Here is a 57,671-nt window from a genome sequence, read left to right as displayed (position 1 = left end):
GCTGACGGGCAGTGGCTGCGGATCGACTTCGACGGCAGCCAGGACGTCCCGGCGTCCTTCGAGGTCACCCCGCTGCCGCAGGACGGGGTGCGGTCGGCGCCGACCCGGATCAAGGTGGAGACCGAGCGGGGCTCACGCTCCACGAACCTCAAGGCCGACGGATCGACGCAGACCGTCAACGCCGCTCCCGGCGACACGGGTTGGCTGAGGATCACGATCCTCGACTCTGCCGAGCGGCACACCGGGCTCGTCGGCGCGGGCTTCTCCGAGATCGACCTGCCCGGCGTGAAGGTCACCCGGATGCTGCGGCTGCCGACGGACGCGAAGGAGTCCGACGCCTCCGCCGAGGTGATCTCGCTGCGGCGGGCCGCCGACCCGACCGGCCTCTCCCCCACGGGCACCGAACCGGGGCTGCACCGCACCTTCGGCACCACCGCGGCCGGGACGTACGAGATGAAGGCCACCGCCGTACCCGTGCCGGGCGACGCACTCGACAAGCTGCTCTACAAGGCCGCCCCCGAGCAGCAGAGCCGGATCACGGCGAGCGCCGAGTCCACGGCCTCCCTCGGGGCCGGGCTCTCGCCGCGCAACCTGACCGACGGCGACCTGACCACGGCGTGGATCGCGGGCGACGACCCCACGATCCACCTCAGCTGGGGCGACAAGTGGCCGGTCGGCTCGCTCGTCCTGGCCCCGGCGGGCGGGCTGTCGGCCCGGCCGACCCAGGTCGAGATCAGCTCCCCCGACGGTGCCGCCATCGCCGCTGTCGACGAGAACGGCTGGGTCCGCTTCGACCCGATCACCACCGACCGGCTCGACATCACCGTCACCGAGACGGCCCCGCTGACCGTCCACAACCCCGTCGCCGACGACGACCTGCAACTCCCGGTCGGCCTGACGGAGGCGTACGTCCCGGCCCTCGACCAGTTCCGCACCCCGCAGCCCGCCCCGACCCGGGACTTCGAGCTGCCGTGCGGCGAGGGACCGGCGGTCGAGGTCGACGGGACGCTGTACGAGACGAGCGCCCGGGGGACGGTACGGGACCTGACGGAGCGGCGGCCGGTCGATCTGACGCTCTGCCAGGACGGCAAGCCCGGGGGCGCGCTGGAACTGGGCGCGGACGACCGCCACACCTTCGAGTCCGAGGACACGGGCGCCCTGGCGGTCAGCACCGTGACCCTCACCCGGGGCACGCTCGCCGAACCCTCCGTCAACGGGCGGGAGTTGGGCATACGGGACTGGCTCGGCGACCGCCGCGAGGTCACCGTCGGCGACGGCGCGGCCTCCTATCTGGCGACGTACGAGAACTTCAACGACGGCTGGAAGGCCACGCTGGGCGGCCGCGAGCTGACCCCCGTGCGGCTCGACGGCTGGCAGCAGGGCTGGCGCGTGCCCGGCGGTGCGGGCGGCACGGTCAAGCTGTCCTACGAGCCGTCCGTGACGTACGAGGCCGGGCTGATCGGTGCCGGTGTGGGCCTCGCGGCCCTGATCGGGCTGGCCCTCTGGCGCCGCCGGGAGGCCAACCCCGACGAGCCGCAGCCGGCGCCGCCCGGTCCCGGTCTCTGGCTCGGCGTGGTCGCCCTCACCCTCGTCGGCATCGTCGTCGCGGGCTTCCTCGCCCTCCTCGTCCCGCTGCTGGCCCTGCTCGCCCGGAAGCGGCACAGCCTGCTCGTCCCGATCGCCTTCCTCGCCCTGGCGGGCGCGGGGGTCGCCGCCGCCCTCGGGGCGGGTGAGCCGGTCGCGGCGGGCGAGGGTGCGTTCGGCCATGCCGCCCAACTCCTCGCGCTGACCGGACTGTTCGCGGGACTGGTGAGTGTGGGGGCCGGAGTGGAGGCCGCCCCCGACCGGCCCGGCACGACGCGGCGGTTCGCGGTCCCGCCGGGCGCGCAGGCTCCGACGGAACCGTTGCCGCGGCGCAGGCGGGTGGACAAGACGCTGAACGGCGGACCCGGCGGCCCGGGAGGGGCCGCGGGCGGCGGGTCCGTGGCCGGTCCGACGATCTCGGCGCGCGGGCCGGGCTCCCCGCAGGAGGACCCGGACACCCCGACCCGGCGGATCGCGTTCACCAAGCCGAAGTCCGAGGTGCCGCCGAAGTCCGAGGCGCCGCCGAAGTCCGAGGCGCCGCCGGAGGACGGCGGCCCCGCGGGAAGCGGGGGTACCGGCAAGGGGGAGCCCGTATGACGACGCTGGACCACCCCGCGCGGGACGACGCCGCCCACGGACCCGTCCGCATCCCCTTCCCGGTGGTCGACGAGGTGTCCCGGCACTGCGCCCAGGAACAGGAACCCGAGACCGTCCACATCGAGGTCCACCTCCCCGGCCGGCTCGACCCCGGCCGGCTCCGCACGGCCTTCGTCACCGCCCTGCGCGCCCACCCCCGCATCCTCATGCGGGAGGCGCCGGGGCGGTGGTACAGCCGCCGCTACGAGTGGGAGCTGACCGAGGGACCGGAGGTCGAGGTGGTGGCCTTCCCGCCCGCCGGCCCGCACGCGCTGCGGGACGCGCGGACGCGGGCCCTGGTCGAGGCGCCCCCGCTGACGGTGTCGCCGCCGATCCGCCTGGAGGTGGTTCAGGGCGCGGGGCCCGCGGTGGGCAGCGAGGCGACCGACGCGGTCGGCCTCACCGCGGGCGGTCGGGCCGCCGGGGCGGGGGAGGGCTCCCCGGCCGGGCGGGGCCGGGCGGCGGGGACCACGGACGCCGCGACACCCCGGCCGACCGGGCGGCCGAACCCGCACCCGCACCCGCACCCGGAGGACCCCGCACCCGGAGGCCCGAAGGGCACCGTCCTCTTCCTCACCATCAACCACACCGCGCTCGACGGCCCTGCCTGTCTGCGGATCCTCGCCACCGCTGCCCAGCTCTACGGCGGCGAGGACAACGCCCCCACGGCCCCGCCCGTCCGCCCCGCCCCCACCCCCGACGAACCGGCTCCGCCCCCGGCGGACGCCCCCTCCCCCTGGGCCCGCCCCGCCCGGGTCGCCGCCGGCACCCCCGAGCCCTCACCCGGCAACGGCCTGCTCGTCACCGAACTGCCCGTGCCCCGCCGCCCCAAGGGCGCCCCCTACACCGTGAACGACCAGCTCATGGTCACCACTGCTTTGACGCTCGCCCACTGGAACCGGGAACACGGCGCCCCTCCCCGCCCCCTGCGCATCACCATGCCCGTGGACGACCGCCCGAGGGACACGGACATGGCGATAGGCAACGGCACCCGCCTGGTCGAAGTCCCCTTCTCCCACGCCGAGTTGCACGCCGATCACACACCGCTGCCCGTACTCCTGCGCCGCACGGCCGAACGCACCCGCGCCCTGAAGTCCCTCCCGAGGCCCCAACTCGGGCACGGTGCCTCCCTGTTGACGGCCCCGGTGGTCCCCGTCGCCTGGCGGGCGGCCCTCACCCGGGGCCTGCGCAGAGCCGCGGGCCCCTGGACGTCGACCACCCTGCTCAGCAACATCGGCCGCATCCCCTACGCCCTCGACTTCGGCGAGGAGGCCGGCCGGGCCCACGCCGTGTGGTTCTCGGCCCCCGCCCGCATGCCGCGCGGCCTCACCGTCACGACCGCCTCCACGGCGGGCCGCCTGCACGTGGCGCTGCGCTGGTCACGCGCCCTGCTCAGCCACGGCGACGGAGCCCACCTCCGGGACCTCTTCGAGCACTATCTGCACGCGACGCAGGAGGACGCCCGGTGACACCGGCCACCTCGCCCACCACATCGGCCGAGCCGCCCGTGCGGGGACTGCGGGACTTCTACGAGGACCCGTCCGTCCCCGTCGCCTCCGGCACCCCCCGCAGCCTCGCCCAGGCCCGCATGCTCGCCGCCGCCCTCGGCCCGGCGGCCACGACGGGCCCCCGTACCGTCCTCGACATCGGCTGCGGCGACGGCACGGCCGCCGCCACCGCCGCCCCGCTCCTGGCCGGTCACCGCGTCATCGGCGTCGACTGGTCCCAGGACGCCCTCAGACGGGCCCGCACCCGCATCCCGTACGCGATCCGCGGCGAACTGACCGACGGCGGACTGCCGTTGCGGTCGGAGTCCGCCGACGCCGTCCTGTTCAGCGAGGTCATCGAGCACCTGGTCGACCCGGACGCCGCCCTCGACGAGATCCGCCGCGTCCTGCGCCCCGGCGGCCACCTCATGCTGTCGACCCCCAATCTCGCCGCCTGGTACAACCGCGCCCTGCTGCTCGCGGGCGTCCAGCCGGTGTTCTCGGAGGTGAGCCTGCGCCAGATCCACGGGCGCCCGGGGACGGAGGTCGTGGGCCATCTGCGGCTCTACACCGCCCGCGCGCTGCGGGAGTTCGTGGCCGCGTCCGGCTTCGAGGTCGTACGGCTGCGCGGGGCGGCCTTCCACGGCGTGCCGCGTCCGCTGCGCCCGCTGGACCGACTGGCCTGCGCCGTCCCGTCGGTGGCGTCGATCCTGCTGCTGCACGCGCGAAGGACGTAGGCGATGTGGTGGGGAGTGGCCGCGGCCCTGCTGGCGAACGCGCTCTACAGCACCGGGTTCGTCCTGGAGAAACGGGCGCTCACCGCCATGCCGCAGGTGACGGTCCGCGCACCGGTGAAACTGCTGCGGCAGGTCGTCGGCAGCCCGCTGTGGATCGCGGGTTCGCTGTCGCTGGCCGCCGGGTTCGCCGCCCAGCTGGCCGTGTACCGGACCCTGCCGATCGCCGCCGCCCAGGGCATCTTCGTGTCGGGGCTGGTCCTGCTGGTCCTGCTCTCGGCGCGCCTGCTCGGCGAGCGGACCACGGGCCGGGAGCGGTACGCCCTCGGGGCCATCCTCGTCGCGCTGCTGATGGTGGTGCTGTCGTTGGACGAGAACGCCGACCCCGTCGGCCGCGGAGCGCCGTACGCGCTGGTTCTGACGATCTGCCTGCCCGCGCTGGCGGCGGGGGTGGGGCTGTACCGGTCCGCCGAACGGCGCGCCCGGCACCGGCACCGGCTGCCGACCACGGGCGTCGAGTACGGCGTGGCCGTGGGCCTGCTGTACGGGGTCAGCTCGCTCGCGATCAAGGGCGTGTCGAGCCGTCTGACCACCGGCGGGTTCGGGGACGCGGTGGCGGGTCTGCTGCGCTCCCCGTACCCGTATCTCCTGCTCGTCACCGGCGCGTTCGGCCTGGTGATGTCGCAGGCGGCGCTGCAGCGCTGCCGGGCCTCGCTGATCGTGCCCGTCTGTACGACGGTGACCTCCCTGTTCACGGCGGTGCTCGGCACGCTGTCGTTCGGCGAGTCGCTGCCCGACGATCCGCTGCGGCTGGCCCTGCGGCTGTCCGGCACGGTGCTGGCGGTCGCCGTACTGCTGAGCATGCCCAAGCACGACACCCCGGCGCCCCCGGCGCCCCACGACCCTTCACCGGCCAAGGAGTTGACCCCTCCATGAATCCCGACGACCCGTTGCTCCAGATCCTGGCGTGCCCGCTGGACAAGGGGCCGCTGCACCTGGTGGTCCACGAGGAGGAGCGGACCGGCACCACCACCTCCGACGCCCGGGCGCCGGAGTCGCTCTACAACCCCCGGCTGCACCGCCGTTACCCCATCGTCGACGGCATTCCGCAGCTGCTGCCGTCCTCGGGCGAGCAGGTGACCGAGGACGAACACGAGAAGCTCTCCGCACTGCTGCTGAGGAGGACGGGTTCATGACCACACTCGCCGCACGGCTGGCGCCGCTCCTCCCGGACCGGCTGGTCGCCGCGGCCGCCCGGTCCGTCTACCCGCGCTTCGAACCGGAGCTGACCCGGCTCGGCGACCTGTGCCCGCCGGACTGCGGTACGGCGGTGGACGTCGGCGGCTGGTACGGCCCCTGGACCCACCGGCTGGCGGCGCGGGCCGCGCGTGTGGTGACCGTGGAGCCCGCGCCCCGGCTGGCCCGGCTGCTCGCCGCGTCGGCCCCCGCCAACGTCCGCGTCGTCCAGGCCGCCGCCTCGGACGGCCCGGGCACGGCCCGTCTCTGGCTGCCGTCCGGCGACGACGGCGGCCGCGGCGTGTCCTCGCTGGTCCGGCGGGACATCCACGCCCGCGCACTGGACGTCGACTGCGTCACCCTCGACGGGCTCGGCCTGACGGACGTCGGCTTCGTCAAGATCGACGTCGACGGCAACGAACTGGCCGTGCTGCGCGGCGCGTCGGGTCTCCTGGCCCGCGACCGCCCGGCCCTCTTCGTCGAACTGGAGGCCCGTATCCAGCCGATCGCCCCGGTCGTCGACCTCCTGGCCGGCCTCGGTTACGCCGGCTGGGTCCTGCCCGCCGGGACCTGGCTGCCCCTCGTGCCGGCCACCCTGGAGGCCCATCAGGCGCGCACGTCGCACCGGGCGTCCCAGGGGCTGCTCCGGCGCGTCCTGCCGTTCGCCGGGCGGTACGTCAACTCGGTGCTGTTCCTGCCGGACGGGCGCCGCCCGGGTGAGCGGGCCGGTGGCCGCCGGGCCGCATCCGGTGCCGTGGGCCACGATGGACCCCATGTCCTCCGCGAAGCGCCCCGGCCCCGATAGGCCCTCCGGTCCGTTCACCCCTCTGGACTTCCAGCTCGTCCTGCTGCGCCGCATGGCCGACCACAACCCGGGACTCGTCGAGGACGCCCGCCGTGAGCTGGGCGTCTCCGTCGCGGACATGCGGGAGGCGAACCGGCGGTGGCAGGCGATGGCGCGCTCGCCCCGGGCCCGGGGCTCGGCGTCCCGCTACCGGTCGGTCCTGGGCGCGCCGGCGTCCGTCACCGCCCGGAGGATCGGCGACCTGGACTGCGAGGCATGGCTGTGGCCGGTGCCGTTGTGGGCCGATCTCCGCTTCGAGGTGCTGCTCGCGCCGAACGGGGCGGTGTGGAACGAGTGGCTGGTGCGGGCTCCGGGGGCGGCCGGGCCCGCGTTGCGCGCGCTGGAGGATCTGACGCCGTGGTCCTGCACGGTGGACGAGGTCGCGCGGGCGTTCGCGCCGGCGCGGCCGCTGGAGGGGACGGCGCCCACGCGGTGGGGACTGCGGTTCCAGGCGCCCGACGGGCTGGGGGCGCGGCGGGAGTGTGTCGCGGAGTTCACGTGGGGGTTGTTGCAGCGGACCGCCACCGTCCCGCAGCGACCTGACAGCGCCTGATCACGTCTCATCAGTTCACGCGTACCGCCGGTCGAATGTCGTCGCGATCGCTCACCAGGGCGCCCCGAACGGAAGATTGGCGATCATCCGGCCGTGAGGGGCACCGCTGGGCCTACTGTCCGTACCGACCGAGTGGTGATCTCATGGAAGGGCGGTCCCATGACGACCCGGCACCCCGCGGAGCGAACCGTGCCCGTCGAGCGGCTGCGGCTGGGGGACCACGCGTGCATGGGGCCGGGGGCGCGGGAGGAGGCCGGGGAGTCGCCCTGGAAGGTGTTCACCGCGTACACCCGGACCAGCCTGGCGCGCGGGGAGAAGGTCCTGCTCGTCATGGACCCGGACGACCTGAGCGACGACGAGGTGGTCGCCCTGCTGGACCGGGGCAGCGGTCAGGTCGTGGCGGCGCGGGCCGGCGGTCAGCTGTCGCTCAAGCGCAACACGGAGATCTACGCCCCCGACGGCCGCTTCCGCGAGCGGCGCACGATCGACACCTACGCCTCCGAGGTCGACCGCGCCTGCGAGGAGGGCTGGACGGGGCTGCGGGTCACCGCGGACATGAGCTGGGCGCCCCGGATGAACCTCGGCCACGACCGGCTGCTCGACTACGAGGCGTCCGTGGCGCCGCTGTTCGCGGACCCGCTGTTCACCGCGATCTGCTGGTACGACCGGCGGCACTTCGACGACGACCTGACGGCCCGTGCCGGCAAGGTCCACCCGCTGCGGGTCATGGAACGCCTCGACTCCCTGGAGGCCACCGAGACCCCCGACGGCGGGCGGATCGCCGGCAGCGCCGAGCTGAGCACGCGGACCGAGTTCGTCGAGGCCCTGCGCGAGGCACTGGAACGCCGTGACGACGCCGGCCCCAGCCATCTCGTCCTCGACCTGCGTGACCTGTGTTTCATGGAGGCGCACTGCGCCTGGCAGCTGATCAGCCTCGCCGCGTCCCTCCCGGCCGGCAGCGAGGTCACCGTGCGCTGCGGCGAGCTGCTGGGGCTGGTGCTGGAGCAGCTGGGTGCCGGCGAGGTGCCCCAGCTGCTGGTCAGCGTGGAGACGGACGGGGACGGGGACGCCGGCGGGGCCGGGGGCGGGCTCGGGCTCGGAGACGCCGGGTGAGAGGGGTTCCGCTGCTGCGGACGGAGTTCGACGCGGCCCGTCTCCCCCTGCTGCGCTCACTCGTCGAGGAGGCCGGCATCCGGGCCGGCCTCGGCGCCGCCGCCCGGGGCGTCCTCGTACAGGCCGTGGTGGAGATCGCGGCGGATGCCGTGGAGCATGGAGGCGGCGCCGGAGTCGTCGAACTCCGTGCGCAGGACGGCGAGTTGTGCTGCGAGGTGACGGAGAACGGGCCCGGCCCGGCGGCGGGGCGGACCGCGGGGCGCGGGCCGCGGCTCGCCGAGGCGCTGATCACGGCTCCGGGTGCCGGCGCCGGCCGGGTCCGGGTGCGCGGCATCGGCCGGGGGACTTCGACCACCCTGTCCGTGCCGCTGCCGGCCTCCGCTACAGCCCCGCCCGCGCGCTGAACCAGGCCGCGACCTGACTGCGGTTGTGGAAGCCCAGCTTCACGAGGATGCGCTCGACGTGCCCCTCGGCGGTACGGCGGGCGATGACCAGGTGGTCGGCGATCTGTTTGTTGGTCCGGCCCTGGGCGACGAGGGCGGCGACCTGGAGTTCACGGCGGGTGAGGGGAACCGGGTCGGCGAGCCCGGCGCCCGGGGCCGGGGACGGGCCGACGGAACCGGTGGCCGGGGCGGCACCCCCGCCCCTGGTCGAGGCGGCCCGCAGGCGGGGGGCCGGGGCGGGCCCCTCCCCCTCGCGCGCGCCGGGCACCCGGCCCTTCCCCGGCCTGCCGAGCGCGTACGCCACCGCCTGCTCCGCGGTCAGGCGGCCGCCCCGGCGGTGGGCCAGGGTGTAGGTCTGGTCGCCGAGGGCGCGGCGGGCGTGGTGCTCGGCGGTGCGGGGGCGGCCGGGCCGCAGGGCGTCCATGGGGTTGCCGCCGATGTCGTGCCAGATCCGGTCGACGGCGCCGCGCAGCACGCCCGCCCGCTCGGCGTCCCCCGCCAGGGCCTCGGCGGCGGCGAGCAGGTCGAGGGTGCGGGCGAGGCTCTGGTGCTGACGCACGGTGTACGGGAGCCGCAGGCAGGCGCGGGCGTGCTCGGCGGCGCGGTCGTACTGTCCGGCCGACCAGTGGGCGAGGGCGAGGGTGCGCAGCGCCCAGGAGCGGGCCCACTGTTCCCCGTGCGCCTCGCACAGGGCGACGGCCTCGGCGCACAGCGGGATGGCCTGAGCGGCGCGGCCCCGGCTGACGAGGGAGCAGGCCAGTTCGACGCGGGTCAGGACGACGAAGGCGGTGGAGGCGCGGGCCCGGCCCGGGACGAGGGCGCCGGCCGGCACGGGCGGGGGCGCGGGCACCGGGAGTTCCGCGTCGGCGGCGGCAGCGCTCCGTAACGGGTCCAGGCCGGCGAGGACGGCGGCGGAGCGGCTGTGCACCAGCGAGGTCAGGGCACCCGCCCACATGGCGCGGGTCAGGCCGGCGTCGGGCCGGGCCCCGGCCCGCAGGGCACCGTCCATCCAGTGCCGGCCCTCGCCCCAGATGCCGCCCGCGACCCAGTGGAACCACAGGCCGGCGGCGAGCCGCAGCCCGTGCTGGGCCTCGCCCGGGGTGGTGAGGCAGAAGTCGAGCGCGGCACGGAAGTTGTCCTGGTCGATACGGATGCGTTCGGTGATCTCCGCCTGGTCGGGGCCGAACCAGGCCTGCTCGTACTCGGCGCCGAGACGCGCGAAGTGGTCGCGGTGCCGGCGGCGGGTGTCGGTCGCCTCGCCCAGGTCGTGCAGCTTCTCCAGTCCGTAGTCGCGCAGGGAGACCAGCAGCCGGTAGCGGACCTGCCCGGCGCGCTCCTCCCGGACCAGCACCGACTTGTCGACGAGCCCCGCGACGGCGTCCAGCACGGCGCACGGGGCGATCCTGCCCCCGGTGCCGTCCTCGCCTGCGCAGACGGCCTCGGCGGCGGCCAGATCGAATCCGCCGACGAACACGGACAGCCACGCCCACACCAACTGCTCCTGCGGGGTGCACAGTTCATGGCTCCAGTCGACGGCGGAGCGCAGGGTGCGGTGGCGGGGCGCGGAGGTGGGGCTGCCGCAGGTGAGGAGCTGGTAGCGGTCGTCGAGGCGTTCGACGAGCTGGTCGACGCCGAGGGCACGCACCCGGACCGCGGCCAGTTCGATGGCGAGCGGCAGCCCGTCGAGGCGCCGGCAGAGCCGGGCCACCGCCTGCTGGTTCGCCTCCCCGACGGTGAAGCCGGGGACCACGGCCGCCGCCCGGTCGGCGAACAGCCTGAGCGCGGGGAAGGACTCGACCGCCGACGGGGTCAGTTCCTCCGGCTCGGGGGCGGGCAACGGCGGCACCTCGAAGAGCTGTTCCCCGGCCAGACCGAGCCGTTGTCTGCTGGTGGCGAGGATCCGCACCCCCTCGGTGGCCGCCAGTACGGCTTGGGCGAGGACCGCACAACTGCGCAGCAGGTGCTCGCAGTTGTCGAGCACGATGAGCAGGCGCCGGTCGCGCAGGTGGTCGACGAGGATCTCCAGCGGGGGCCGTACGGTCTCGTTGCGCACGCCGAGCGCGTCGTTCACGGCGTGCGGGACGAACGCCTCGTCGCTCAGGGCGGCCAGGGGCACGAGCCACACGCCGTCCGGGAAGGCCCGGGCGACCTCTCCCGCCACATGTCCGGCGAGCCGGGTCTTGCCCACCCCGCCCGGTCCCGTCAGGGTCAGCAGTCTGCCCGCCGACAACAACCGTCTGACATCGGCGGCCTCGTCCCGTCGCCCCACGAAGCTCGTCAGCTCCGCCGGGAAACCGGAAGTGCGCCGCGACTCCGATCCGCCCACGATGCTGGTCACGCCCTCAGTTGTGGTTCCCGTACGCGCTGTTGTAACCCCGAAGGGTAGGCAGCGGGCACGGGCGGGACGTGGGCTTCGCGGATTTCCCGCCTCTTCGGGTGAGGCGGGCTCGCGGGTCCGGGTGCGGGAGCCGTGGTTCAGCCGGTGGTCGCCGCCGCCAGGATCGCCTCGACCACGCGGGGCAGCGAATCCGGGTGCAGCCACAGGAAGAGGTTGGGCTCGACCAGCTCCAGCTCCATCACGCACGGCCGCCCGTCCTCGCCGGTGACGAGGTCGACGCGCGCGTACAGCAGCTCGGGCGCCCCCGGTACGGCCGCCAACGCCCGCTCCGCGACGGCGAGTTCGGCCTCGGTCGGGGTCCAGGGCACCAGGTCGGGGTGGGCGATCTTGTCGGCGTCGTAGGCCGTGCCGGGCGCGAGCACCGCGCCCTTGCGGCTGGCGTGCAGCGGTCGGCCCCCGAAGAACTGCAGGGCCCGCTCCCCCTCGGTGTCGATGCTGGTCACGAAGGGCTGCACCATCGCGGTGAGCCCTTCGGCGTGCATCCGCTCGACATGCCGTACGGCGGTGTCCCACTGGCCGGGCGTGTACCGGGCGGCGAAACGGGCGCCCGCTCCGGAGGTGGGCTTGACGACGTACTGGTGGGTCCGCGGAAGCTCCACGGGGTCGCCCGGCGCGAGATAGGCCGTCGGCACGACGGGCACTCCGGCGGCGGCGAGGTCGCCGAGGTAGCGCTTGTCGGTGTTCCAGCGCACGACCCCGGCCGGGTTGGCGAGCCGCGTGGCCTCGCCGGTCTTCTCCGCCCAGGCCACGAACTCGGCCGCGCGCCAGCTGTAGTCCCAGGTGGACCGGATGACGACGAGGTCGTACCCGGCCCAGTCGGCCGCCGGGTCGTCCCAGTGCACGGCCGCCGCCTCGGCCCCCGCCTCCCCCAGCGCCCGCACCAGCACCGGCAGATCCCGGTCATGGCTCGTCTCCGGCCCGGGGTCGTAGGTGGCGACGGCGATGCGGGGGGCGGCTGTGCGGGCCACGGACGGCTCCATTTCTCGGACGGTCACCTCGACCCTCCCGACGTGTTCCCCGGGGGGCCTCCGGCGCAGGCTAACAACCACGCGGGCCGAGGAGGGAGGGGGTTTCGGCGGGTGGACCCCGCTCACGGCGGAGCGGGGTCCCCGCTCACGGCACGGCAGGCCCGGTGAGGGCCCGGCCCTTGCTGTCGTACGGCCAGACGTTGGGGACGCAGCCGTTCATGCCCTTGATCTGCTGCATCATCGCCGGGGCGGGCTTGCCCTTGCCGGGGCAGCCGACGTGGCCCTCGCCGAGGAAGTGGCCGACCTCGTGGTTGATGATCAGGGCGCGGTAGGCCGTGACGTCCTTGGCGTAGACCGGGGTCGCCAGTTCCCAGCGTTCCAGGTTGACCATGACGTCGTCGTTCACGTTGCAGTTGAACTCGCCGCCGGTGTCCAGCCCGCCCGCGCCGCAGACGTCGTCGACGGTGCCCGGGGTCGCGACCTTGACGGCGAAGTCGAAGGCCCCGCCGGAGACCCGCCGGAAGGCGTGGTCGCCGCCGGCGGTCCAGCCGCGCGGGTCGGCCAGGACGCGTTCCACCTCGTCGGCGACGTCGTCGAGGGAGAGCGACAGCCCCTTCTCGACCTCCACCCGGTAGCGCAGGGGCGTGCCCTTGCCCACCTTGCCGCTGCCGCCGGGCGCCGTGCGGAACGTCCCCGGCCCCGTCGCCGGGATCGTCACCGGCTCGCCGCTGGGGGACGGCGACGCCGACCCGTCCGGCGACGGGTCGGCCGAGGAAGAGGCGGAGGAGGAGGCGGAGGGGCTCGCCGGCGCACCGGCGCCGGAACCGGAACCGGAACCGGAACCGGAACTCCGGCCGGGGCCGGGACGGGAATCGGCGGGGTCGGAGCCGGGGCCGGACGAGCGGCGGGACCGCTCGGACGGGGACTCGGCGGAGGGGGTGGGTTCCGCCTCCGCGGCCACCTCCCGCGCACCGCCGTTCATCCAGCTCACCGCCGCGAATCCGGCGACACCGAGGACCGTCACGACCCCGAGGCCGCCCCACAGGGGGCCTCTCCCACGTGGCGCGGGGGCCTTGCGCCTGCGCCCCGGGCCCCTGCCCTTGCCCTTGCTCTCGCCCCTGCCTCGACCCTTGCCCTTGCCCCGGCCCTTGCCCTTGCCCCGGCCCTCGGCCGCCCCCTCGGCCGAACCTTGCGCGGTGACACGCGGCGAGCCGCCGCGGCGGGTACGAGCGCCGGAAGGTGTTGCTTTGTGCGCGGTCATGTTCCTTCAGAGTGTGATCAGCATGTGATCGGATGTGGCCGAGTCAGTCACGAAAAGATAACGGATGATCGGCACGGTCTCGCACACCACGCTTGACCTTCACCTTCGGTGAAGCCCCAGCATCGATCGCGGAACGAGGAACCGCCGGGCCGAGAGGCCGGGACATGCCTGGGCACAGCCGGGAAGGCAGGGAGCACCGTGGAGAGCCGGGGAGAGCCATGGAGATGCTGACGATCGGGGCCTTCGCGAAGGCATCCCGGCTGTCGCCGAAGGCACTGCGCCTCTACGACGAGCTGGATCTCCTGCGGCCCGCCCGGGTGGACCCGGGCACCGGCTACCGCTACTACGCCACCGAGCAGTTGGAACAGGCCCGCCTGGTGGCCTGGCTGCGCCGGCTCGGCATGCCGCTGGCCCGCATCCGTACGGTGTGCGCGCTGGAGCCGGGCCCGGCGGCCCGGGAGATCCGGGCGTACTGGGCCGGGGTCGAGGCCGAGACGGCGACCCGGCGCGACCTGGCGGCCTTCCTCGTCCACCACCTCGCCCAACCGTCCGAGGAGGACACCACGATGCTGGAACTCCGTTACGCCGCCGTCTCCGACACCGGCCTGGTCCGCACCGCCAACCAGGACACCGCCTACGCGGGCTCCCGGGTCCTCGCCGTCGCCGACGGCTTCGGCCCGGCCGGAGCCCCCGCGAGCACGGCCGCCGTGGAGGCACTGAAGGCCCTGGACCGCGACACCCTGCCGGCGGGCAGCGTGCTGAACCTGCTGGAGGACGCGGTGCGGGGCGCGGGTGCCGCCGTGCGCGGCATCGCGGGGAACGGCGACGACGGCACGACCCTGACCGCGATGCTCTGGACCGGCTCCCACCTCGCCCTCGTCCACATCGGCGACTCCCGCGCGTATCTGCTGCGCGACGGCGAGCTGTTCCGGATCACCCATGACCACACCGTCGTCCAGTCGATGATCGACGAGGGCCGGCTGACCCGGGAGGAGGCGGCCACGCATCCCCAACCCGCCCTGCTGCTCAAGGCGTTGACCAACGGCGAGACCGTCTCCGCCCCCGACCTGCGTCTCCACGACGCCCACCCCGGCGACCGCTGGCTCCTCTGCTCCGACGGCCTGCCGACGGTCGTCCCCGACCCCGACATCCGGCGCGTCCTGTCCGCCGCCCCGGATCCGCGGTCCGCGGCACACGCCCTCGTCACCGAGGCGAACGGGGCGGGCGGCCCGGACAACGTGAGCTGCGTGGTGGCGGACGTGGTGCGGGGCGGGGCGGGAATGTAGGGCAAGCCCCTAGGTTCCGGCCCGCAGCGGCATCGCCTCCAGCGCCCGGCCCAGGCGTTCGAGCCACTCCTGCGCCGTACCCCGCACCCACGGGTGGGCGGCGCGGAAGTCCGCCCAGTCCGCGGAGTCCAGGACGACGGTGTCCGGGCGCGGGGCGTCCGCGGCCGGCGTGCCGCCGGCGCGGTGGCGGAAGACCTCGCGCAGCAGCCGCGGCGACAGGTCGGTGACGTCGGCCTCCGCGAGGAGCACGGCGTCGTAGAGGTCCTTGGCCCGGGCACGGCCCTCGGTGGCGCAGTCGGTGTGCAGCCACAGGAGCTTCCAGGCGAGGGACAGGCCGGGGCCGGGAGTGCGGACGACGGTGCGGCCGGAGCCGTCGCCACGCGGTATCGCCGTCCACACGGGAAGCTCCGGGAGCCTCTCGTCGCGGGCGAAGTCCAGCCTCGCCTCGCCGGGCGGGAGGCCCTCCGCCGCCCAGGGGATGGTCAGGCGGGTGCCGGGGGTCTCGTACTCCGTGTAGGTCCAGGTGCCGTCGGGACGGGCGGCGGACGCGTCGAGCACCACCCCCGGCGCGGCCACCGGCCGCTCGCGCACCAGGTCGAGCACCGCCAGATGCGGCGGGCGTTCCTCCGGCTCCGCCTCGACGACCCAGTGCAGCCCCTCGGGCGGGACCGCCGGCCGCAGACCTCCGGTGTCGAACTCCTCGAACGTCCAGATCTCGTACCGTCCGGCACCGCCGGCCGCCTCCGGCCACTGCTGGACGGTCTCCAGCCCCTCCACGTACGGATAGGGGTGCGCGGCGTCCACCGGGACCAGCAGCGGCCGCGGAACGATCCAGTCGAGGTCGGCGGGCTCCCGTGCCCCTGCCCCCACCCACGCCGGCATCACCATGCTCCCGCGCAGCACCAGGTCGTCCCCCAGCGGCGAGTCGGCGACGAGGTGGAGCAGATGGTCGAGCACGGCCCGGTGGGCGGCACGCCACGGCCCGGAGCGGGTCATGAGGTCCGCGTCCGCACGACTGCCGGCAGGTCCGGCCGCCCGGGCGGCCCCTCGTCGATCCACCCGCTGTCCAGGCCCGGGCGGTCGTCGTGCACCACGAACTCCTCCTCCACCTCGACGGCCTTGAACCCGGCCTGCGCGAGCGCGTCGAGGAGGGCGTCCAGACGGCGGCGGGCCTCGGGGCGGCCGACGTCACGGCAGCGCTGGGTGACGAACCGCTCGTGCCCGCGCCCGTCCCAACCGCCCCCCGCGCGCCGGGCGTTGCGCGACACATGGGCCGCGTGGCGCTCGGCGAGGGCACGTACCCGCGCCACCTGAGTGTCGCCGGAGAGGGCGAGCTTGACATGGTGTTCGAAGTAGCAGCCCGGAGGCAGCGCACGGGCCTCGGCGGCGGTCGGCGGCACGTCCTCGTTCCACGGTGCCGCCTCGATCTTCACCCGGGCCACCCCGAACCCCTCGGCGCCCAGCCGCTCGACCCACCCGGACGCGGCCGCGCGCTGCGCCGACAGGGAACCCGCACCGCGCACCGTCAGCATCGGCTGGTCGGGCACCGCACCCCGGTCGAGCACGATCCGCGTGTACTTGACCCGGTGGCGCTCCGCCCACCGCCGTACGCGCTCCTCGGCACCGCCCCCGTCACCGATCACCACCGTCAGATGGGTCTCGAAATCCCCCGTGAACTCCCGCACCCCAGCCCCGCGTTCCCCGTGAGCATCGCCCGCCCGCTCCTCGGTGGCCGACTGTACCGACCACCACCGACAACGGCGCGGGGCCGGGGCCGACGCCGGGGGCCGGGCTCAGGGCGCCGAGTCCTCCGGGTCCCAGTCCAGCAGGCGGACCTTCGCGACCGTACGCACATGGCGACGCATCGCCGTGGCCGCCCGCCCGGGCTGCCCGGCGGCGATGGCGTCGAGGATGGCCCGGTGCTGGGTGAGGGAACGCCCGGGGCGGCCCGGCTGCCGCAGCGACTCGGTGCGGCTCTCGGCGATCTGGTCGGCGATGGACCGCATGAACTCGGCGAGCAGACTGCTGTGCGCGGCCGCCGTGACCGCCGCGTGGAACAGCCGGTCGCCCTCGATGCCGTGCCCGTCCCGCTCGATCTCCCCGGCCATGTGCGTGAGCGCGTCCCGCATCGCGGCCAGGTCGTCCTCCGTGCGGCGCTCGGCGGCCAGTTCGGCGAGCTTCGTCTCCAGTGCCTCGCGGGCCTCCAGCACATCGGGCAGCCGCCGTCGCCGTTCGACCATCTCGTCCACGGGCTCGACGTCGAGGCTGTCGCGGACGAGGTAGGTGCCCCCGCCGTGCCGCGCCTCCACCAGGCCCTGGACCTCCAGCACCACGATGGCCTGCTTGACCGAGGCCCGGCTCACTCCCAGCCGCTGGGCCAGGTCCCGCTCCGGCGGCAGCCGGTCCCCCGCCCGCAGGCCACCCTCGGACACGTACTGACGCAGCCGGTCGAGGACCTGCTCGTAGAGCCGCTGTCTGGCCATGGGGCGCAGGGCGTCGCTCACGGTTCCCCCTCTGGTCCGGCATCGCTCGTGGTCCGGCGTCGCTCGTCCGCCTCGCTCGTCGTCGGAGCGTAACACCGGCGCGCACCAGTGGCCCGGTGGCCGAGTGGCTGAGCCAATTACGCCGCGACCTCTTGACGCCACTGCCGTACGCCCCCACGCTGACCCAGTCGCAAGTGGCTCAGCCACTCGGCCACCCGCCCCGCTTGTCCAGCCCCCTCCTGCTCTGTTTCCGGGACCCAACGACGGGAGCCCGTATGTCCCCCGAACTCATCTCGATCCTCGTTCTCGCCGTGGTGTTCGTCATCGCCACGACCCGTTCCGTGAACATGGGCGCGCTCGCCTTCGCCGCCGCCTTCGGGGTGGGCGAACTCGTCGCCGACCTCGACGCGGACGGCATCTTCGCCGGCTTCCCCGCAGACCTGTTCGTCGTCCTCGTCGGCGTCACCTACCTCTTCGCGATCGCCCGCTCCAACGGCACCACCGACTGGCTCGTGCACGCCTCGATACGGCTCGTCCGGGGCCGGGTGGCGCTGATCCCGTGGGTGATGTTCTTCATCACCGGCGCGCTCACGGCGATTGGGGCGGTCAGCCCGGCAGCGGTCGCGATCGTCGCGCCCATCGCGCTGAGCTTCGCCTCGCGGTACGGCATCAGCCCCCTGCTGATGGGCGCGATGGTCGTCCACGGCGCCCAGGGCGGCGGCTTCTCGCCGATCAGCATCTACGGCACGATCGTCAACGGCATCGTCGAACGCGAGAACCTCCCGGGCAACGCGGTGGCCCTCTTCCTGACCTCCCTGATCGCCAACCTCGTCATCGCGGGCGTGGTGTTCGTGCTGTTCGGCGGCCTGAAACTGTGGAAGCAGCCCCGGGCCGACCTCGGCGCCGAACACGCGGAGCACGCCGAGCACTCCGGTCATGCCGAGCACTCCGGTCATGCCGAGCAAGCGGAGCACTCCAAGGACGCGGAGGGGCCGAAGGACACGGAGGGGCCGAAGGACGCGGAGCGGTCCGGGTGGTCCGAGCGCTCCGGAGACTCCGAACACCCCACCGCCGAGGCCGCCCTGACCCCCGCCCGTGTCGCCACCCTCGCCTCCCTCGCCGCCCTGGTCGTCGCGGTCCTCGTCCTCGACCTGGACGCGGGTCTCACCGCGGTGACGCTCGCCGCCGTCCTCAGCGCGATCTGGCCGGACGACAGCCGCAGGGCGGTGGGCCAGATCGCCTGGTCCACGGTCCTCCTCATCTGCGGCGTCCTCACCTATGTGGGCGTCCTCGACGAGATGGGCACCATCACCTGGGCCGGCGAGGGCGTCGGCGGCATCGGCATCCCCCTCCTCGCCGCCCTGCTGCTCTGCTACATCGGCGCGATCGTGTCCGCCTTCGCCTCGTCCGTGGGCATCATGGGCGCCCTGATCCCCCTGGCCGTACCGTTCCTGGCGCAGGGCGAGATCGGCGCGGTCGGCATGATCGCGGCGCTCGCCGTGTCCGCGACGGTCGTGGACGTGAGCCCCTTCTCCACGAACGGCGCGCTGGTCCTGGCCGCGGCTCCCGACGTCGACCGCGAGCGTTTCTTCCGCCGGCTGATGATCTACGGAGGCATCGTGGTGGCCGTGGTACCCGCGGTGATGTGGCTGGTGCTGGTGGTCCCCGGGTTCGGGTAGTCACTTGTGCGGTAGCGGTACCTCGGACGGCGACAACCAAGGAGTACGAGACGTGTCCTCTCTCTTCCCGGCCCTCACCGGCGAAGCCCGGACCCCCGGGCGCCCCGCCCTGCGCTTCGGCGACCGGTCCCTGACGTACGCGGAACTCGCGGCCGTCACCGACACCCTGGCGGAGCGCGTCCGGGGCGGCGGCCGGGTCGCCGTCTGGGCGACCCCCACACTGGAGACCGCCGTCGCCGTGGTGGCGGCACTGCGGGCCGGCGTACCCGCCGTACCCCTGAACCCGAAGTCCGGGGAGCGGGAACTCGGGCACATCCTCGGCGACAGCGCCCCCTCACTCGTACTCGCCGCGCCGGGTGCGGAACTGCCGCCGCCGGTACGCGACTTGGACCGCATCGATGTCACTGTCGATGTCACTGCCGATGCCGATACCGCTGCCTACGCCGGTGGCGGCGGTGACGGCGGCGGTGCGCGCGGCGGCGGAGACCGGCCGGCCCCGGCCGAGGAGATGGCCGAGGAGACGGCCGACGAGGAATCCGCCGCCCTCGTCGTCTACACCTCCGGCACCACCGGCCCGCCCAAGGGCGCCGTCATCCCCCGCCGCGCCATCACGACCACGCTGGACGCGCTGGCCGACGCCTGGCAGTGGACCGCCGACGACGTACTGGTCCACGCCCTCCCCCTCTTCCACGTCCACGGCCTGATCCTGGGCGTCCTGGGCCCGTTGCGGCGCGGCGGCGCGGTCCGTCACCTGGGGAGGTTCGACACGGCCGCGGTGGCCCGGGAGCTGTCGGCCGGCGCGACGATGCTGTTCGGCGTCCCCACGATGTACCACCGCATCGCGGAGACCCTGCCCGCCGACCCGGAGCTGGCGAAGGCGCTCGGCGGCGCCCGGCTGCTCGTCTCCGGCTCGGCCGCGCTGCCGGTGCACGACCACGAACGGATCGCGTCGGCCACCGGACGCCGGGTGATCGAGCGGTACGGCATGACGGAGACCCTCATGAACACCAGCGTCCGCGCCGACGGCGAGGCCCGCGCCGGCACGGTCGGACTCCCGTTGCCGGGGGTGGAGTTGAGGCTGGTCGAGGAGGACGGCACCCCGCTCACGGCGTACGACGGCGAGTCGGTCGGCGAGATCCAGGTGCGCGGCCCCAACCTCTTCACCGAGTACCTCAACCGCCCCGACGCGACCGCCGCCGCGTTCGCCCCCGACGGCTGGTTCCGCACCGGCGACATGGCCGTGCGCGACCCGGACGGTTATGTGCGCATCGTCGGCCGCAAGGCCACCGACCTGATCAAGAGCGGTGGTTACAAGATCGGCGCGGGCGAGATCGAGAACGCCCTCCTCGAACACCCGGGAGTACGGGAAGCGGCCGTCACCGGCGAACCGGACCCCGACCTCGGCGAACGCGTCGTCGCCTGGATCGTCCCGGCGGACCCCCAGTCCCCGCCCCCTCCGGGCGAGTTGGCGACCCATGTGGCCACCCACCTGTCGCCCCACAAGCGTCCCCGAAGGGTCCACTACCTCTCCTCCCTGCCCCGCAACGACATGGGCAAGATCATGAAGCGAGCGCTGAAGACGGATGAGTGACCGGCGTGTCCCGGCCCGCGAGGCCATCGCCTCCCTGACGGACGACTTCACCGAACTCCCCACGCCCGAAGGGGACCACGCCCCCGACGGCCCCCTCGCCTGGCAGGGCTACGACGCCTCCCGCGCCCGCGCCGCCGAGCGCACCGGGGAGGAGGAGTCGGTGGTGTGGGGGCGGGCGGCGATCGGCGGTAGGGCGGCCGTACTGATCTCCTTCGAGTTCGGCTTCCTCGGCGGTTCGCTCGGCGAACGCACCGGCGACCGTCTGGTGGCGGCGCACGCGTACGCCCGCGCGCAGCGTCTCCCGGTCGTCTCCCTGGTCGCGACGGGCGGCAGCCGTATGCAGGAGGGGATGCGCGCCCTGGTCCAACTGCAGCGCGTGGCACAGGAGTCGGCGCTGACCGGTGCGGCCGGGCTGCCGCGGATCGCGGTGCTCCGCGACCCCACGACGGGTGGCGGCTGGGCCACCCTCGGCGCCGGCGCCGACATCGTCCTCGCCCTCCCCGGCGCCCAGGTCGGCTTCGCCGGCTCCCGGGTCCGTCCGCCGGACGCGGACCCGGCGGCGTACACGGCCGAGTCCCAGGTGGCGGCGGGCTCTGCGGACGCGATCGTGCGCCCGCAGGACCTCCGCGACACGCTCACCCGCTGGCTGACCCTCCTGACCAGCCCCTCCACGGCCCCAGCTCCCCCACCGCACGCCCTGCCGACGCCGGGAACGGCCGACGCCACGACCGGCCGTGACGCACCACGGCCCCCCGCCCGGCCGGCCCCGGCCGCTCATGAGGCGCCCCTCCCCGACACCGGCTGGGAAGCCGTGCAGCGCGCCCGCCACCCTCGACGCCCCCGCGCCGCGGCCTACCTGGACGCCTACTTCTCCCACCGCACGGCCATCAGCGGGGACCGCGCGGGCGGCACCGACCCCGGCATGCTGTGCGGTTTCGGCACCCACGAGGGCCGGACCGTCGCCTACGCGGCCCAGTGCGGCACCCCGACCCGCCCGGCGGGCTACCGCACCGCCGCCCGTCTGATCCGCCTCGCCGACCGCCTCGGCATCCCCGTACTGACCCTCGTCGACACCCCCGGCGCCGCGAACGACGCCGAAGCCGAACGTCAGGGCGCGGGCCCCGCCATCGCCGACCTCTTCACCGCCGTCGCCACGGCCCGCACGCCCCTCACGACCCTCCTCATCGGCGAGGGCGGCTCCGGCGGCGCCCTCGCCCTCGCCGCCCCCGACCGGACCTGGGCCACCCCGGACAGCTACTTCTCGGTGATCGCGCCGGAGGCGGCGGCGTCGATCCTCAAGCGGCCGCAGGAGCTGGCACGGGCGACGGCGGACGAACTCCGGTTGCGCCCCCAGGACCTGGTGGAGCTGGGAGCCGTACGAGGGATCGTGGGGGAGCTACCACGAGAGGGGGCCGAACCCGCGACGGCGCGCCCACCCAACTGACGGCCGCCCCCGGGCCGCCCCAGCCGATCGAGCCCCTTCCCCGCCCGTGTCCCCGCGTCCGTCGGGCCGCTCCCGCCTGACCTGCCGTCACCGAACCACCCGTCCGGCCGCACCCCACCCGGCCCACCCCAGCGGGCAGCCCGGCCCGGCGCCGCGCACGATGCAAGGGAACCAGGGAACCGCCGACCGGCGGCGGGCCCGCACGGTCCGTGCTCTCGGGAGGATCCGCAATGACCGCGATGACCGCCAGTCTGGAGCAACTGCGCCGCTGCCACTTCGGCGTCGACCTGGGAGCCGCGCGGACCCGCGTGTACGTGAAGGGCGCGGGTCTGGTGGTGGACCAGCCGAGCGTGGCCGCCGTGAACATCCGGACGGGCGCGCTGATCGCCGTCGGGGAGTTCGCCGAGAGGATGATGGGCCGTACGCCCGACTACATCCGGGTCGTCCGGCCCGTCTCCGGCGGCACGGTGGTCGACATCGAGATGGCCCAGCGGATGCTGCGTCAGCTGCTGGGCGACCGGGTCCGCCGCAATCTGCGCCGCAAGCCCGTGCTGCGCGCGGCCGCCTGCACCCCGCACGGCGCGGACCCGCTCGCCCAGCGCGCCACGATCGAGACCCTGGTGGGCCTCGGCGCCCGCCGGGTGGAGCTGGTCGACACACTCATCGCGGCTGCCGTCGGCTGCGGACTGCCCGTGGAGCAGCCCGAGGCCACCATGATCATGGTCTGCGGGGCCGGGGCCACCGAGCTGGCCGTCCTCTCCCTCGGCTCGGTCGTCAGCGCCGTACGGATTCCCGTCGGGGGCGAGGCCATCGACCACGCGATCGTGCAGCACCTGCGTCTGCGTCACGAGCTGACGCTGCCCAGCCAGTCCGTACGACCGCTCCAGCTCGCCCTCTCCGGCAACGGCCTCACCCCGCACGGCCCCGCCTCCACCGAGATCCACGGCCTCGACGTGGCGACCGGACTGGCCCGCTCCGTGCAGGTGGACACCGCGGCCGTGCGCGACGCCATCCAGACCCCGCTCACCGCCGTGGTCGACGGCATCGGCAAGGTGCTGCGGGACTGCCCGCCCGACCTGGTGGCCGACCTCGCCGACCGCGGCATCATGATGGTCGGCGGCAGCGCCCTGCTCCCCGGCTTCGACCAGATGCTCCGCCACGCCACCGGCATGCCGGTCCACATCGCCGAACGCCCCGACGTCTGTGCCGCCCTCGGGGTCGGCGCCATGCTGGACGGTCGCATCGCCCCCATCAGCCTGGATCCGGTGGGCGACTGACCCGTCCCACCGCCGTCCCAGCGCCCCGTCCAGCCCGCACACCCGGCGAACGCTTCTCCGAAACATCCCGCCGGCACTCCCGGGAGCGGCAGCACCCGGAGCACGGGGGGCGGCCGGGGCCATGACGGTCACCCGGCGGTCGCCCCCGTGAGCCCGTGACGCCCACCGAACACCCGTTTGTGTCGTTCTCGCCGAAGTCGCCCGCCGCTAGGGTTACTCGGAGGAACGCGGGCCACGGAGGTGAGCGCACGGATGCCAAGCCACGTGACCCGGATCGGTATCACCGGACACCGGGAGATCCCGGAAGCCGCCCTCCCCGCCGTCCGCTCCGGCATCCGGGCGGAGTTAGGGGGCCGCCCCGCCACCACCCGGGCCCTCAGCAGCCTCGCCGCCGGCGCCGACCAGCTCTTCGCGGAGATCGCCCTGGAGAGCGGTCTGCAGCTGACCGCCGTGATCCCCGGCATGGACTACGAGGCCCACCTCGGAGACGACGAGGTCAGGGCCGCCTACCGCCGGCTCCTCAAGTGCTGCGGCGAACGCGTGGAGCTGACGCGCGAACGCACTCACGAGGAGGCGTACTACGCGGCGGGCCGCTACATCGTCGACCACGCCGACCGCCTGATCGCCGTCTGGGACGGCGCCCCTCCCCGCGGTCCAGGCGGCACGGCCGACATCGTCGACTACGCCCACCTCACGGGTGTCCCGGTGACGGTGCTGTGGAGCCCGGGCGTGCGCCGCGCCTGACACGGCGCCGGCGCCTCCACCGCACGATCAGGTCCCGAACCGCACCAGCCAGTCCGTGTGCTGGGGCGAGACCACCCGCTCCGCCTCCGCGACCGCGTCGGCCCAGCCGTCCTCACCCACCGTCGTGCTCATGGCGACGCGCAGGGTGTCCAGATCCTGTTCGACGAGCTTGTGTGCGTACGTCAGCGGCCGGTGCCGCCGGACCTCCTGCCAGGCCACGCCCGCCGCGGCGGCGGCGCTCAGCACTCCGGTCGGGTCCCAGCGGCCCTCGATCGTCCCGGCGGCCCTGAGCACGGCGGCGAGCAGCGCCAGCAGCGTCAGAAAGGTCGTCATGCCCGACCACCGCACCGACGAGCGGTGCGCGTCCCCGGCCTTGTTGCCGTACCAGGTGAGCTGTTCCGAGACGCGGTCACGGAGATAGATGTCGCGCCGGGCCGCGAACGGCTTGGCCCGCACCGCGCGCATCATCGGGGTGATCTGTCCGAGCCCGAGTTCGGTGACGCCCTCGCGGGGGTCGTCCCAGCCCACCTTGCGCAGCTCGCTGAGCCGCTCCTCCAGCCGCTCCGCGAACATCGCCTCCGGGTTGACGAGCCGCGAGGGGAAAGGCCCGCCGTGCACCATGAACTGCCAGGCCAGCGACTTGACCACCTCGGCCGCCGCCCGGTGCGCCTGCCACTGCACCCGGGCGCGGCGCCGGGAGGCGTAGACACCGATCCCCATCGTCAGCGCGTACAGCACCGCCGCGACGGCCGACGGCACACGGCTTCCCATCCGCTCGGCCAGGGAAGCGGTCGCGGTGGCGAGCAGCAGGACGACCAGCTGCGTTCGGACGACCTTGAAGGATTCCCCCTGATGGGTCACCGCCTTCTCATCGCACACTTGGAACAACGGGGACAGATCTCGATCACTCACCGTGGTGCTGGGGCCGGGCGTCGCAGCCATGCACACCTCGTACGGATGCCGAAGTCGACGGAATGGTCATGCTCTCGTCAATCCTGAATTACCGCCAGAGCGCCACCCCCTCATATCGCGCAGCGAACACCTGCTGACGCATGATAGAAACGCGCAAGTCTGCACTCTGTCGTCCCCCTCTCACGTCCGAGCCTCGACCAAAAGGACCTCGTCGGCAAGGGACCGATGACAGCGTCCCTTTTTTCGAACTGGAGCGACGAGATGAACCTTTCCTTCACCAAGACGACACGTGGATCGGACACCACCCGGTCGGCCCACAAGAGGCTCGCCCCGCTCGCGACGGTCGCCGCACACGAGCCCCGCACCCAGCGCTCCACGGGGCGCGTGACGGACGCTCGTGACCTGCGCCTCGCCAGGCAGGGGTTCGCCTCCAGCATCTGATACGGCCGACCGGGGCCTCAACCCCCTTCACGATCAAGGAGGTTGGGCCCCGTCGTCATGTCGGCAACAGGGTGACGCGAGGGCTTACACTGCCGAAGTGAGGGACCCCGCGATCCAGCAACTGGTGCTCAAGATCCACAGTCGGTGCGACCTGGCGTGCGACCACTGTTATGTGTATGAGGCATCCGACCAGTCGTGGCGCTCACGGCCGACCGTCATCGCCGAAGAAACCCTCGACCAGGTCGCCCGCCGTCTCACCGAGTATGTGCTGGCGAGAGAACTGGATTCCGTCACGGTCATTCTGCACGGCGGTGAGCCTCTCCTCGTCGGCCCGACGCGGCTCAGACGAATCTGCGCGGAACTCACCCATGCTCTCGCCCCGGTCACCACACTCGATCTGCGGATTCACACCAACGCCGTGCGGCTCAACAGAGATCATCTGCGAATCTTCGACGAATTCCAGGTGAAGGTAGGCGTCTCTCTCGACGGGGACCGTGTCGCCAACGACCGTCATCGGCTCGACCGTCGAGGCCGCAGCAGTTACGACCGGGTCCTCAGGGCCCTCGACCTGCTCCGGCTCCCCGAGCACCGGCATCTGTACCAGGGACTCCTGTGCACCGTGGACATCGCCAACGATCCCGTCGCGGTGCACGACGCGTTGGCCTCGCTCGACCCTCCGCGCATCGACTACCTGCTCCCGCACTCCACCTGGGACACCCCTCCGCCCGGCCATGAGCCCGGCGGACCGGCCACCCCCTACGCCGACTGGCTGCTGAAGGTCTTCGACCGGTGGGAGGAACAGGGGCGCCCCATGCCGGTGCGCACCTTCGAATCGGTGCTCAGCACCCTGCGCGGCGGCCCCAGCCTCACCGAGGCACTGGGCCTCGCGCCCTCGGATCTGGCGGTGATCGAGACCGACGGCACCTTCGAGCAGGCCGACTCGCTCAAGACGGCGTACGCGGGCGCCCCTGCCACGGGCTACGACGTCTTCCGGCACGGCTTCGCGGAGTTCGCCGAGCATCCCGGTGTCCGTGCCCGCCAGCTGGGCATCGCCGGAGTCAGCGAGACCTGCCGGCGCTGCCCGGTCGTGGAGTCCTGCGGCGGCGGCCTCTACGCCCACCGCTACAGCAGCGAGAAGGGCTTCGACAATCCGTCGGTGTTCTGCGCCGACCTCCGGGCCCTGGTGGAGGGGATCGCCGAGCGGATCACCGAACGCGCACTGCATCCGGCGGTCACCGATGCCGATGAACTGCGACTGGCACAGCTGGACTTGGACAGGCAACTGATGGCCAGGCTGAACACCACGTTGACGGGTCACACCGACTGGGAAGCGGCCTGGCGGGTACTGGTCGAGCTGGACCTCGACGACACCACGGCCGCGCATCTCAACACCGTCCTCGCCCACCCGTATCTGCGCGCCGTTCTGCGCCGTTCCCTGGCTGGTTCCGCCGATCTGCCCCAACTGATGGGGGTGGTCACGGCGGCCGCCGTACTGGCGAAGACGGAGACCACTCTCACCTGGCACCAGCCCGGTCGGGACCTCCATCTCCCCACCCTCGGCACCCTGCGGCTCTCGGCGCCGGGACAGATCGAGTGCGCGGTCACGGCGGACGGTCTCCGGGTACGCGGCACGGACAAGGAAGGCGCCGAACTCGCGGTCGAATGGAGGGCGTTGACGACCATGAAGCTCACCGGTGGGCCGACCCTGCTCCTCGACGACGCCGACCCGTACCGCGACTGCTTCGAGGCACCGGTCGCGGCCCCGATGTCACCGAGCGACCTGGCCCTCTTCGGCAAGCGGCTGCGCGCGGCTCACGAGGTGCTGCACACCCAGGAGCCCGGCCGGCGCGAGAGCTCCCACCCGTTCCTCGTCACCACGGTCACCCCTCTCGCCCCGGGCTCGGGACTACGCCTCGGCAAGCACGCGTTCGGCGCACTCGGTGTGGCCGTCGATGTCGAGCCTGATGAATTCGCACGCGAACTACCGCTGCTGGCCCGTGAATCCCGGCTCGCCGCCCTGCGTGAGGTGACGGATCTGAATGTGCCGGGCAGCATCGCCGGGCGACTGCTCGACGAGGCGAGCGCGTGGGTGGGACGAGCCTGCGCGACCCCCCACGCCTCCCCCGTCGCCCTGCGGCGGGCACGGGAATCCGTGGCCGCGCTCGCCTCCTCTGAGGGCAGCCAACTCACCGCAAGCGGCACCTACTTGGTCGGCGAACTACGCAAGGAACTGGCGGTGATGAATGGCTGATGTCACTCAACTCCCCCGCATGCTGCAGCGGATGGGAGTTCCGCCGGGCGGCGTCCTGATGGTGCACGCGTCGCTGGGTGGCACCGGGTGGAGCCCCACCGAAGTGCGCAACGCCCTCCTCGACACGCTCGGCCCCGACGGCACTTTGGTCGTCCCGGCCTTCACCCCGGAGAACTCCGACACCTCCCCCGCGCACCACAGCCGTACCGAGGGGATGACCGAGCGGGAGAAAGCCGAGTTCCGCGCGTCGATGCTCCCCTTCGAGCCGAACGCCACCCCGTGCCCGACCATGGGCGTGCTCGCCGAGTGTGTCCGGACCACCCCCGGCGCGGTCCGCAGCGCCCATCCACAGACCTCTTTCGCCGCGGTCGGACGCCGCGCCGAGGAGCTTCTCGCCGACCACGACCCGTACTGTCACCTCGGTGAACGGTCCCCGATGGCCGCGCTGTACACGGCTGACGCCCAGGTCCTGCTGCTCAGGGTCGGGTTCGAGGTGTGCACCGCCTTCCATCTCGCCGAGTACCGGATGACTCCGCCGCCCCCGACCCGGACATACCGCTGCGTGGTGGAGGACAAGGGCAACTGGATCGAGTACGAGGACCTCTCCCTCCAGGACAGCGACTTCGGGGCGATCGGCGCTCTTCTACCTCATGGTTTGTTCGTGGAAAGGGAGTTCGCGGGAAAACCGACGTTTCTGTTCGGGATGCGCGATGCTGTCGACACGGCCCGGCACCTGATGTCCGGATATCGCGCTGAAATGACGTGAAACGAGCCATGTGCCGAAGGAGTTGATCGGGCACATTGTTGGTTCCAGCTGGAGGGCGCCTAGGCGGGGGAAGCAAGGCATCGAAAGGCGGGGGCGTGTGGGCACAGCCGCGTGGGGGCGGGCTCCGGACAATCGTCCGTACTTCTTTCTCAGTTATGCGCACACACCACCTTCGGGGCCCGACAGCGGTGATCCCGACCTCTGGGTGCACACGCTGTACAAGGATCTGTGCGAAACCGTCCTGGCCCTCACCGCTCATCCTCGGGGCACGCCCGCGGGATTCCTGGACCGGGAGATGCGGTCCGGTGAAGGCTGGCCGGACCGGCTCAGTGAGAACCTGGCACACTGCAGAGTGTTCGTCCCGTTGTACTCACCGCGCTATTTCGCCAGCGACAACTGCGGGCGCGAGTGGTTCGCCTTCGACGAACGCATCCGCGAGGCCCGCAACGCCGGCCTCGGTGACATCCCGGCCATCGTCCCGGTCCTGTGGACGAGCATGGACCTGGAGAACCTCCCCGAGTCCGTCCGGCAGATCCAGGTCGAGCGCTCCAAGTTCGGTGAGCGCTATGCGTCGTACGGCATCTACGGGCTGATCAAGCTCAAGCGGCTACGGGACGAGTACGAGGAGATCGTGTTCGGTCTCGCCCAGCGGATCGTGCAGGTCGCCGAGAACACCCCGCTGCCGTCGAGCCGGCCCCGGCCGTACGAGTCGACGCACAGCGCGTTCCGGCCGCACGGCGAGGGGCCGCGCCGTATCCACCTCACCGTGGTGGCGCCCAGCCGGAGTTCGGTGCCGGAGGGCCGGGACGCCGTCCCCTACGGCGAGGACGCCACGGAGTGGAACCCGTACCACAGCGAGTCCAGGCGTCCGCTGTCCGAATTGGCGGAGGAACTGATCCGGTCGCTCGACTACCGCATCACCGTCTCCGACTTCGACCTCCCGGACCCTGGCACCGACGGCCTCACCACGGCCGAGACCGACCCCGACGGAGCCGGGCAGCCGCCCGAGACCCAGCCGGGGATCCTGCTGCTCGACCGCTGGGCGCTGCTCGACCGGGAACGGCGCCACCGGCTCAAGACGTTCGACTCAGCCGCCCACCCGTGGGTCGGAGCGATCGTCCCCTGGAACCGCCGCGACCTCCAGTGCCGCGGTGAACAGGGAGAGCGGCTGCGGGAGCAACTGGAGGACACCCTCCCGGTGATCCTGGAGCGGGGCCGACGGGCCAAGTGCTGGGCGGCGGTCAACGGGGTACCGACGCTCAAGCAGTTCACCGAGATCCTGCCGATTGTCGTGGCCCAGGCGACCCGACAGTTCCTCAGACACGCGAAGGCCCACCCGCCGCCGGGTCCGGCCACGCCCCGGCCCCGACTCAGTCTGGCCAACCCGACCGATCCCGATGCGGATTCCGATCACGGAGGACCAGCATGACGGCTCGTCAGGACGGACGCATCATTACCTTCTACTCCTACAAGGGCGGTACGGGCCGCACCATGGCCTTGGCCAACGCGGCGTGGATTCTTGCCGCCAACGGCAAGCGGGTCCTGGCCGTCGACTGGGACCTGGAAGCTCCGGGCCTCGACCGCTTCTTCCAGCCGTTCCTCGACCAGAGCGTCCTTGCGTCCACCACCGGCGTCATCGACATGATCACGGACTACTGCTGGGCCGCGACCACCGGCGGACCACGCACCGGCCCCTGGCACCGGGAGTTCGCCCGCGTCGAGCAGCACGCCGTGTCTCTCAGCCCCGAACGGCTCGGGTTGTCCTTCCCCAAAGGCGGCTCGCTCGACTTCCTCTCTGCCGGACGGCGGAACCGGGAGTACTCGGCCATGGTGTCGTCGTTCGAGTGGGACAACTTCTACGAGCGGCTGGGCGGCGGCCAGTTCCTGGACGCCCTGCGCGAGGACATGAAGGCGTCGTACGACTACATCCTCATCGACAGCCGTACGGGCCTGTCGGACACTGCGGACATCTGCACCATCCAGATGCCCGACGTGCTCGTCGACTGCTTCACGCTCAGCGGTCAGTCCCTGGACGGGGCCGCCGCGGTGGCCCGCAGCGTCGAGGGCGGCCAGCACAAGCGGCGGATCAGGGTGCTGCCGGTGCTGATGCGCATCGACGAGGGCGAGAAGAGGAAGGTCGACGCGGGCCGGGCCCTGGCCCGGCTGCGGTTCGAGGGGCTGCCCAGAGGCTCGGACGGCGAGGAACTCAGCTCCGAACAGCAGGACGCCTACTGGGGCGCGATGGAGATCCCGTACGTCCCGTTCTACGCGTACGAGGAGACTCTCGCGACCGTCGGCGACAAGAGCAACATCGCCAACTCCCTGCTGTCCGCCTTCGAACGGCTGACGAAAATGATCTCCGACGGCGAGGTGACCGCGTTGCCGCCGGTGCCCGAACCCGTGCGACAGCGCTGTCTGGAGGCGTTCACCCGGCGGCAGCCGATGACGGACATCGTCGTGGTGTACGCGGCGGAGAACCAGATGTGGGCGGACTGGGTGGAGGCCGTCCTCAGGCAGACCGGCTGCAACGTCACCTTGCACGATGTGTCCACCGGTCCCCCGGAGCGCCTGGACACGGCCTCGCGCGCCCTTCTGCTGATGTCCCACGCCTTCCAGAAGTCCCGGCACTCCCAGACCGTCTGGCACTCACTCACCGACAACGCTCTGGCGATGCCGCCTACCACGATGGTGCCGCTGCGCGTCGACGAGGCCCGACTCCCCGACGCCCACATCGATTACGAGCCGGTGGATCTGTACCGGCTCGACGCCGGCCAGTGTGTCGCCGCACTGCTCGGTGCGCTGAAGCTACCGGTGCGGCCCGACGACCTCGGTGTGGTGGAACCCCGCTTCCCGGGCAGCGCTCCCGCCGTGTGGAACGCCCCGCAGCGCAACACCACCTTCACCGGTCGTGGACAGATCCTCGACGACCTGCGCGAACAGCTCCGGAGCAGGTCCTCGGCCGTGGGTACGGAACCCAAAACCCTGTTCGGCCTCGGCGGCGTCGGCAAGACGCAGGTCGCGCTGGAGTATGTGCACCGGTTCATGGCGGACTACGATCTGGTGTGGTGGATCTCCGCCGAGCACGGCGACGGGGTCGCCTCGGCCCTCGCCGAGCTCGGCGCCCGGATCGGCGTCCTGGGCGGCGACGACATGACGCAGGTCAGCCAGAAGACGGTACGGATGCTCGCCGACGGCGTGCCCACCGAACGCTGGATCCTCGTCTTCGACAACGCCGACAACCCCGAGGAACTCGCCCCCTACTTCCCCCAGGGCAGCGGGCACATCCTCGTCACCTCTCGCAACCAGACCTGGGAGCAGCGGGGCACCTCGCTGCCCGTCGACGTCTTCCCCCGGCCCGACAGCGTCGAACACCTCTCCCGGCGCGCCCCCGGACTGAGCGCCGAGGAGGCCGACCGCGTGGCGGAGGCGGTCGGCGACCTGCCGCTGGCCGTGGAGCAGGCGGGGGCCTGGCTCGCCGAGACCGCCACGCCCATCGAGGAGTATCTGCGGCAGCTGAACGAGCAGACGACCGGTGTGCTGGGCCTCAACCAGGCATCCGACTACCCGGAGACGGTGGCGGCGACCTGGAACATCTCCATCGCCCGGTTGCGAGAGCGCTCCCCCGCCTCGGTACGGCTGCTCCAACTGTGCGCCTTCATGGCCCCCGAGCCGATCTCCTCACACCTGCTCTACAGCCGGGAGATGCTCGATGAGCTGAAGAAGGTCGACCCCAGCCTCCAGGAGAGCCTGATGCTGGGGCGGGTCGTTCGGGAGATCGGCCGCTTCGCCCTCGCCAAGGTCGACCAGGCCAGCACCAGCATCCAGGTCCACCGGCTGGTGCAGGCTGTGATCCGCTCCCGGCTCACCGAGGAGGAGCAGCAGCACGCCCGGCACGTCGTCCACACCATGCTCGCCGGCGCCCGTCCCCCCGGAGACGAACCCATCGACGCCGCCGAGACGTGGCCCCGCTTCGCCATCATCTGGCCGCATCTCAATGCGTGCGAGCTGCGCGACTGCCATGAGCCCGAGCCCCGCCGCCTGTTCATCGACCGGGTCCGTTACCTGTGGAAGCGCGGCGACTTCCCCGGCGCCCGAAAACTCGCCGAGGAGCTGGTCAAGCACTGGCACGAGACCCTTGGAGAGGACGACCTGCAGTACATGTACCTGCGCGGGCAACTCGCCAACGTACTGCGCTCACAGGGACGTTACCTGGAAGCGCGGGAGGTCGACGCCGATGTGCTGGCCCGGCAGTTGCGGGTACTCGGCCCCACCCACCCGCACACGTACGTCACCACCTCCAGCCTCGCCAGCGACCTGGCCGCCCTGGGTGAGTACACCGAGGCGGTGAAACTCGCCCGCGAGGCCCACCAGGGGTTCCGCCAGATCTTCGAGGAGTCCAACAGCCGTACGCTCAACGCGGCGAACAACCTCGCTCTCGCATTGCGCATGGTCGGCCACTACACCGAGGCCCGCGACCTCGACCAGGACACCTACGCCCGTCGCCGCGAGGTGTATGGCCACGATCATCCCTACACCCTCCTCGCAGCCCAAGGGTACGGCCGCGACCTGCGCGAGGTCGGTCGCTACATCGACTCAGTGGCGGTCCTGTCCGAGGCATACGAGATTCACAAGCGAGTCCTCGGCAAGGACTTTCCCGGCACGCTCAACTGCGCCAAGTCGCTCGCCGTGTCCCTGCGGCGCGCGGGCCAGTTCGTGGACGCGCACCGCCTGACCCGGGCGACACTCACCCAGTACCGGACCCAGTACACGCGGGACAAGTATCCGGACCCGATCCCGGACTCCCTCGCCTGCGAGCTGAACCTGGCGGCCGACCTGTACGCCGCCGACGAGCCGGACCGGGCGCGGGAGACGGTAAGGAGCGTGCTGGAGCACTATGTGAAGGTGCCGGGTGAGAAGCACCCCTACACCCAGGCCGCGCGCAACAATCTCGGGATCTATCTATGGGCGTGCGGGGATGCCGAGGCCGAGGCCGTGTTCCGGCAGGTGACGGAGCGTATGGCCACGACCCTGGGCGACGAGCACCCCCACACTCTCTTCGCCCGCGCGAACCATGCCAACGTCCTGGCGGAGCAGGGGCGTGCGGAGGATGCCTGGGCCCTGGAGGAGCCGACTCGCCACATCCTCAAGGCCGTCCTCGGCCCGCAGCACCCCGAGACCCTCGCCGTCATCTGCAACTCCGCGCTGACACTGCGCGCCCTCGGCCGCGAGGACGAGGCCCATCGCCTCCGCGAGGCGACCCTCTCCGATCTACGCCGCCTCAGCCGGCAACTGGGCGAGGGAAACGGCATCACACGCCTGGTGGGGCAGCGACGCCGGGTGTACCGGGATCTGGAACCCCTGACGGTGTGACGAGCGCAGGGCTCGGCTGCCGCTTCGGGGCCTGCTGCGCAGGCGTCGGCCCGTTCACGCCGCCGCCGGCGCCGTGGCCGTGAGGAGCCAGCTCAGGACGTCCGGCAGGGCGCGGATCGCGGCGAAGTGGGCGGCGGCCGGCTCGTAGACGGTGAGCGCGCCGGGGATGCGGTCGGCGAGCCAGGAGGAGTGGGCGGAGGGGGTGAAGACGTCCTTTCCGGCGTGCCAGAGCAGGACGGGCACCTTGATCTCCGCCGGGTCGAACCCCCAGGGGCCGGTCAGCGCGAGCGCGTCGTCGATCCAGCCGTACGGAGAGGTCCGCAGCGCCTCGTGGTAGTTGCGCAGCAGCATCGACCGGATGCCGTCGTCCGAGACGATCGCCCGGTCCTCGTCCGTGAGATCGCCGCGCAGTTCGTCGAGCAGCCGGGCGGGGTCGGACCGGATGGCGGCCGACCGGGGGATGAGCTGGGCGACGAAGGCGCGGGGGTCGGTGAGCACGGAGCGGAACTCGCGGACGTTGTGCGGCGCCATCCCCGCGAACCAGTCGAGCCCCTCCGCGTCCTGGGGCGCGAGGGTCACCAGTGCCGCCGCTCTGGTCACCCGGTGCGGGAGCAGGGCGGCGCAGGCCAGTGCGTGCGGTGCCCCGCCGGACCGGCCGACGACCGCGAAGCGGTCCAGTCCCAGGGCGTCGGCGACCACCTCGATGTCGCCCACGGCGTCCGCGACCCGCCGTCCCGGCCGCCGGTCCGATCCGCCGTAGCCGGGGCGGTCGTAACTGATCAGTCGAGCGCCGCGGTGGTAGAGGAAGATGGACCGGGGTCTCGGCCCCACCCTGCTCCCCGGCATCCCGTGCAGCAGGAACACCGGCCGTCCGTCCGGATCCCCCGCGCACTCGACCCGCAACCGCCGCCCGTCGGCCGTCCGGACATGGTCCGGCGTCCGTACGAGGTCATGCACAGCGTCCCCCTCCCTCGGTCCGCCGCGGACCGGGACCACGCTGCCGGAACATTTCCCGCGCGCCCACCCCGCGAAACGAATATGCAGGTCAAATGGGGCCTAAGCAAAGGCATCTGATGAGGCGTCAGTAAAACTCTTGACTTCACCACCCCTTCCCGTCAGATTCGAGGCTCCGCACACCGCCCGGGGGCGCACGGGACCGTCGCCGCCCGGGGCGGCGGCACGGCCACCGTCCCTTCGTGAGGCTGGAGCGTCCGGCATGTCCAAGAGCGCGGATCCTGAGAGACGTACGGGGGCGGAGGCCGGCCCCAGTCGGCGGCGGGTGCTCGGTACGGCCGCGGGGGCGGGGGTCGCCGTCGCGGCCGGTGGGGTCGTGGGGAGTCCGGCCGTCGCCGCCGCCCCTCCCCTGCTCGGCACCTACGACGTGGTCGTCGTCGGCTCCGGCGCGGCCGGGATGACCGCGGCGCTCACGGCGGCCAAGCAGGGCCTGAGTTGTGTCGTCGTGGAGAAGGCGCCGACCTTCGGGGGGTCGGCGGCGCGGTCGGGGGCCGGGATCTGGCTGCCCAACAACAGTGTGATCAAGGCCGCCGGGGTGCCGGACACTCCGGCGAAGGCGGCGCAGTACCTCGCGGCCGTGGTCGGGGACGAGGTGCCCGCCGACCGGCAGAAGGCGTTTCTCGACCACGGGCCCGCCATGCTGTCGTTCGTCATGGCCAACAGCCCCCTGAGGTTCCGGTGGATGGAGGGGTACAGCGACTACTACCCGGAGCTGCCGGGCGGGCTGCCGAACGGGCGGTCCATCGAGCCGGACCAGTTCGACGGGAACCTGCTGGGTGAGGAGCTGGCCCGGCTGAATCCCGCATATCTGGCCACGCCGGCCGGGATGGTGGTGTTCAGCGCCGACTACAAGTGGCTCGCGCTGACCACCGTGAGCGCGAAGGGTCTGGCCGTCGCGACCGAGTGCCTCGCCCGGGGGACGAAGGCCGCGCTGCTCGGGCAGAAGCCGCTCACCATGGGGCAGGCGCTGGCGGGCGGGCTGCGGGCCGGACTGCTCGGCGCGGGTGTGCCGGTGTGGCTGAACACCCCGCTGACGGACCTGCTCGTGGAGAACGGGGCCGTGACGGGGGCGGTCGTGACCCGGAACGGTTCCGCCGGGCTGGTCCGCGCGCGCAAGGGTGTCGTCGTCGGCTCCGGGGGCTTCGAGCACAACGCGGCCATGCGGGCGCAGTACCAGGAGCAGCCGGTCGGGACGCGGTGGACGGTGGGGGCGAAGGAGAACACCGGGGACGGGATCAGGGCCGGTCAGCGGGCCGGTGCCGATCTGGCGCTCATGGACGACGCCTGGTGGGGGCCCGCGATCGACACTCCGGGGCAGGCCTGGTTCTGTCTCGCCGAACGCACGCTGCCCGGTGGGCTGCTGGTCAACGGGGCCGGTGCGCGGTTCGTCAACGAGGCGGGGCCGTACAGCGATGTCGTCCACACCATGTACGAGAAGGACACGCCGTCCGCCTCGCACATCCCGGCCTGGCTGATCGTCGACCAGAACTACCGCAACCGGTACCTGTTCAAGGACATCCTGCCGACCTTCCCGTTCCCGGACGAGTGGTACGACGCCGGGGCCGTGCACAAGGCGTGGACGCTCGACGCGCTGGCCGGCGCGATCGGCGTCCCGGCCGCCGCCCTGCGTTCCACCGTCGACCGCTTCAACTCCCTTGCCCGGCAAGGGGACGACCCGGACTTCGGGCGGGGCGACAGCGCGTACGACCACTATTACACGGACCCGTCCGTACGCCCCGACTCCTGCCTGGCGCCCCTGTGGCTGCCGCCCTACTACGCCCTGCGCATCGTCCCGGGCGACCTCGGCACCAAGGGCGGCCTCCTCACCGACGCCCGTGCCCGCGTCCTGCGGCCGGACGGTTCGGTGATCGCCGGGCTGTACGCGGCGGGCAATGCCAGCGCCGCCGTGATGGGCCGCAGTTACGCGGGCGCGGGGTCGACGATAGGGCCCGCCATGACGTTCGGGTACGTGGCCGCCCTGGACATCGCGGGGAAGCTCTAGGAGGCCGGTGCCTCGTCGAGGCGGAGGTCGATGTACGGGACCGTGTCGCCGTCGAGCAGATAGCGCTCGGTCTCCACGAAGCCGTGGCCGAGCGCGAACCGCAGGCCGTCCTCGTTCGACGCGAGGACACAGGTCTCGATCACCCGGGCGTCCAGCTCCCGGGCCCGCCGCAGCGCCCGCTCGTACAGCCGCTCACCGAATCCGCGCCCGCGGTGCTCGGCGAGCACGCGCGCGATGACCATGGCCGTCGCCGTGTCGCCGTCGGGCGGGCGGACCGTGGAGTTGCCGACGAGGACGCCGTCGGCGTACGCGAGTTCCAGGTCGTTGCGCACGGCCCGCTGCCGGACGTCGTCGAGCGAGAGCCGGTGCGTGGGGATGATCGTGTTGTGGACGTACCGCCAGGCTTCGAGTTCCTCGTCGCTCGCGGTGCCGTCCACACGCTTGATGTCGAGATCGGTCACCCGGTCAGCCTAGGGCCTGTCCGGCCTACGGGCGGTCCGCGCCGGAGGGGTCGTCCAGCACCGCGTACGCCCGTACCGGGAAGGTGCCCATGCCCTCGACTGCCGGAGGCGCCGCGTGGAACCGGAAGCCCCGCGGGGGCAGTTGCTCCAGACCCCGCAGGTGCTCCACGACGGGGATGCCGGCGGCGAGCAGGCCGGTGTGGACGGGGCGGGTGCCGTCGTCGGTGTCGTCGATGTTGAGGGAGTCGATGCCGACCAGGGCGGCGCCCTGGTCGACCAGCAAGGCGACGGCATCGGCGGTGAGGTAGGGGTGGCCGTGCCCGTACCGGTCCGTGCCCCAGTGCCGGTCCCAGCCGGTGTGGATCAGCACGGCCCGCCCGGAGACGTCGTAGGGCAGCAGCGCCTCGCGGCCCACGGCCCGGCTCCCGGTGTCCTGGACGCGTACGACGACGCCGTCGAGGTCGGTGAACGTGTCGATCGGCATCCCGGCGAGGTCGTGTCCGCCGCCGAACCGGTGGAAGGGGCTGTCGATGTAGGTGCCGGTGTTGGACACCATCGAGATACGGCCGATGGCGAACTCGGTGCCGGGCGCGTACACCGCGCGGGACGCCTCCCGGGTCAGGTGGTCGCCGATCTCCGGGCCGGGCAGCCCCGGGTAGGTGGTCATGCCGTGGCGGATGGAGTGGCTGAGGTCGACGACCCGGCGGCGGCCCGTCCCCCGCCCGGACGTCCCCGGCGCGTCGGCGGCGCCCGTCACGCCCCGCGAGCCCTTGTGCGGCTCCCGTACCGCTTCCCGGCCGCTGACGCGCACCTCGTCGACCATGAGCAGCCCGAGATGGCGGACGAACAGCTCGGCCAGTTCGCCGTCACCGATCTCCGGGTCCGGCACGTCCAGCAGGAAGCCCCGGGTCCGCAGCCCGCCGCCGTTGCCGAAGGTCACCTCGGCGTCGAACCGGATGCGCCACTGCTCGCCGCTCCCGCTCGGGACGTCACCCCCGTGCCGTGCGTCGCCGCTCCCGCCCTGGTCATCGCTGTGCTCGCTCATGGCCTCATCTTCTCTGCAGTGCCACTTCACCACAAGCAAGACTTACTGAAGCGGCGCTACAGTACGGCTTATGGAACTGGACCCTCGCCGGCTGCGCGTCCTGCGTGCGGTGGCGTTGCGCGGTGGAGTGGTGGACGCCGCGAAGGTGCTGCATCTGACGCCCTCGGCGGTGTCGCAGCATCTGGCGCAGCTGGAGCGGGAGGTGGGCCAGCCGCTGGTGGACCGTTCGCGGCGCCGGGCGGGGCTGACCCCGGCCGGGCGGCTGCTGGCGGCGCGGGCCGAACGCATCGAGCACGAGCTGGCCGAGGCCCGCCGGGAGCTCGCCGAGCTGACGGGCCGTTCGACGGGGCCGGTGACGGTCGCCGCGTTCTCCTCCGCGGTGTGCCATCTGCTCGTCCCGGCCCTCGACGCGCTCGCCCGCAGCCATCCGGGGCTGGAACCGCGGGTGGTGGAGGCGGAGGGCCCCGGGGCCCTGCGCGAACTGCGCACCGGCGGCCTGGACCTGCTGGTCGTCGAGTACGACGGCGACGATCCCGGCCCGGACGAGCAGTGGCGCGACCTGGCGTCCGCGCCAGTCGCCGACGACGCGTACCGGGTGATCACCCCCGGCGACTGGTCGCCGTCGCCCCGCTCGGTCAGGGATCTGGCCGACCGTCCCTGGGTCGCCGCCCCGGCCGGGACGGCCTGCGGTCGCGCCCTGGACCGTATCTCCGCCCAGTACGCCTTCACCCCGCGCCGGGCGCACACGGCCCTGGAGTTCCCGACCACGCTCGCCCTGGTCCGGGCGGGCCTCGGCGCGGCCGTCGTCCCCACGCTCGCCCTCACCGACGCCCCGCCGGAGACCGTGGCCCTCCCGACGGTCCAGGTCGCGGGCCACCGCCGCATCGCCGCGGTCTGGCCGGCCTCGCCGTCCGGCCCGCAGCCCCGGACGGCGGCCCTGGTCGAGGCCCTCCGGCTCGCCGCGGTGGGACGGGGACTGCCGCCCGCGCCCTGATCGGGCGCGGGCGGCGATCCGCTCTACCGCACGGCTTCGGCGTGATCCGCCGAGCGGTTCTCGCCCGCCGCCGCCTCTGACGCCTGCTCGGTCTCCTGCTCGGCCTTCCTGCCGAAGGTCAGGCGGCCCGGCAGGACCGCGAGGACGATCAGTGTCCCGGCGGCCATGATGATCCCGCCGACGAGACTCGTCCGGGCGACGCCGTGGGCGAAGGCCTGATGGACGGCGTCCACGACCAACTGGGCCTGCTGGGGGCCGGCGGACGGGTCCTGGGCGACGCGCTCTGCGACGGCCAGTCCACCGCCGACCGAGTCCTGCGCGGTCTCCATCGCCGCGGCCGGGAGCCGGTTGCCCACCAGGTCGGTCAGCTCGTCCCGGTAGGCCGTGCCCAGCAGCGAGCCCAGCACCGCGATGCCCAGCGCACCGCCCAGTTCCAGCGCGGTGTCGTTGGCGCCGCCGCCGACGCCCAGCTCGGACTCGGGGAAGGAGTCCATGATCGTGTCGGTGGCCGGGGAGACGCTCAGCCCGATGGCGAAGCCCAGCATCATCATGGGCGCCAGGAAGTCGGTGTACGTCGAGCCCTTGTCGACCTGGGTGAGCAGGAACACGCCCGCCGTGCCGATGACCATCCCGGTCACGACCATGGCCTTCACGCCCAGCTTCGGGGTCAGCCTCCCGGTCACCACGGCGCCGAGGAAGACCGCGCCGGCCAGCGGCAGCAGCCGTACACCCGTGTCCAGGGCGTCGTGGCCGAGGACGAACTGCAGGAACTGGGTGGAGTAGTAGATCGCGCCGAACGTACCGAAGAAGAAGAACAGCACCGCGAGCATCGAGCCGCTGAAGGGCCGCAGCGCGAACCTGCGGACGTCCAGCATCGGGTGCGGGTGGCGCAGCTCCCAGGCGACGAAGGCGATCAGGCCGAGTCCGGCGACGACGGCCGCGGTGACCGGACCGGCGCCCCAGCCGAAGTGCGGTCCCTCGATGGCCGCGTACACCAGGGAGGCGACGGAGACGATCGACAGCAGACCGCCGACGTAGTCGATCCGGCCCATGCCCTCCGCCCTCGACGGCGGGACCAGCACGAGCGCGCCGACGACGGCGACGAGCGCGATGGGCACGTTGATGAGGAAGGTCGAGCCCCAGGCGTGGTCCTCCAGCAGCCAGCCGGCTACCAGCGGGCCGACGGCGATCGCCAGTCCGGAGGTGGCGGTCCAGGCGGTGATGGCCTTGACCCGCTCGCTCCGGGGGAAGGTCGCGACCAGCAGCGACAGGGTGGCCGGCATCACGACCGCGGCGCCGACACCCATGATCGCGCGGGCCGCGATGACCAGCGCGGTCTCGTCGACCAGGCTGCCCGTCGCCGAACCGACCGCGAAGATCACCAGTCCCAGGACCAGCGCCCCGCGCCGGCTGTACTTGTCGCCGATCGAGCCCAGGACCAGCATCAGGGCCGCGTACGGGACGGTGTAGCCGTCGACGACCCATTGCAGGTCACTGCTGCTCAGGCCCAGGTCGGTGGTCATGTCGGGGGCGGCCACGATCAGGGACGTGTTCGCCATCACCACGATCAGCAGGCTCAGGCACAGCACGAGCAGCGCCCACCAGCGCCGTGCGTACGGCCCGGTCATCTTCTCCACGGGGGTGGTCGCGAGGAAGGGCATCGGAAGCTCCTAGAGGGATGGGGGGACGAGCGGCATCACTTAATTGCCCATCGATGTGCAGGTTAGTTTATTGCCCATGGGTGTGCAACTATCGCGATGCCCCCTCTCCGTGCCCCCTCCGAGGTGCCGTGTGACCGCCCGGCCGGCCCAGCCATCGCGCCCGATGCCCCTCCCGGCGCGGCGCAGTGACGCCCGCGCCACCCGTGCCCGGATCCTGGAGGCGGCCCTGCGGGAGCTGACCCGTGACCCCGGCAGCCGCCTCGAGGACATCGCCCGGGCCGCCGGTGTGGCCCGGCGCACCGTCCACGCCCACTTCCCGGGCCGCGCCGCGCTGGTCGAGGGGCTGGCCGCGGAGGCCGCGGCGGCGATCCGGGACGCGGTCCTCGGCGTACCGGCCGCGACCTGCGACGCCGCGACCGACCTGGCGCGTCTCGTCCTCGCCGTGTGGCCGGTCGGCGACCGCTTGCGCGCCCTCGTCCGGCCGGTTCGCCAGGGCCTCGGCCCCGGCCGCGTCGACGAACTCCTGGCCCCGGTCCGCGACCTGGTCACCGGGATCATCGCCGAGGGTCAGCGGCAGGGCGCCTTCCAGACCACGGTGCCGCCCGGCCCGCTCGGCCGTGCCGTCGAGGCCCAGCTGCTCGCCCTGCTCGACCGCGTCGACCGCGGTGTCTGGTCCGACGACGGAAGGGGCGCCGCCGTCGCCGCCCTGGTCGCCGCCGGGGTCGCGCCCGACACCGCCGTCGCGAAGGTCGGCGGTCCGACCTCGTACGGGTGACCGGGCCACCGCCGCCGAAACCCGGTCGTCCCCGTCGAGAACCGCTGACGGGAACTCACATCGGTGCGGGCGGCAGGCGCGTCAGTGCTCCTCGGACAGGGCAGTGACCTCAGGCGTCCCCGGCCGGGGCCGGGCGCATCCGTGACGCGACCTCCTCGACCACCGCGCTCGCCCGCCTCTCGGGGACGCCGGCCGCGATGAGGGCGGAGGTGACGATCCGGCGCCCGTCGTCCTCCAGCGCACCGGTGTTGACGGCCTCCAGGAGGGCGACGTGCATCGCCTCCAGGCCGGCGCTCTGCACGGCGGGCGGCAGGTGGGAGTGGAAGACGCCGTCCCGCTGCCCCCGCTCCAGGATGGTCGCGGCGGCCGCGCGGGCCGGTGCCAGCACCTCGGCGACGCGCTCGGAGCCGAGGTCCCGCCGGGCCAGCGCCAGGAGCATGCGGTAGCGGTCCCCCACCGGCCACAGGGAGAACAGGAACTGCGCGAGCGCCCGTTCCGCCGGTTCCGTCGGCTCGGGTCCGGCCGCCACCGTGGTCCGCAGTGTCTCGGCGGCCTCCTCGGCGAGGGCCTCCAGCAGCGCCGCCCGGCCCGGGAAGTGGCCGAAGAGGGTGCGCCGCACGACCCCGGCGGCCCGCGCCAGTTCCTCCAGCGTGATGTCGGGGTCGCGGCCCAGCTCCTCACGGGCCGTGGCCAGGATGCGCGCCCGGTTGGACCGCGCGTTGCGGCGCAGCGGCTCGCGGGCCACGGGCTTGGTCACGGGACAACCTCGGAGGATCGGATCGGTACGGGAGCGGCCGAGGACGTACGCACGGCCACCACGGCGTGTCCGCCCCAGTTTGTCACGAGGGCCCTTCGCGGACCGCCGGTCACCCGCGACCGGTACCGGTCCGGCCGTCAGGGCGTCTTGATGAGGGTGTGGATCGCCCGGACGTACGCGTCGGGGTTCGCCTCGTCGCCCATGGCCAGGCGCAGGGTGTACCCGGTGAGGAGGGCCAGGAGCACGTTCGCCGCGCCGGTGGCGTGCGGGTCGCTGGACAGGCCGTGCACGGTGCGTTCGTCGCGGATGAGGCCGGCGGCCTTCTCGTGGGCGGTGGCCAGATGCCGGCGGACCTGCTCCGCCAGGCTCGGGGAGACGGCCGCCTCGCCCCAGATCTGCGCCATCAGCCGCGCGTGCTCCCGCCCGTCGCCGCTGCCGTGGACGCGTTCCGGCGACGCGGACAGGTTCGGTGAGGTGACATGGTCCAGCGCCCGGTCGATGGTGTCCTCGCACACGGCCCGGACGAGATGGTCCTTGCTCGGGAAGTAGCTGTAGATCGCGCCGCTGGACAGCCGCGACCGCGCGACGATGTCACCGGTGGAGGCCCGCACGAACCCCTTCTCGGCGAACACGGCACGGGCGGCGTCCAGGATCTGCCGGCGACGGGCGTCCCGGTGGGCCTCGCTGACCTTCGGCATGGGCGGGCGGCCTTTCGTCGTCGTGGACGCGTCGTACTTCGGTGATCACGAGGAACTCGGGCCCGGGGCCTCGTACGGCGCCCGGGCCCGGGCCGCACCGCCCGGCTCTCGTCAGCCGACGGGTGCGGACGTCCTGTCGGGAGCCGGCGCCGGGGCGGGCTCGGGGGCTGCGGCGTGTTCCATCCGGTCCAGGCGCAGGGCGCGGTGCAGGGCGCGCAGGGGGGCGGGGGCCCACCAGTTGGCCGCGCCGAGCAGGGCCATCAGGGAGGGGACGAGGAAGGCCCGGACCACGGTCGCGTCGATGAGGACGGCGAACGCCGCGCCCAGGCCCAGTTCCTGGATGAACACCAGCCGGGACATCGCCAGCGCCCCCACCGGCACACAGAACAGGACGGCCGCCGAGGTCACGATCCCGCCGGTGCGGGACAGCCCCTGGGCCACCGCCTCACGGTTGTCCAGGCCCTGCGCCCGGGCCTCCTTGATCCGGCTCAGCAGGAAGACGTTGTAGTCCGTGGACAGTCCGAAGGCGAGGGCGAAGACCAGGACGGGCGTGGTGGCCTCCAGTCCGGTCTGCGCGGAGAACCCGAGATTGCCGTCCTGGAACACCCACACCAGGAAGCCGAACGCGGCGCCGGTGGACAGCAGGTTCATCAGCAGGGCCTTCAGCGGCAGCACCACCGAGCCGGAGAAGGCGAAGAGGAGCAGCAGGGTGACGACGACCAGGATGCCGCCGGCCAGGGGCAGGCTGTCGCCGATGCTCTGACGCTGCGCCAGGAAGTCGGCGGTCCGGCCGGTGTACAGGGCGGGGTACGGGGCGGCCAGGTCCTGCACGGCCTCGACGGCGTCCTTGGACGAGTCGGTCAGGGGGTCCTCGGCGAGGACGGCGTCGATCTCCCAGTACCGGTCGTCGAGTTCGACGGGGGTGCCCACCGACTTGACGCCGGGAACGGCGCCGATCCGCTCGGTGTAGTCGGCGAGCCGGGAGGTGTCCGGGGCGCCGTCGGTCTCCAGCACGATCTGCAGGGGCGAGGTGGCCCTCGCGTCGTAGTCCTCGTCGAGCACGGCGGCCACCCGGCCCGCGCTGGTCTCCTCGGGCAGGAGGGTGGGGTCCACTCCGGTGAAGCGCACGCCCAGCAGCGGCGAGGCGATCAGCAGCAGCGCGGCCGTGGCGGCGAGCGCGAACACCGCGGGGCGGCGCATCACGGCCTGCGCGACGCGGTACCAGCGTCCCTCGGTGGCGCGGGCGGCACCGGCGGTGCGCTGCCAGCGGCGCGGGGCGAGGGAGTTGACTCGCTTGCCCAGCAGGGCGAGCAGCGGGGGCAGTCCGAGGAGGGCGAACAGGGCCGCGGACACCACGGTGATGACGCCGGCCAGTCCCATGGACCGCAGGTAGGGCTGCGGGAACGCGATCAGCGCGGCGAGGGCCGCGGCCACGGTGAGGGCGCTGAACAGCACGGTGCGGCCGGCGGTGGCGACGGTCCGCAGGACGGCCTCGGCGCCCGGTCCGCGCTCGGCGAGTTCCTCGCGGTAGCGGGAGACGAGCAGCAGTCCGAAGTCGATGGACAGGCCGAGGCCGAGGGCGAAGGCGAGGCTCATCGCGCCGGTGGAGACGTTCATGAACTCGGTGGCGACGCGCAGGCCCGCCATGGTGAGCAGCAGGGAGACGATGCCGCCCAGCAGGGGGAGCAGCGCGGCGACCAGCCCGCGGAAGACCAGGAAGAGCACCACCAGGATCACCGGGGTGGCGAGGAGTTCGGCCTGCGTCAGGTCGGTGTCGGAGACCTCGGCCACCTGGACGTGGCCGGGTGTGGCGCCGCCCAGCCAGGTGCGGTCGCGCAGGGTGGGATCGTCGTCGATGGCCTTCTGGAGGCCCTCCACGGCTCGGGCGCTCTCCTGGTCCGTCATGGAGCCGGTGGCGCCGACGACCACGGTGCTGCGTCCGTCGCGGGAGATGAGCGCGGCGCCGTCCGGGGAGGTGTAGTCGACCACCTGCTCGACCTCGGGGCGGGACCGCAGGAGCTCCGCGGCGGCCGTGACGGCCTTCGGCGGGGCGGTGTCCTTGTCGAGCCGCTCGTCGGTGCGGACCAGCAGCAGATGGCCCTGCTGGGGGTCGATGCCGGTGGCCCGTTCGATGATCTCGCGGGCCGCGACGTTGCCGCCGCCCGGATCGTCGTAGTCGGACAGGCCGTTGGAGAGTTTCTCCGCCACGGTGCCGCCGTAGACCGTGGCCAGGGCGGTGACCAGGAGGGACAGGAGGAGTACGGCGATCCTTCGGCGGTGAAGGGCCGAGCCCAGAGCGGAGAACATGATTCCTTCCTTCTTCCTCCCGGCTGCGGGCCGTGATCCGCAGGGCCGTGGAGGATGCGCTGGCTGCCCGGGACGGGCTGGTGGGGGGCACGCGGGCGGGCGCGGTGTCCGCATCGGCCGGAACGCTCCCGCCGACCGTCACGCGCGACGGCCAGGATCGGGCACGGCGCTGTATTTCCACTGAAGTCCCCGCGGCAGCCCTCGTGGGCCGTGTGCGGCAGCCCTCGTGGGCCCGCGCGGCGGCGGAGGACGCAAGACCGGCTTTAGGAGGCGCCCGAAGCATGGCGGCGCCGCGTACGACGAGCCTCGGCCGGGACTGCCCCGTGTCCGGCCGATCTGCGCCACGGCGCGGTGCGGCTCCGCCCGGGAGTGCCCCGGGCGGAGCCGTCGGGGAGGCAGCCGGCGGCGCGTGACGCCGTCAGGGCTTCCCCCTGGGCCGTGAGGCCGAGTTCTCCCCGACGAGGGGCCGACGTGCAGGAGGGACAGCCCGTGACGGGATCTGACAGGGCCAGGCCGGCCGGGAACGCGGCGGTGCACACCCAGGTGTGCATCATCGGCGGCGGACCGGCGGGGATGACACTCGGCCTCGAACTGGCCCGCCGCTCGGTGGAGGTCGTCGTAGTGGAACAGAGCGGCCACTTCGACCGCTCTTTCCGCGGTGAGTCGATCTCACCCGACTCGGTGTGGCTGCTGGAGCGTCTGGGGATCCTGGACAAGGTCCGGGACCAGACGCTGGAAACCCGCCGGATGCAGATCATGGACGGCGGCCGGGTGGTGCTGGACGCCGATTTCTCCGCGTTCGACCAGCCCTGCCGCTACCCGATGGAGCTTCCGCAGCCGCCGCTGCTGTCGGCGCTGGCCGAGGAGGGTGCCTCGCTTCCGGGATTCACCCTGCTGCGGCGGAGCACCGCGGTGGAACTGCTGCGGGACGGCGAGGCGGTGACCGGCGTCCGGGTCCGCGGCCCCGAAGGGGACGTCGAGGTGCGCGCCACGCTGACGGTGGGCGCGGACGGCCGGTTCAGCAAGGTGCGTCAGATGGCGGGCCTGCCGTACGAGAAGATCCCGCTGGAGCGGGACTTCGTCTGGTTCAAGGTGCCGGTCCCCGAGGTCTGGGACCCGCACACCTACCGGGTACGGATCCAGGGGAACCGGCACGGCCTGTTCATCCCCACCGTGCCCGACCTGGTGCGGGTCGGCTTCAACATCCCCAAGGGCGGCCTGCGGGAGATGCGGGCGCAGGGCCTGCCGGCGCTGTACGAGCGGATCGACGAACTCGCCCCCGAGATCTCCCAGGAGGTGCGGGAGTCCGTCACCAGCTGGTCCGACACCTCCATGCTGGACATCTTCACCACGGTCGTGAACCGCTGGTCCATGCCCGGCCTGGTACTGATCGGCGACGCCGCGCACACGCTGACACCGGTGCTCGGGCAGGGCGTGAACCACGCCATCACCGACGCCGTGATGCTGGCGCCCCTGGTGGCTCCCGTCCTGCGGGGCCCCGGCGACCACCGGTCGGCGCTGCTGAAGGCCACCGAGCGTTTCCAGCACGAGCGGGAGCAGGCCGTGGCCCGCTCCCGTGACCTGCAGTTGCGCCAGGAGCGCGCGTTCGCGCTCTCCGGCACCGTGCCGGTGGCGCTGCGCAAGCTCGCCTACCGGCTGGTGAGCTCCAACGACGCCCTGAAGCGGCGGATCGTCGCGGGCATCTACTACCCGCTCCAGGAAGCGCACCGCACCGGCCGCACCGTGGTGCGCATGGCACCCGCCGCGCCCGCCGCCCGCCTCGGCGCCGACCCGTCCGACGTCTGACCCCGCCGCCCTGCTCCGCGCCTCAGCCCGCGACCTACCCCACCGCCTGACTCCGACGCGCTACGAAGAGGACTCACGACCATGACCGCACAGCCCGAGACGGCACCCGACACCGCTGCCGCGCACTCCGCCCACGACGACGAGGATGTCCGTCCCTACCCCTTCGAACGGCCGTCCGCGATGCATGCCTGCCCGGTGTACAAGGACCTGCGGGAGACCTGCCCCGTGTCCAAGGTCAGGATGCCCAGCGGCGACCAGGCCTTCCTGGTCACCACCTACGACGAGGTCCGCACCGTCCTGTCGGACCAGCGGTTCAGCCGGGCCGCCACGCTGGAGGACGGCGCCCCCCGGCTGGCGGCCGCCCCGCAGAAGTTCAAGAGCCTGCTCAACATGGACCCGCCGGAGCACACCCGGGTGCGCAAGCTGGTCTCCAGGGAGTTCACCGCCCGTCGGGTCGCGGCACTGCGCCCGCGGATCCAGGAGCACACGGACGCCCTGCTGGACGCCATGGCCGAGCAGGAGGGCCCGCTGGACCTGATCCCGGCCCTGGCCTTCCCTCTTCCGGTGATCGTGATCTGCGAACTGCTCGGCGTGCCCTTCGACGACCGGGAGAAGTTCGCCGCCTGGGCGAGCGCCTTCCTGGCCACCACCTCGCGGACCAAGGACGAGATGCTGGAGGCCCAGATCGGCCTGTTCACGTACCTCTCCGAACTCGTCGAGGCCAAGCGCGAGAACCCCGGTGAGGACCTGCTCTCGGCGCTGGTCCAGATCCACGACGAGGACGGGGACCGGCTCAGCCACGAGGAGCTGATCTTCCTCGGCATCAGCCTGCTGGTGGCCGGTCACGAGACGACGGTCAACCAGATCGCGAACAGCGTCGTCGCGCTGCTCACCCACCCCGAGCAACTGGCCGCCCTGCGCGCCGAGCCGGAGCTGATCGGCAACGCCATGGAGGAGATGCTGCGCGCCTACCCGCCCGGCGACGAGGCTCTGCTCCGGATCGCCACGGAGGACGTCGAGCTCGGCGGTGTGCTGATTCCGGCGGGCAGCGCCGTGCTGCCGGGCCTGGCGTCGGCCAACCGGGACGCCGGCCAGTTCAGCAACCCGGACGGGCTCGACTTCCACCGGCCGACGAACCCGCACTTCGCCTTCAGCCACGGCCCGCACTACTGCATCGGCTCCGGCCTCGCCCGTCTGGAGCTCCAGATAGCGATCGGCACGCTCATCAAGCGCTTCCCGACACTCCAGCTGGCCGTGCCGGCGGAGGAGCTGCCCCGGCCGTCCGGCATGCTCGTCCACGGCATCACCGCGTTGCCCGTCACCTGGTGACGAAGCCTCGTACGACACCTTCTCCACGCGCTGCGCAGCTCCCCCGGGCGGGGCCGGTCCTCCGGCCCCGCCCGGGGTGTTCGTGCGGGCGACGTACACACGCGCACCCGCCCCATGAGCCGGACGGGCCGCTGGTCGGACGAGGGGCCGGCCGTCCGGCTGTCCGGCTGCCCGGCTGCCCGGCTGCGGACACGGACGCGGACGCACGTGGGCCCCGGTCTGATCAGACCGGGGCCCACGTGCGGCAGGCCGGAGGCTGCCGGGCGGAGCTCGTCAGGAACGGTCGCGTACGGCTGTGGAACGCGCCCGTACGACGAAGGCGAAGGCGACCGCGGCTCCCAGCGCGGGCGGCACCGCGGCCAGCAGCAGGATCTCGCGGCCCGGGACGTCCAGGGCGAGGAGCCCGCCACCGGCGGCCGGGCCGACGATGGAGCCGGTGCGGCCGAGCGCGGCGGCGTAGGCGACACCGGTCGTGCGGGTCGCGGTGGGGTAGAGGGTCACCGCGAGGGCCGTCTGGCCGAGCACGCCCGCGACGATGCCGGCACCGGCCGCGGCCAGCATCACCAGCAACGCCGCGCGGCCGGTGTCCGCCCACGCCGTCGCGACGAGGAACACGACGGCCGCCAGCGCCATCACGGTCAGGGCGCGCGGCGTACCGAGCCGTGCGCACAGGGGAACCATCAGCAGTCCGCCGAGCACCCCGCCCACGGCGATCATCGACGTGCCCACCGGGGCCTGCTCGGGAGTGAAGCCGTATCCCCTGGCGAGCAGGGTCGGCAGCCAGGTGAGGAGGCCGTAGTTCGTCGTGTACATCAGGAGGGCGAAGCACCACAGCAGTACCGTCTGCACGGCGGTGCCCCGCTCGAACAGCCGGCGTACGGACGGGTCCGCCGCCTCCGCGCGCGGTACGGAGGAGGAGGCGGGGGTGCCGGGCAGTCCCCGCACCAGCAGCGGCACCATCAGCGCCGGCAGCAGGGCACCGGCCCAGAACACGGAGGTCCATCCGAAGGCGGTGATCAGGGGCGTGCTGACGAGGCCCCCGGCGACGGCGCCGACGGCGATCGCCAGGACGATCCCGACGCTGGCGGACTCCCGCCGTGCGGGGGGCACGTTGTCCGCGGTGAGGGAGACGCACGCGGGCAGCACGATGCCGAGACCGAGCGCGGTCACCAGGCGCGCCAGGCCGAGCGTCGTCACCGAGTCCACGGGCACGGTCAGTGCCGACCCCGCCGCGAAGACCAGGGTTCCGGTGACGATCAGGGGTTTGCGTCCGAAGCGCGCGGCGGCACGCGCGGAGCACAGGTAACCGATCACCACGCCGAGGTTCGTGGCGACGAGCGCCGGAGTGAACGCCGATTCGTCCAGATTCCACTCCCGCGCCAGCGTCGGGACGACGAAGCCGAGCGACGCGGTGTCGAATCCGTCGAGGAAGATCGTCAGGAAGGCGAGGACGACGACCCGCCGACTCGTCGTCCCGGCACCCCCCTCGGTCGTGGCGTCCGCCGGACGCTCGTGAGTTGTAGTCATCTGCTTTTCACCTCGGGTTCACGGGCGCGGGCCCGCGCCCTGGTGTGCGGGTGTGCGGTCGGAAGGGGTCGGAGAACCGCCGCCGGAACCGATGCGGTTCCGGCGGCGGTCAGGCCCGGTGTCCGGAGCCTGCGGGCTCCGGACACCGTCGGGCCGCTGCCGAGGGGGTGGGTGTCGTGTGGCGGTGACGCAGCAGGCTGTCGGCCGCCCCGCCCTCCACGCGGGAGAGGGCGGCCAGCCATTCGCTCAGCCCGGTGCGGCCCAGCAGGGACCGGAGCCGTTGGTCCGCACCCGGCTCAGACACGGCCCGCGGCCTGCTCGCGCAGGGCGGACACCACGCGCCACAGCGAGGCGGGGGTGGCGAAGGTGTCGGCCATCAGCTCGGAGTCCGGGACGGCGATGCCGTACGTCTCCTCCACCCGGACCAGGACCTCCACCATCGCGAGCGAGTCCAGGCCCGCCGCCTTGAGGCTGGTGTCGGGCTTCAGCTCGCCCTGGGCGGCGAGCCGGGGCAGCGCCTCCCGGAGCAGTGCCGAGTACGTCGGGTCCCAGGGCGCGGCCGGCTCGTCCGAGGTGCCGGCGGGCGTCGTCCCCGTGGTCGTCTCTGTCATGGCGGTGATGTCCTCCGTACGGGATGCGGTGAGGGGGGAGACGGCGTGCCGCCGCAGGGTCAGGCGGCTGGCGGAGACGGTCTCGGCGCCGTCCACGACGAGCTCGGCGGGCGCCGGGTGGCCGAGGAAGCCGAGCAGGCTCGCGGACAGTCCGTAGGCGCCCACGTTGGGGAAGGCCAGCAGGTCGCCCGGGCGCAGCCCCGGCAGGTCGGCCGCGCGGGCGAGGATGTCCGCGGGGGTGCACAGCGGACCGGCGAGGGTGACGAGGGCGGGTTCCCGGTCGGCGGCCTCGTCCGCCGCCGGGCCGGGGCCGGACAGCGGCTGGGCGGAGAGGGGCAGCAGCCGGCCCAGGCCCGACAGGCCGCCCAGGTGGTTGATGCCGGTGTCGAGCACGGCGTAGGTGTTGCCGCGGCTGTTCTTCACATCGGTGACGGTGCTCACCAGCCGGCCGCTGTCGCCCACCAGATAGCGGCCGGACTCGAAGGCGACCACCGGCTCGCCGTCGCGCCAGCCCGGCAGACTCTCGTCGAGCACGACGGACAGTGCCGTGCGCAGACCGGGGTACGCGGGCCGTTCGCCGGGGGTCGCGTACGGGGCGGCGAAGCCTCCGCCGAGGTCCAGCAGGTGCAGCGGGATGCCCAGTTCGTCGCGGAGGCGGGCGGCGGTACGCACGCTCTGGGCCAGTTCGGCGAGGAGGCCGTCCTCGTCCCTGGCGTTGGTGAGCGGGAAGAAGTGCATGCCGATGATCCGGACGCCCTTCACCAGGAGCCGGGCCCCGTGCTCGGTCAGATCGTCGAGGTCGAACCCGAACTGGGACGGGCCTCCGGTCATCCGCAGGCCGCCCTGACCCGGTGCCCCGGCCGCGTTGATCCGCAGTACACAGTCCGCGGTGACGCCGTGGGCGTCCGCGGCGGCGCCGATCCGGTCCAGATCGCCGAAGGACTCGGCGGAGAAGGTACGCATCCCCGCCGCGATGGCCTCGTCGAGCTCGGCCGGGACCTTGCCGGGACCGGAGTACATCAGTTCCGCCGCCGGATGACCCGCTTCGAGGGCCGCGGCCAGTTCGCCGCGTGAGGTCACCTCGGCGCGGGCGCCGCCCCGGCGCAGCTCGGCGACGAGATCGGGGTGCGAGTTGGCCTTCAGCGAGTAGTAGACACGGGACGGCTGGGGCAGGGCCGCCCGCAGGTCCTCCAGCGCGGTGCGCACCCGCGCCAGGTCGTAGACGTACAGGGGGCTGCCGTACTGCTCGACGAGCCGGCGGACCGTCAGGTCGTCGCCGGGGGGCCCGGTGCGGTCACGGTCAGTGGACATAGGTGCCCTCCATGAGCTGCCGGCGCAGCTCCTTGCGGTCGGTCTTGCCGTTGGGGGTGAGGGGAAGGGCGGCCAGCACATGGCAGACGTCCGGCACCTTGGCGGCTTCGAGGCGGTCCCCCAGCCGGGCCAGCACCTGTTCCCCGTCCACGTCGGGACTCTCGCCGACGACGAAGAGGACCATGTCGCGGTCGTCCTCCGGCACGAGCAGCGCCGCTTCCCGCACGCCGTCGATGTCGAGCACGGCGGCCTCGATCTCGACGGAACTCATGCGCGAGCCGCGCCGCTTGAACAGGTCGTCCCGGCGGCCCTGGAAGTAGACGTGCCCGTCCTCGTCGAGCCGGCCGTAGTCACCGGTGTGCAGGGTGACCGGGCCGCCGTCCGCGCCCGGCCGGAACCGCAGGGCGGTCTGCTCGGGGGAACGCCAGTAGCCGGCCATCAGGTGCGGCCCGCGCACCACTATCTCGCCGGTCTCCCCCGTCGGGACCGGCCGTCCGTCGTCGTCGACGACGAGCACGTCGGTGCCGGGCAGCGCGGGCCCCACCGAACCGGGGCGGGCCAGATCGCCGTCGGGTTCGAGGATGGTGATCCGCTTGCACTCGGTGGTGCCGTACATGGGCACCACCGACGCGCCGGGGAACGTCTCCCGAAGCGTGGCGATGAGCGGGGCGTTGAGGGCGGCCCCGGTGTTGGTGAACAGGCGGATCCGGGTGGGCCGCCGGTCGCGGGAGGCGAGTTTGACGAGCAGTTCGCCCAAGGACGGCACGAGGGGCACGACGGTCGCCCCGTGGTCCCGGGCGAAACCGAGCAGCCGGGCGTGGTCGGCGGGGCCCGACAGCAGCAGTTCGGCACCGGCCAGCGCGCTGAGGAAGACCTGGTAGAGGCCGTAGTCGAAGGAGAGCGGGACGGCGGTGAGCACGATGTCGTCGGGGCGGTAGTTCAGCCGTGCCGCGATGGCGCGGGCGGCGAACGCCACCGGCCCGTGCGGGCAGGCCACCCCCTTGGGCGCCGCGGTGCTGCCCGAGGTGTAGATGAGCAGGGCGAGCCGGTCGGCGGGCACCTCGGTCTGGGTACGGGCGGCCGGGTCGGCCGGACCGGACAGGTCCAGTTCGGAGACGACGGCGACCGGCACCCCGGACGGCCAGCTCAGGCCGTCGGCTCCGTCGCGCTCGGCGTCCTCGACGACGATCAGCGAGGGTTCGGAGTCGGCGATCACCGACTGGAGGTGGAAGGCCTTCATGCCCGGGTTGATGGGCACCAGGACCGCACCGTGTCGCCAGGTCCCGTACAGCAGGGCGGTGAACTCACGGCTGCTGCCGACGCGGGCCAGCACCCGGTCGCCGGGCTTGATGCCGTGGCCGTCCAGTGTCCGGGCGAAGGAGTCGGCGGCGGCGTCGAGTTCGGCGTAGGTCCACATGCCGTAGCGGTCCCGCACGGCGGGGGCGTCGGGGCACCGGGCGGCGGCCGCCGTCAGGAACACCTCGGCGGCGTTGTCGACCCGGGGGGCTGTCTCGGTCCCGACGGCGTCGTCGATCAGGGCCGAGGCCGGAAAGGACGTCAGTGTGCTGGTCACGACCGCGCCTCCTCGTCGTGCGCGACGGGCGTCTGCCAGGACGGTTCCTCGGTGATCTCCAGCACGGCGCAGGTGGACGTGAAGCCCGAACCGGCGCCGATCAGCAGGACCGTGTCGCCGACCCGCAGCAGCCCGCGCTCGGCGAGGTCGTCGAGCCCCGCGAACTGGTCGCCCGCGCCCAGGTGTCCGCTGCGCCGGGCGAACTCCCAGCTGGTGCGGTCCTCCGCCAGCCCCAGGACGGTGCCGGCCTGCCACTCCATCTTGCTGCGGCCGCTCGCCGGGATCACGGCCCAGGTGATGTCCTCGCGCTGCTTGCCGGCGTCGGCCAGCGCCGCGTCGACGGCGGCCACCGCCACGCCCACCAGGCGCTGGGTGGCCTCGCGCAGGTTGCCGTGGTGCTGGAGGTAGTGACCGAGCCGCTCGGCGAGCCCGAGCGGCTTCTCGTCGGGCAGCGGGGTGAACCCGGGGCCGCGGGTGACCACTTCCAGCGAGTTGTCGGCCCGGGTGGCGGTCGACAGCAGCTTGGCGAAACCGCCCTGGTTGGAAAGCAGCAGCGCGGTGCCGCCGTCGCCGTAGACGATTCCGGCCTCGTCGCGCCAGCGGTCGATCAGCGGTTCGCCGAAGCGGTCCGCGGTGGTGAGCATCGCGGCGGCGGCTCCGGGCGTGGTGGCCAGGTGGCGGGCGGCCAACTCCATGGCGCCCGTCCCGGCGTTGCACTCCTGCTTGAGTTCGAAGGCGGGGACGTCCCTGCCGATCGCCTTGTCCGCGACGTACGAGGCCACCGGCCACAGGGTCTGTCCCTGGAACCAGACGTAGCTGTGCAGCAGCAGACTCACGGTCTCGGGGTCCAGCCCGGACCGCTTGAGTGCCGTGGTGGCCGCGTGGACGGCCATGTCGGGCGGCGCGACGTCCTCGTCGGCCACCCGGATGGACAGCAGGGCATCGGCCTCGAACTGCTCGGGGTCGTACCTGCCCGCTTCCACGGCCGCACGTGTCGGATACGGCTCCGGGAGCCAGGATCCCGTGGCCGCCACGTAAACGCTTTCCCAGCGCATGGTCCTCCCATCATCGGTGGCTGATCTCTCGATCCGTCGTGTCGTGTCAGGAGATGAGCCCTCGGGAGGATCGTGTGGGTGACGGCTTTGGCCCGGCTAAAGAACGCAAGACCGCCGGGGCACCGCCCGTGCGGGCGCAAGTGCGGCTTCAGTGACCCCGCCCAGGCTCGGGACGCGTGACGTTCGGAACGCCGCGTTCGGGCCGCCGGAAGGAGCCAGCACATGCACAGGACCGATGGGGACGGCGCACACCCCAGGCGGTGGTGGATGCTCGGGATACTGTCCCTGGCGTTGTTCGCCATCGTGCTGAACAACGGGCTGCTCAATGTGGCGATACCGGTGCTGATGCGCGAGCTGGGCGCGGACATCGGGCAGGCCCAGTGGATCGTCGACAGCTACGCCCTGGCCTTCGCCGGCGTCCTGCTGACCGCGGGAGCGGTGGCCGACCGGTTCGGCCGCAAGCGGGCCACTCTCGGCGGCGCGGCCGTCTTCGGGGCCGGCTCCCTGATCGCGCTCGGCGCGGACGGCCCCGGCCACCTGATGACGGCACGGGTGGTGATGGGCCTGGGTGCCGCCTTCATCATGCCCGGCACGCTCGCCATCATCGTCGACGTCTTCCCGGAGGCCGAGCGCGCCCGGGCGATCGGGGTGTGGAGCGGGGTCTCCGCCCTGGGGGTCGCGGCCGGCCCGGTGGTCGGCGGTGCCCTGGTCGGGCACTTCTGGTGGGGGTCGATCTTCCTGGTCAACCTGGTACCGGTGGCCGTGGTCCTGGTCGGCGGGGTGCTGCTGCTGCGCGAGTCCGCCGACCGGGCGCCGCGGCCACCCGACCCGGTCGGTGCGCTGCTCGGCACCGCCGCCATGGCGGGGCTGGTGTTCGGCGTCATCCAGACCTCGGGGCACGCGCTCACCTCGCTGCCCGTGGCCGGCGGACTGGCCGTGGCCGCGGCGGCGGGCACCGTGTTCGTGATGTGGGAGCGCCGGCACCCGCATCCGATGCTCGACACGGACCTGCTGCGCCGGCCGGCGTTCATCGGGGCGAGCGCGAGCATCCTGCTCCTCATGCTCGGGCTGGCCGGCACCCTGTTCGTGCTCACCCAGCGGCTCCAGTTCGTGCTGGGGTACACCCCGCTGCGCTCGGGCCTGGCCGTGACGCCGGTGGCCCTCGCGGTGGTGGTGGGCACGCTGTTGTGTCCCGTGCTGGACCGGCGGGCCGGGGCGCGGGGCTGTGTGGCCGTGGGCCTGTCGGCCGCCGCGTGCGGTGTGCTGGTGCTGGGGCAGTGGGGCGAGGGGTACCCGCCCGTGTTCGCGGGTCTGGTGCTCATCGGAGTGGGCTTCGGCCTGTCCATGGCGCCCACCACCCATGTGGTGATGTCCCTGGTGCCCCCGGAGCGGTCGGGGTCCACCGCCTCCCTGGACATGACCATGCAGGAGCTGGGCACCGCCCTGGGGGTGGCCGTGGTGGGCAGCGTGCTCGCCGGCCGTTACGCCGATGCCGTGGCGGGTGCGCCCGGGACCGTGGGCGAGACCTTGCGAGCGGCCGAGCGGGCCGGGGGTGAGGCCGGGCACGCCCTGGCCGCCGCCGCCCGCCGGGCCTTCGACGACGCGTCGGCGGCGGGCCTCGGTGTCGCGGCGGCGGCCGTCGCCTGCGGTGCGGTGGTCGCCGCGCTGCTGCTGCCGGGACGGGCGGGTGCCGGGGCCGCTGTCGCGCCTTCGGCCACCGAACCCCGTGAGACCGAACCGTCCCCCGCTCATCAGGGCTCCGCCCGCTCCGGAGCCTGAGTTCGGGCCGTATCCGTACGACCGTGACGAACACCGCTTCAGCGATTCTCCAGTGGCGGGGGCGACGCTGGAGACCTGGTCGTCCCGTGCCCCGTTCGCGTGGCGCCGACGCCACGAACAGCAAGAGGAGATTCACCAGATGACCGTTCAGCCACGCTCGTTCCTGGGCAGAGCCCTGTATGTCGGCCCGTCCCTGCGCACCCTGCACGAGCAGTACGCCAAGCACGGGACCGTCGACGCCGGTGCGCCCGTCCTCGCGTCCTGCGAAGTCACTGTCCGAGCCCCGTCGTCGGAGGTGTGGGAACTGCTGGCCGACATCGCTCGATGGCCCTCCTGGGTACCGGGGGTCCGTCAGGCGCACCCCGACGGCGACCCCGCGCCGGACGTTCCGTTCCGCTGGGTGCTGAACGGAATGCGCGTCAAGTCCACGCTGGCCGTGGTCCAGCCGGGATCCGAACTGTCGTGGACCGGCACGCTCGCCGGGACCCGCGGAGTGCATCGCTTCCTGCTGGAGCCGGCGCACGGCGGCACCCGTGTGCGGTCCGAGGAGTCGATCGGCGGTCCGCTGGCGGGCCTCCTCTACAGCAGCGACAAACTCCAGGCCGTCCTGGCCGACTGGACCGGAGCCCTCAAGTCCCAGGCAGAGAAGGCGGGATCGACCCGATGACCATCGCACTGGCCTACAACCCGTTCTTCCTCGCTCTGCGGTTCCTGCTGGAGGTGTTCGCGCTGGGCTGCTACGCCGTGTGGGGCTGGCGCACGGTCCCGGGGCCGCTGCGTTTCGTCGCCGCGATCGCCGTCCCCGTGGCGATGGCGATGCTGTGGGGCAACTTCGCCACCGCCGGCGACGAGGCCCGGTCGGGTGAGACCACCTTCGACACCCCTGGTCCACTGCGGCTGCTGCTGGAACTCGCCGTGCTCGGCGGGGCCTGGGCCGCGCTGCGGCACATCGGCGCCCTGCAGGTGGCCAAGTACTACCTGATCGTGCTGGTGGTCTACCACGTCTGTGCGTACGACAGGATCTGGTGGCTGCTGCGGCACTGACCGCGTCACCGCCCGCGTCGCCCTCGTGCGCGGGCGCGGCGGTCTCGGGTGCCGAGGCCGGCTCCGCCCGTACCGCGTGGGTGGTACGGGCTCCTGACAGTCCGTCGGTACGGAACCGGCGCGGCCGTCCGCCGAGGGCCCGGCGTACCCGGTCGGGTACCTCACCGGCCGCTGCCCTCCTCCCGGACGACGGTCTCGGCAGGGCGGGCCGACGCGTGCGCGCCAGCACCTCACGCAGCGATCGTCCGGGCGGTCGGGCCCCGGCCGGTGCCCGGCCGCTCCTGCCACGTCGGCGGGGGGGGCGGCCCCAGTCCCCGGGAGGAAAGGACTCCCGTTCTGTTTCCCGTGGTTCCCACACCACACCCCCCGAAGGGGGTCCCTACATCACAGTCACCCCCCCCCCCCCCGGGGGGGGTTTTTT

46 protein-coding genes (1 of these 46 cut by a window edge) are annotated in these 57,671 nt (G+C 73.0%); 28 read left to right on the top strand and 18 right to left on the bottom strand.

Annotation, left to right across the window (positions count from 1 at the left end):
• The 9 genes from ACZ6BB_RS31930 to ACZ6BB_RS31890 all read left to right on the top strand — a co-directional run.
• Positions 1-2,181, top strand: the end of a protein-coding gene (locus ACZ6BB_RS31930) for an alpha-(1->3)-arabinofuranosyltransferase domain-containing protein (RefSeq protein WP_471618691.1). 2,286 nt of this gene lie to the left of the window's left edge; the window shows 2,181 of its 4,467 coding nt (coding positions 2,287-4,467); its start codon lies off the left edge, out of view; it ends in the stop codon at positions 2,179-2,181.
• Entirely contained in the window at positions 2,178-3,689 is a 1,512-nt protein-coding gene (locus tag ACZ6BB_RS31925; protein WP_471618597.1) for a condensation protein, read from the top strand. The genes ACZ6BB_RS31930 and ACZ6BB_RS31925 overlap by 4 nt, the downstream gene beginning before the upstream one ends.
• Entirely contained in the window at positions 3,686-4,444 is a 759-nt protein-coding gene (locus tag ACZ6BB_RS31920) for a class I SAM-dependent methyltransferase (protein WP_471618596.1), read from the top strand. Before ACZ6BB_RS31925 ends, ACZ6BB_RS31920 begins: the two co-directional genes overlap by 4 nt.
• A gap of 15 nt (positions 4,445-4,459) precedes the next feature.
• Positions 4,460-5,377: a hypothetical protein gene (locus ACZ6BB_RS31915; RefSeq protein WP_471618690.1), complete on the top strand. Its 918-nt coding sequence runs from the start codon at positions 4,460-4,462 to the stop codon at positions 5,375-5,377.
• Positions 5,374-5,637, top strand: a complete 264-nt coding sequence (locus ACZ6BB_RS31910) for a Trm112 family protein (RefSeq protein ID WP_471618595.1) — start codon at positions 5,374-5,376, stop codon at positions 5,635-5,637. Before ACZ6BB_RS31915 ends, ACZ6BB_RS31910 begins: the two co-directional genes overlap by 4 nt.
• Positions 5,634-6,482 (top strand): FkbM family methyltransferase, encoded by an 849-nt coding sequence (locus ACZ6BB_RS31905; protein ID WP_471618594.1) that lies wholly within the window; start codon positions 5,634-5,636, stop codon positions 6,480-6,482. Before ACZ6BB_RS31910 ends, ACZ6BB_RS31905 begins: the two co-directional genes overlap by 4 nt.
• Positions 6,442-7,074, top strand: a complete 633-nt coding sequence (locus ACZ6BB_RS31900) for a hypothetical protein (protein ID WP_471618593.1) — start codon at positions 6,442-6,444, stop codon at positions 7,072-7,074. The genes ACZ6BB_RS31905 and ACZ6BB_RS31900 overlap by 41 nt, the downstream gene beginning before the upstream one ends.
• 159 nt (positions 7,075-7,233) lie before the next feature.
• The gene (locus ACZ6BB_RS31895) at positions 7,234-8,187 is read left to right on the top strand and encodes an MEDS domain-containing protein (protein WP_471618592.1); all 954 of its coding nucleotides are present in this window, start codon (positions 7,234-7,236) and stop codon (positions 8,185-8,187) included.
• Complete coding sequence (locus tag ACZ6BB_RS31890; protein WP_471618591.1) at positions 8,184-8,591, top strand: ATP-binding protein; 408 nt, start codon at positions 8,184-8,186, stop codon at positions 8,589-8,591. Before ACZ6BB_RS31895 ends, ACZ6BB_RS31890 begins: the two co-directional genes overlap by 4 nt.
• Here ACZ6BB_RS31890 and ACZ6BB_RS31885 read toward each other — a convergent pair.
• The 3 genes from ACZ6BB_RS31885 to ACZ6BB_RS31875 form a co-directional block, all read right to left on the bottom strand.
• Entirely contained in the window at positions 8,569-10,968 is a 2,400-nt protein-coding gene (locus tag ACZ6BB_RS31885; RefSeq protein WP_471618590.1) for an ATP-binding protein, read from the bottom strand. The genes ACZ6BB_RS31890 and ACZ6BB_RS31885 overlap by 23 nt on opposite strands.
• A gap of 137 nt (positions 10,969-11,105) precedes the next feature.
• Entirely contained in the window at positions 11,106-12,008 is a 903-nt protein-coding gene (locus ACZ6BB_RS31880) for an ATP-grasp domain-containing protein (protein WP_471618689.1), read from the bottom strand.
• Between the two features lie 133 nt (positions 12,009-12,141).
• On the bottom strand, positions 12,142-13,020 hold the full coding sequence (locus ACZ6BB_RS31875; protein ID WP_471618688.1) for a DUF3152 domain-containing protein: 879 nt from the start codon (positions 13,018-13,020) through the stop codon (positions 12,142-12,144).
• 455 nt (positions 13,021-13,475) lie between these two features.
• On the opposite strand from ACZ6BB_RS31875, the gene ACZ6BB_RS31870 reads away from it, so the two are divergent.
• Positions 13,476-14,543 carry a MerR family transcriptional regulator gene (locus ACZ6BB_RS31870; RefSeq protein WP_471618589.1) on the top strand — a complete coding sequence of 356 codons (1,068 nt, stop codon included), beginning with the start codon at positions 13,476-13,478 and terminating at the stop codon, positions 14,541-14,543.
• 9 nt (positions 14,544-14,552) lie between these two features.
• On the opposite strand, the gene ACZ6BB_RS31865 is transcribed toward ACZ6BB_RS31870, so the two are convergent.
• The 3 genes from ACZ6BB_RS31865 to ACZ6BB_RS31855 form a co-directional block, all read right to left on the bottom strand.
• Positions 14,553-15,539, bottom strand: a complete 987-nt coding sequence (locus tag ACZ6BB_RS31865) for a nucleotidyl transferase AbiEii/AbiGii toxin family protein (protein WP_471618588.1) — start codon at positions 15,537-15,539, stop codon at positions 14,553-14,555.
• Positions 15,536-16,228 (bottom strand): hypothetical protein, encoded by a 693-nt coding sequence (locus tag ACZ6BB_RS31860; protein ID WP_471618587.1) that lies wholly within the window; start codon positions 16,226-16,228, stop codon positions 15,536-15,538. Before ACZ6BB_RS31860 ends, ACZ6BB_RS31865 begins: the two co-directional genes overlap by 4 nt.
• Before the next feature lie 108 nt (positions 16,229-16,336).
• On the bottom strand, positions 16,337-17,047 hold the full coding sequence (locus tag ACZ6BB_RS31855; RefSeq protein ID WP_471618586.1) for a FadR/GntR family transcriptional regulator: 711 nt from the start codon (positions 17,045-17,047) through the stop codon (positions 16,337-16,339).
• 254 nt (positions 17,048-17,301) lie between these two features.
• Between ACZ6BB_RS31855 and ACZ6BB_RS31850 the strand changes: the two genes are divergently transcribed.
• The 5 genes from ACZ6BB_RS31850 to ACZ6BB_RS31830 all read left to right on the top strand — a co-directional run bounded on the left by ACZ6BB_RS31850 (position 17,302) and on the right by ACZ6BB_RS31830 (position 23,761).
• Positions 17,302-18,705 (top strand): SLC13 family permease, encoded by a 1,404-nt coding sequence (locus ACZ6BB_RS31850; protein ID WP_471618585.1) that lies wholly within the window; start codon positions 17,302-17,304, stop codon positions 18,703-18,705.
• A gap of 52 nt (positions 18,706-18,757) precedes the next feature.
• Positions 18,758-20,296, top strand: coding sequence for an acyl-CoA synthetase (locus ACZ6BB_RS31845; protein ID WP_471618584.1), 1,539 nt, complete (start codon positions 18,758-18,760; stop codon positions 20,294-20,296).
• Entirely contained in the window at positions 20,289-21,740 is a 1,452-nt protein-coding gene (locus tag ACZ6BB_RS31840; protein WP_471618583.1) for a carboxyl transferase domain-containing protein, read from the top strand. The genes ACZ6BB_RS31845 and ACZ6BB_RS31840 overlap by 8 nt, the downstream gene beginning before the upstream one ends.
• A gap of 239 nt (positions 21,741-21,979) precedes the next feature.
• The gene (locus tag ACZ6BB_RS31835; protein WP_471618687.1) at positions 21,980-23,017 is read left to right on the top strand and encodes a rod shape-determining protein; all 1,038 of its coding nucleotides are present in this window, start codon (positions 21,980-21,982) and stop codon (positions 23,015-23,017) included.
• Positions 23,018-23,269: 252 nt separating this feature from the next.
• Positions 23,270-23,761, top strand: a complete 492-nt coding sequence (locus tag ACZ6BB_RS31830) for a hypothetical protein (RefSeq protein WP_471618582.1) — start codon at positions 23,270-23,272, stop codon at positions 23,759-23,761.
• A 27-nt stretch (positions 23,762-23,788) separates the two neighbouring features.
• Here the strand turns inward: ACZ6BB_RS31830 and ACZ6BB_RS31825 are convergent, their stop codons facing one another.
• Positions 23,789-24,703: a DUF4231 domain-containing protein gene (locus ACZ6BB_RS31825; RefSeq protein WP_471618581.1), complete on the bottom strand. Its 915-nt coding sequence runs from the start codon at positions 24,701-24,703 to the stop codon at positions 23,789-23,791.
• Between the two features lie 231 nt (positions 24,704-24,934).
• Between ACZ6BB_RS31825 and ACZ6BB_RS31820 the strand changes: the two genes are divergently transcribed.
• From ACZ6BB_RS31820 to fxsT, 5 genes are all read left to right on the top strand, one after another.
• Complete coding sequence (locus ACZ6BB_RS31820; RefSeq protein WP_471618580.1) at positions 24,935-25,114, top strand: hypothetical protein; 180 nt, start codon at positions 24,935-24,937, stop codon at positions 25,112-25,114.
• 97 nt (positions 25,115-25,211) lie between these two features.
• The gene (gene fxsBH, locus ACZ6BB_RS31815) at positions 25,212-27,365 is read left to right on the top strand and encodes a radical SAM/SPASM protein FxsBH, inactivated beta-hydroxylase extension form (RefSeq protein WP_471618579.1); all 2,154 of its coding nucleotides are present in this window, start codon (positions 25,212-25,214) and stop codon (positions 27,363-27,365) included.
• Positions 27,358-28,131, top strand: coding sequence for an AAC(3) family N-acetyltransferase (locus ACZ6BB_RS31810; protein WP_471618578.1), 774 nt, complete (start codon positions 27,358-27,360; stop codon positions 28,129-28,131). Before fxsBH ends, ACZ6BB_RS31810 begins: the two co-directional genes overlap by 8 nt.
• Before the next feature lie 97 nt (positions 28,132-28,228).
• Positions 28,229-29,560 (top strand): TIR-like protein FxsC, encoded by a 1,332-nt coding sequence (locus ACZ6BB_RS31805; RefSeq protein ID WP_471618577.1) that lies wholly within the window; start codon positions 28,229-28,231, stop codon positions 29,558-29,560.
• Positions 29,557-33,501: an FxSxx-COOH system tetratricopeptide repeat protein gene (gene fxsT, locus ACZ6BB_RS31800; protein ID WP_471618576.1), complete on the top strand. Its 3,945-nt coding sequence runs from the start codon at positions 29,557-29,559 to the stop codon at positions 33,499-33,501. Before ACZ6BB_RS31805 ends, fxsT begins: the two co-directional genes overlap by 4 nt.
• Before the next feature lie 54 nt (positions 33,502-33,555).
• Here the strand turns inward: fxsT and ACZ6BB_RS31795 are convergent, their stop codons facing one another.
• Complete coding sequence (locus ACZ6BB_RS31795; protein ID WP_471618575.1) at positions 33,556-34,458, bottom strand: alpha/beta fold hydrolase; 903 nt, start codon at positions 34,456-34,458, stop codon at positions 33,556-33,558.
• A gap of 259 nt (positions 34,459-34,717) precedes the next feature.
• Here ACZ6BB_RS31795 and kstD point away from each other — a divergent pair, with 259 nt between their 5' ends.
• On the top strand, positions 34,718-36,517 hold the full coding sequence (gene kstD, locus ACZ6BB_RS31790; RefSeq protein ID WP_471618574.1) for a 3-oxosteroid 1-dehydrogenase: 1,800 nt from the start codon (positions 34,718-34,720) through the stop codon (positions 36,515-36,517).
• Here kstD and ACZ6BB_RS31785 read toward each other — a convergent pair.
• A complete protein-coding gene (locus ACZ6BB_RS31785) occupies positions 36,514-36,978 on the bottom strand; it encodes a GNAT family N-acetyltransferase (RefSeq protein ID WP_471618573.1) in 465 nt (154 codons plus the stop codon). The two genes, kstD and ACZ6BB_RS31785, sit on opposite strands and share 4 nt — an antisense overlap.
• A gap of 25 nt (positions 36,979-37,003) precedes the next feature.
• A complete protein-coding gene (locus ACZ6BB_RS31780; protein ID WP_471618572.1) occupies positions 37,004-38,023 on the bottom strand; it encodes a cyclase family protein in 1,020 nt (339 codons plus the stop codon).
• 70 nt (positions 38,024-38,093) lie between these two features.
• Here ACZ6BB_RS31780 and ACZ6BB_RS31775 point away from each other — a divergent pair, with 70 nt between their 5' ends.
• On the top strand, positions 38,094-39,017 hold the full coding sequence (locus tag ACZ6BB_RS31775; protein WP_471618571.1) for a LysR family transcriptional regulator: 924 nt from the start codon (positions 38,094-38,096) through the stop codon (positions 39,015-39,017).
• Between the two features lie 23 nt (positions 39,018-39,040).
• Here ACZ6BB_RS31775 and ACZ6BB_RS31770 read toward each other — a convergent pair whose 3' ends face one another.
• Positions 39,041-40,678 (bottom strand): MFS transporter, encoded by a 1,638-nt coding sequence (locus ACZ6BB_RS31770; RefSeq protein ID WP_471618570.1) that lies wholly within the window; start codon positions 40,676-40,678, stop codon positions 39,041-39,043.
• Between the two features lie 163 nt (positions 40,679-40,841).
• On the opposite strand from ACZ6BB_RS31770, the gene ACZ6BB_RS31765 reads away from it, so the two are divergent.
• The gene (locus ACZ6BB_RS31765) at positions 40,842-41,453 is read left to right on the top strand and encodes a TetR/AcrR family transcriptional regulator (RefSeq protein WP_471618569.1); all 612 of its coding nucleotides are present in this window, start codon (positions 40,842-40,844) and stop codon (positions 41,451-41,453) included.
• Positions 41,454-41,562: 109 nt separating this feature from the next.
• Here the strand turns inward: ACZ6BB_RS31765 and ACZ6BB_RS31760 are convergent, their stop codons facing one another.
• The 3 genes from ACZ6BB_RS31760 to ACZ6BB_RS31750 form a co-directional block, all read right to left on the bottom strand.
• Positions 41,563-42,210 carry a TetR family transcriptional regulator gene (locus tag ACZ6BB_RS31760; protein ID WP_471618568.1) on the bottom strand — a complete coding sequence of 216 codons (648 nt, stop codon included), beginning with the start codon at positions 42,208-42,210 and terminating at the stop codon, positions 41,563-41,565.
• A gap of 137 nt (positions 42,211-42,347) precedes the next feature.
• Positions 42,348-42,908 carry a TetR/AcrR family transcriptional regulator gene (locus ACZ6BB_RS31755; RefSeq protein ID WP_471618567.1) on the bottom strand — a complete coding sequence of 187 codons (561 nt, stop codon included), beginning with the start codon at positions 42,906-42,908 and terminating at the stop codon, positions 42,348-42,350.
• Between the two features lie 111 nt (positions 42,909-43,019).
• On the bottom strand, positions 43,020-45,215 hold the full coding sequence (locus ACZ6BB_RS31750) for an MMPL family transporter (RefSeq protein WP_471618566.1): 2,196 nt from the start codon (positions 45,213-45,215) through the stop codon (positions 43,020-43,022).
• Between the two features lie 489 nt (positions 45,216-45,704).
• Between ACZ6BB_RS31750 and ACZ6BB_RS31745 the strand changes: the two genes are divergently transcribed.
• The gene (locus ACZ6BB_RS31745) at positions 45,705-47,021 is read left to right on the top strand and encodes an FAD-dependent oxidoreductase (protein WP_471618565.1); all 1,317 of its coding nucleotides are present in this window, start codon (positions 45,705-45,707) and stop codon (positions 47,019-47,021) included.
• 81 nt (positions 47,022-47,102) lie between these two features.
• Positions 47,103-48,350, top strand: coding sequence for a cytochrome P450 (locus ACZ6BB_RS31740; protein ID WP_471618564.1), 1,248 nt, complete (start codon positions 47,103-47,105; stop codon positions 48,348-48,350).
• A gap of 273 nt (positions 48,351-48,623) precedes the next feature.
• Here ACZ6BB_RS31740 and ACZ6BB_RS31735 read toward each other — a convergent pair whose 3' ends face one another.
• The 4 genes from ACZ6BB_RS31735 to ACZ6BB_RS31720 all read right to left on the bottom strand — a co-directional run bounded on the left by ACZ6BB_RS31735 (position 48,624) and on the right by ACZ6BB_RS31720 (position 54,427).
• Positions 48,624-49,877 (bottom strand): MFS transporter, encoded by a 1,254-nt coding sequence (locus ACZ6BB_RS31735; RefSeq protein ID WP_471618563.1) that lies wholly within the window; start codon positions 49,875-49,877, stop codon positions 48,624-48,626.
• A 296-nt stretch (positions 49,878-50,173) separates the two neighbouring features.
• Complete coding sequence (locus tag ACZ6BB_RS31730) at positions 50,174-51,799, bottom strand: phosphopantetheine-binding protein (RefSeq protein ID WP_471618562.1); 1,626 nt, start codon at positions 51,797-51,799, stop codon at positions 50,174-50,176.
• Positions 51,789-53,372 (bottom strand): class I adenylate-forming enzyme family protein, encoded by a 1,584-nt coding sequence (locus ACZ6BB_RS31725; RefSeq protein WP_471618561.1) that lies wholly within the window; start codon positions 53,370-53,372, stop codon positions 51,789-51,791. Before ACZ6BB_RS31725 ends, ACZ6BB_RS31730 begins: the two co-directional genes overlap by 11 nt.
• Positions 53,369-54,427 carry a ketoacyl-ACP synthase III family protein gene (locus ACZ6BB_RS31720; protein ID WP_471618560.1) on the bottom strand — a complete coding sequence of 353 codons (1,059 nt, stop codon included), beginning with the start codon at positions 54,425-54,427 and terminating at the stop codon, positions 53,369-53,371. Before ACZ6BB_RS31720 ends, ACZ6BB_RS31725 begins: the two co-directional genes overlap by 4 nt.
• 222 nt (positions 54,428-54,649) lie before the next feature.
• Here ACZ6BB_RS31720 and ACZ6BB_RS31715 point away from each other — a divergent pair, with 222 nt between their 5' ends.
• The 3 genes from ACZ6BB_RS31715 (at position 54,650) to ACZ6BB_RS31705 (ending at position 57,250) form a co-directional block, all read left to right on the top strand.
• Positions 54,650-56,206, top strand: a complete 1,557-nt coding sequence (locus ACZ6BB_RS31715; protein ID WP_471618559.1) for an MFS transporter — start codon at positions 54,650-54,652, stop codon at positions 56,204-56,206.
• A 139-nt stretch (positions 56,207-56,345) separates the two neighbouring features.
• A complete protein-coding gene (locus tag ACZ6BB_RS31710) occupies positions 56,346-56,873 on the top strand; it encodes an SRPBCC family protein (RefSeq protein ID WP_471618558.1) in 528 nt (175 codons plus the stop codon).
• On the top strand, positions 56,870-57,250 hold the full coding sequence (locus ACZ6BB_RS31705) for a YrdB family protein (protein WP_390952586.1): 381 nt from the start codon (positions 56,870-56,872) through the stop codon (positions 57,248-57,250). Before ACZ6BB_RS31710 ends, ACZ6BB_RS31705 begins: the two co-directional genes overlap by 4 nt.
• The last annotated feature ends 421 nt before the right edge of the window (positions 57,251-57,671 follow it).

The organism is Streptomyces sp. NPDC041108 (assembly GCF_055592645.1).
Note: the sequence above shows the minus strand (reverse complement) of the source record. Positions and strands in the feature narration are given on the sequence as shown.

Excerpts from the sequence above, each read along its gene's own strand:
- ACZ6BB_RS31925 (WP_471618597.1), top strand. The coding sequence starts at position 2,178 with ATGACGACGCTGGACCACCCCGCGCGGGACGACGCCGCCCACGGACCC.
- ACZ6BB_RS31910 (WP_471618595.1), top strand. The coding sequence starts at position 5,374 with ATGAATCCCGACGACCCGTTGCTCCAGATCCTGGCGTGCCCGCTGGAC.
- ACZ6BB_RS31905 (WP_471618594.1), top strand. The coding sequence starts at position 5,634 with ATGACCACACTCGCCGCACGGCTGGCGCCGCTCCTCCCGGACCGGCTG.
- ACZ6BB_RS31900 (WP_471618593.1), top strand. The coding sequence starts at position 6,442 with ATGGACCCCATGTCCTCCGCGAAGCGCCCCGGCCCCGATAGGCCCTCC.
- ACZ6BB_RS31895 (WP_471618592.1), top strand. The coding sequence starts at position 7,234 with ATGACGACCCGGCACCCCGCGGAGCGAACCGTGCCCGTCGAGCGGCTG.
- ACZ6BB_RS31880 (WP_471618689.1), bottom strand. The coding sequence starts at position 12,008 with ATGGAGCCGTCCGTGGCCCGCACAGCCGCCCCCCGCATCGCCGTCGCC.
- ACZ6BB_RS31870 (WP_471618589.1), top strand. The coding sequence starts at position 13,476 with ATGGAGATGCTGACGATCGGGGCCTTCGCGAAGGCATCCCGGCTGTCG.
- ACZ6BB_RS31865 (WP_471618588.1), bottom strand. The coding sequence starts at position 15,539 with ATGACCCGCTCCGGGCCGTGGCGTGCCGCCCACCGGGCCGTGCTCGAC.
- ACZ6BB_RS31850 (WP_471618585.1), top strand. The coding sequence starts at position 17,302 with ATGTCCCCCGAACTCATCTCGATCCTCGTTCTCGCCGTGGTGTTCGTC.
- ACZ6BB_RS31840 (WP_471618583.1), top strand. The coding sequence starts at position 20,289 with ATGAGTGACCGGCGTGTCCCGGCCCGCGAGGCCATCGCCTCCCTGACG.
- ACZ6BB_RS31835 (WP_471618687.1), top strand. The coding sequence starts at position 21,980 with ATGACCGCCAGTCTGGAGCAACTGCGCCGCTGCCACTTCGGCGTCGAC.
- ACZ6BB_RS31830 (WP_471618582.1), top strand. The coding sequence starts at position 23,270 with ATGCCAAGCCACGTGACCCGGATCGGTATCACCGGACACCGGGAGATC.
- ACZ6BB_RS31825 (WP_471618581.1), bottom strand. The coding sequence starts at position 24,703 with ATGGCTGCGACGCCCGGCCCCAGCACCACGGTGAGTGATCGAGATCTG.
- ACZ6BB_RS31820 (WP_471618580.1), top strand. The coding sequence starts at position 24,935 with ATGAACCTTTCCTTCACCAAGACGACACGTGGATCGGACACCACCCGG.
- ACZ6BB_RS31810 (WP_471618578.1), top strand. The coding sequence starts at position 27,358 with ATGGCTGATGTCACTCAACTCCCCCGCATGCTGCAGCGGATGGGAGTT.
- fxsT (WP_471618576.1), top strand. The coding sequence starts at position 29,557 with ATGACGGCTCGTCAGGACGGACGCATCATTACCTTCTACTCCTACAAG.
- kstD (WP_471618574.1), top strand. The coding sequence starts at position 34,718 with ATGTCCAAGAGCGCGGATCCTGAGAGACGTACGGGGGCGGAGGCCGGC.
- ACZ6BB_RS31780 (WP_471618572.1), bottom strand. The coding sequence starts at position 38,023 with ATGAGCGAGCACAGCGATGACCAGGGCGGGAGCGGCGACGCACGGCAC.
- ACZ6BB_RS31775 (WP_471618571.1), top strand. The coding sequence starts at position 38,094 with ATGGAACTGGACCCTCGCCGGCTGCGCGTCCTGCGTGCGGTGGCGTTG.
- ACZ6BB_RS31770 (WP_471618570.1), bottom strand. The coding sequence starts at position 40,678 with ATGCCCTTCCTCGCGACCACCCCCGTGGAGAAGATGACCGGGCCGTAC.
- ACZ6BB_RS31765 (WP_471618569.1), top strand. The coding sequence starts at position 40,842 with ATGCCCCTCCCGGCGCGGCGCAGTGACGCCCGCGCCACCCGTGCCCGG.
- ACZ6BB_RS31755 (WP_471618567.1), bottom strand. The coding sequence starts at position 42,908 with ATGCCGAAGGTCAGCGAGGCCCACCGGGACGCCCGTCGCCGGCAGATC.
- ACZ6BB_RS31750 (WP_471618566.1), bottom strand. The coding sequence starts at position 45,215 with ATGTTCTCCGCTCTGGGCTCGGCCCTTCACCGCCGAAGGATCGCCGTA.
- ACZ6BB_RS31740 (WP_471618564.1), top strand. The coding sequence starts at position 47,103 with ATGACCGCACAGCCCGAGACGGCACCCGACACCGCTGCCGCGCACTCC.
- ACZ6BB_RS31735 (WP_471618563.1), bottom strand. The coding sequence starts at position 49,877 with ATGACTACAACTCACGAGCGTCCGGCGGACGCCACGACCGAGGGGGGT.
- ACZ6BB_RS31730 (WP_471618562.1), bottom strand. The coding sequence starts at position 51,799 with ATGTCCACTGACCGTGACCGCACCGGGCCCCCCGGCGACGACCTGACG.
- ACZ6BB_RS31720 (WP_471618560.1), bottom strand. The coding sequence starts at position 54,427 with ATGCGCTGGGAAAGCGTTTACGTGGCGGCCACGGGATCCTGGCTCCCG.
- ACZ6BB_RS31715 (WP_471618559.1), top strand. The coding sequence starts at position 54,650 with ATGCACAGGACCGATGGGGACGGCGCACACCCCAGGCGGTGGTGGATG.
- ACZ6BB_RS31710 (WP_471618558.1), top strand. The coding sequence starts at position 56,346 with ATGACCGTTCAGCCACGCTCGTTCCTGGGCAGAGCCCTGTATGTCGGC.
- ACZ6BB_RS31705 (WP_390952586.1), top strand. The coding sequence starts at position 56,870 with ATGACCATCGCACTGGCCTACAACCCGTTCTTCCTCGCTCTGCGGTTC.